The organism is Mesorhizobium sp. M5C.F.Ca.ET.164.01.1.1 (assembly GCF_004792125.1).
GTDB lineage: Bacteria > Pseudomonadota > Alphaproteobacteria > Rhizobiales > Rhizobiaceae > Mesorhizobium > Mesorhizobium wenxiniae.
The window spans coordinates 2338446-2392951 of sequence record NZ_SRTG01000001.1; the positions used below are offsets into that span (position 1 = coordinate 2338446).

General features: G+C 61.0%; 61 protein-coding genes, 3 tRNA genes and 1 pseudogene (1 of these 65 only partly in view). 31 read left to right on the plus strand and 34 right to left on the minus strand.

Annotated features, from left to right (window positions below; translation table 11 throughout):
* Positions 1–152: 152 nt before the first annotated feature.
* From rpoD to EN807_RS11615, 5 genes are all read left to right on the plus strand, one after another.
* Positions 153–2174 carry an RNA polymerase sigma factor RpoD gene (gene rpoD, locus EN807_RS11595; protein ID WP_127317691.1) on the plus strand — a complete coding sequence of 674 codons (2022 nt, stop codon included), beginning with the start codon at positions 153–155 and terminating at the stop codon, positions 2172–2174.
* Between the two features lie 205 nt (positions 2175–2379).
* On the plus strand, positions 2380–2673 hold the full coding sequence (locus tag EN807_RS11600; protein ID WP_065009207.1) for a GYD domain-containing protein: 294 nt from the start codon (positions 2380–2382) through the stop codon (positions 2671–2673).
* Between the two features lie 160 nt (positions 2674–2833).
* The gene (locus tag EN807_RS11605; protein ID WP_189522391.1) at positions 2834–3214 is read left to right on the plus strand and encodes a DCC1-like thiol-disulfide oxidoreductase family protein; all 381 of its coding nucleotides are present in this window, start codon (positions 2834–2836) and stop codon (positions 3212–3214) included.
* 199 nt (positions 3215–3413) lie between these two features.
* Positions 3414–4085: a PadR family transcriptional regulator gene (locus EN807_RS11610; RefSeq protein WP_135935018.1), complete on the plus strand. Its 672-nt coding sequence runs from the start codon at positions 3414–3416 to the stop codon at positions 4083–4085.
* 107 nt (positions 4086–4192) lie between these two features.
* Positions 4193–4483: an HlyU family transcriptional regulator gene (locus EN807_RS11615; protein WP_127317688.1), complete on the plus strand. Its 291-nt coding sequence runs from the start codon at positions 4193–4195 to the stop codon at positions 4481–4483.
* Positions 4484–4651: 168 nt separating this feature from the next.
* On the opposite strand, the gene EN807_RS11620 is transcribed toward EN807_RS11615, so the two are convergent.
* On the minus strand, positions 4652–5287 hold the full coding sequence (locus EN807_RS11620) for an FMN-dependent NADH-azoreductase (protein WP_135935019.1): 636 nt from the start codon (positions 5285–5287) through the stop codon (positions 4652–4654).
* Between the two features lie 112 nt (positions 5288–5399).
* Between EN807_RS11620 and EN807_RS11625 the strand changes: the two genes are divergently transcribed.
* A complete protein-coding gene (locus EN807_RS11625; RefSeq protein WP_135935020.1) occupies positions 5400–6347 on the plus strand; it encodes a LysR family transcriptional regulator in 948 nt (315 codons plus the stop codon).
* On the opposite strand, the gene EN807_RS11630 is transcribed toward EN807_RS11625, so the two are convergent.
* Positions 6289–6915 carry a TetR/AcrR family transcriptional regulator gene (locus EN807_RS11630; protein ID WP_135935021.1) on the minus strand — a complete coding sequence of 209 codons (627 nt, stop codon included), beginning with the start codon at positions 6913–6915 and terminating at the stop codon, positions 6289–6291. The two genes, EN807_RS11625 and EN807_RS11630, sit on opposite strands and share 59 nt — an antisense overlap.
* Before the next feature lie 66 nt (positions 6916–6981).
* Here EN807_RS11630 and EN807_RS11635 point away from each other — a divergent pair, with 66 nt between their 5' ends.
* Both EN807_RS11635 and EN807_RS11640 read left to right on the plus strand, forming a co-directional pair.
* A complete protein-coding gene (locus tag EN807_RS11635) occupies positions 6982–7395 on the plus strand; it encodes a VOC family protein (RefSeq protein ID WP_135935022.1) in 414 nt (137 codons plus the stop codon).
* Positions 7396–7628: 233 nt separating this feature from the next.
* The gene (locus EN807_RS11640) at positions 7629–8429 is read left to right on the plus strand and encodes an arginase family protein (protein ID WP_246684065.1); all 801 of its coding nucleotides are present in this window, start codon (positions 7629–7631) and stop codon (positions 8427–8429) included.
* A gap of 3 nt (positions 8430–8432) precedes the next feature.
* Here EN807_RS11640 and EN807_RS11645 read toward each other — a convergent pair whose 3' ends face one another.
* On the minus strand, positions 8433–9380 hold the full coding sequence (locus EN807_RS11645; RefSeq protein WP_135935023.1) for a trypsin-like peptidase domain-containing protein: 948 nt from the start codon (positions 9378–9380) through the stop codon (positions 8433–8435).
* A gap of 271 nt (positions 9381–9651) precedes the next feature.
* On the opposite strand from EN807_RS11645, the gene EN807_RS11655 reads away from it, so the two are divergent.
* The 3 genes from EN807_RS11655 to EN807_RS11665 all read left to right on the plus strand — a co-directional run bounded on the left by EN807_RS11655 (position 9652) and on the right by EN807_RS11665 (position 12179).
* On the plus strand, positions 9652–10524 hold the full coding sequence (locus tag EN807_RS11655) for a S1C family serine protease (protein ID WP_135935024.1): 873 nt from the start codon (positions 9652–9654) through the stop codon (positions 10522–10524).
* 8 nt (positions 10525–10532) lie between these two features.
* Entirely contained in the window at positions 10533–11198 is a 666-nt protein-coding gene (locus EN807_RS11660) for a LuxR C-terminal-related transcriptional regulator (RefSeq protein WP_135935025.1), read from the plus strand.
* A 114-nt stretch (positions 11199–11312) separates the two neighbouring features.
* A complete protein-coding gene (locus tag EN807_RS11665; RefSeq protein ID WP_135935844.1) occupies positions 11313–12179 on the plus strand; it encodes an NAD(P)-dependent oxidoreductase in 867 nt (288 codons plus the stop codon).
* Between the two features lie 437 nt (positions 12180–12616).
* Here EN807_RS11665 and EN807_RS11670 read toward each other — a convergent pair whose 3' ends face one another.
* Complete coding sequence (locus tag EN807_RS11670) at positions 12617–14779, minus strand: OmpA family protein (RefSeq protein ID WP_135935026.1); 2163 nt, start codon at positions 14777–14779, stop codon at positions 12617–12619.
* A gap of 211 nt (positions 14780–14990) precedes the next feature.
* Between EN807_RS11670 and EN807_RS11675 the strand changes: the two genes are divergently transcribed.
* Together EN807_RS11675 and EN807_RS11680 are read left to right on the plus strand one after the other, a co-directional pair.
* Positions 14991–15437: a YcgN family cysteine cluster protein gene (locus EN807_RS11675; protein WP_095491649.1), complete on the plus strand. Its 447-nt coding sequence runs from the start codon at positions 14991–14993 to the stop codon at positions 15435–15437.
* Between the two features lie 289 nt (positions 15438–15726).
* Positions 15727–16089: a hypothetical protein gene (locus EN807_RS11680; protein ID WP_135935027.1), complete on the plus strand. Its 363-nt coding sequence runs from the start codon at positions 15727–15729 to the stop codon at positions 16087–16089.
* A gap of 251 nt (positions 16090–16340) precedes the next feature.
* Here the strand turns inward: EN807_RS11680 and EN807_RS11685 are convergent, their stop codons facing one another.
* Entirely contained in the window at positions 16341–17051 is a 711-nt protein-coding gene (locus EN807_RS11685) for an SIMPL domain-containing protein (protein WP_135935028.1), read from the minus strand.
* Between the two features lie 237 nt (positions 17052–17288).
* Between EN807_RS11685 and EN807_RS11690 the strand changes: the two genes are divergently transcribed.
* Positions 17289–17364, plus strand: a tRNA-Ile gene (locus tag EN807_RS11690).
* A 106-nt stretch (positions 17365–17470) separates the two neighbouring features.
* Here EN807_RS11690 and EN807_RS11695 read toward each other — a convergent pair.
* From EN807_RS11695 to EN807_RS11705, 3 genes are read right to left on the minus strand one after another with little or no spacing between them, the layout of a single operon-like run.
* On the minus strand, positions 17471–18661 hold the full coding sequence (locus EN807_RS11695; RefSeq protein ID WP_127210836.1) for a site-specific integrase: 1191 nt from the start codon (positions 18659–18661) through the stop codon (positions 17471–17473).
* Positions 18661–18912: a helix-turn-helix domain-containing protein gene (locus EN807_RS11700; RefSeq protein WP_245485888.1), complete on the minus strand. Its 252-nt coding sequence runs from the start codon at positions 18910–18912 to the stop codon at positions 18661–18663. The genes EN807_RS11695 and EN807_RS11700 overlap by 1 nt, the downstream gene beginning before the upstream one ends.
* 30 nt (positions 18913–18942) lie before the next feature.
* The gene (locus EN807_RS11705) at positions 18943–19227 is read right to left on the minus strand and encodes a hypothetical protein (protein ID WP_135935029.1); all 285 of its coding nucleotides are present in this window, start codon (positions 19225–19227) and stop codon (positions 18943–18945) included.
* A 792-nt stretch (positions 19228–20019) separates the two neighbouring features.
* Here EN807_RS11705 and EN807_RS11710 point away from each other — a divergent pair.
* The 3 genes from EN807_RS11710 to EN807_RS11720 are packed head-to-tail and all read left to right on the plus strand — an operon-like array spanning position 20020 to position 23647.
* Positions 20020–21225, plus strand: coding sequence for an ABC-three component system protein (locus EN807_RS11710; RefSeq protein WP_127209994.1), 1206 nt, complete (start codon positions 20020–20022; stop codon positions 21223–21225).
* Positions 21225–21713, plus strand: a complete 489-nt coding sequence (locus EN807_RS11715) for a three component ABC system middle component (protein ID WP_127209992.1) — start codon at positions 21225–21227, stop codon at positions 21711–21713. The genes EN807_RS11710 and EN807_RS11715 overlap by 1 nt, the downstream gene beginning before the upstream one ends.
* On the plus strand, positions 21710–23647 hold the full coding sequence (locus EN807_RS11720; RefSeq protein WP_127209990.1) for a DUF3732 domain-containing protein: 1938 nt from the start codon (positions 21710–21712) through the stop codon (positions 23645–23647). Before EN807_RS11715 ends, EN807_RS11720 begins: the two co-directional genes overlap by 4 nt.
* 98 nt (positions 23648–23745) lie before the next feature.
* On the opposite strand, the gene EN807_RS11725 is transcribed toward EN807_RS11720, so the two are convergent.
* The 12 genes from EN807_RS11725 to EN807_RS11780 all read right to left on the minus strand — a co-directional run bounded on the left by EN807_RS11725 (position 23746) and on the right by EN807_RS11780 (position 31974).
* Positions 23746–24234, minus strand: coding sequence for a hypothetical protein (locus EN807_RS11725; RefSeq protein WP_135935030.1), 489 nt, complete (start codon positions 24232–24234; stop codon positions 23746–23748).
* Positions 24235–24618: 384 nt separating this feature from the next.
* Entirely contained in the window at positions 24619–25809 is a 1191-nt protein-coding gene (locus EN807_RS11730) for an integrase arm-type DNA-binding domain-containing protein (protein ID WP_127209986.1), read from the minus strand.
* Between the two features lie 212 nt (positions 25810–26021).
* Positions 26022–26097, minus strand: a tRNA-Phe gene (locus tag EN807_RS11735).
* A gap of 215 nt (positions 26098–26312) precedes the next feature.
* Positions 26313–26510: a DNA gyrase inhibitor YacG gene (gene yacG / locus EN807_RS11740; RefSeq protein ID WP_065009237.1), complete on the minus strand. Its 198-nt coding sequence runs from the start codon at positions 26508–26510 to the stop codon at positions 26313–26315.
* Positions 26511–26523: 13 nt separating this feature from the next.
* Positions 26524–27150, minus strand: coding sequence for a Maf-like protein (locus EN807_RS11745; protein ID WP_127315286.1), 627 nt, complete (start codon positions 27148–27150; stop codon positions 26524–26526).
* Between the two features lie 27 nt (positions 27151–27177).
* Positions 27178–27396: a translation initiation factor IF-1 gene (gene infA, locus EN807_RS11750; protein ID WP_006200926.1), complete on the minus strand. Its 219-nt coding sequence runs from the start codon at positions 27394–27396 to the stop codon at positions 27178–27180.
* A 91-nt stretch (positions 27397–27487) separates the two neighbouring features.
* Positions 27488–27952 carry a low molecular weight phosphatase family protein gene (locus EN807_RS11755; RefSeq protein WP_281405202.1) on the minus strand — a complete coding sequence of 155 codons (465 nt, stop codon included), beginning with the start codon at positions 27950–27952 and terminating at the stop codon, positions 27488–27490.
* 1 nt (position 27953) lies between these two features.
* Positions 27954–28439, minus strand: a complete 486-nt coding sequence (locus EN807_RS11760; RefSeq protein WP_095483505.1) for a UPF0262 family protein — start codon at positions 28437–28439, stop codon at positions 27954–27956.
* Positions 28440–28445: 6 nt separating this feature from the next.
* Positions 28446–29738, minus strand: a complete 1293-nt coding sequence (hisD, locus tag EN807_RS11765; protein WP_135935032.1) for a histidinol dehydrogenase — start codon at positions 29736–29738, stop codon at positions 28446–28448.
* Positions 29739–29747: 9 nt separating this feature from the next.
* On the minus strand, positions 29748–30179 hold the full coding sequence (locus tag EN807_RS11770; protein ID WP_135935033.1) for a DUF2948 family protein: 432 nt from the start codon (positions 30177–30179) through the stop codon (positions 29748–29750).
* A 169-nt stretch (positions 30180–30348) separates the two neighbouring features.
* Positions 30349–31641, minus strand: coding sequence for a UDP-N-acetylglucosamine 1-carboxyvinyltransferase (gene murA, locus EN807_RS11775; RefSeq protein WP_135935034.1), 1293 nt, complete (start codon positions 31639–31641; stop codon positions 30349–30351).
* 126 nt (positions 31642–31767) lie between these two features.
* Positions 31768–31974 (minus strand): hypothetical protein, encoded by a 207-nt coding sequence (locus tag EN807_RS11780; protein ID WP_135935035.1) that lies wholly within the window; start codon positions 31972–31974, stop codon positions 31768–31770.
* Positions 31975–32123: 149 nt separating this feature from the next.
* Here EN807_RS11780 and EN807_RS11785 point away from each other — a divergent pair.
* A tRNA-Thr gene (locus EN807_RS11785) sits at positions 32124–32198 on the plus strand.
* A 419-nt stretch (positions 32199–32617) separates the two neighbouring features.
* On the opposite strand, the gene EN807_RS11790 is transcribed toward EN807_RS11785, so the two are convergent.
* From EN807_RS11790 to EN807_RS11810, 5 genes are all read right to left on the minus strand, one after another.
* Positions 32618–33082 (minus strand): DoxX family protein, encoded by a 465-nt coding sequence (locus EN807_RS11790; RefSeq protein WP_135935036.1) that lies wholly within the window; start codon positions 33080–33082, stop codon positions 32618–32620.
* Positions 33083–33093: 11 nt separating this feature from the next.
* Positions 33094–33879 carry a DNA-binding domain-containing protein gene (locus EN807_RS11795; protein ID WP_135935037.1) on the minus strand — a complete coding sequence of 262 codons (786 nt, stop codon included), beginning with the start codon at positions 33877–33879 and terminating at the stop codon, positions 33094–33096.
* Positions 33866–34891 (minus strand): DUF692 domain-containing protein, encoded by a 1026-nt coding sequence (locus EN807_RS11800; protein ID WP_135935038.1) that lies wholly within the window; start codon positions 34889–34891, stop codon positions 33866–33868. The genes EN807_RS11795 and EN807_RS11800 overlap by 14 nt, the downstream gene beginning before the upstream one ends.
* 42 nt (positions 34892–34933) lie before the next feature.
* Entirely contained in the window at positions 34934–35203 is a 270-nt protein-coding gene (locus EN807_RS11805) for a DUF2282 domain-containing protein (RefSeq protein WP_135935039.1), read from the minus strand.
* Between the two features lie 226 nt (positions 35204–35429).
* Positions 35430–36569: a hypothetical protein gene (locus tag EN807_RS11810; RefSeq protein ID WP_135935040.1), complete on the minus strand. Its 1140-nt coding sequence runs from the start codon at positions 36567–36569 to the stop codon at positions 35430–35432.
* Between the two features lie 150 nt (positions 36570–36719).
* On the opposite strand from EN807_RS11810, the gene EN807_RS11815 reads away from it, so the two are divergent.
* The 5 genes from EN807_RS11815 (at position 36720) to EN807_RS11835 (ending at position 40708) form a co-directional block, all read left to right on the plus strand.
* Positions 36720–36995 carry a hypothetical protein gene (locus EN807_RS11815; RefSeq protein ID WP_065011866.1) on the plus strand — a complete coding sequence of 92 codons (276 nt, stop codon included), beginning with the start codon at positions 36720–36722 and terminating at the stop codon, positions 36993–36995.
* Between the two features lie 241 nt (positions 36996–37236).
* Complete coding sequence (locus EN807_RS11820) at positions 37237–38151, plus strand: LysR family transcriptional regulator (protein ID WP_065011865.1); 915 nt, start codon at positions 37237–37239, stop codon at positions 38149–38151.
* A gap of 190 nt (positions 38152–38341) precedes the next feature.
* Positions 38342–38842, plus strand: coding sequence for a cupin (locus EN807_RS11825; RefSeq protein ID WP_029348498.1), 501 nt, complete (start codon positions 38342–38344; stop codon positions 38840–38842).
* A gap of 92 nt (positions 38843–38934) precedes the next feature.
* The gene (locus EN807_RS11830) at positions 38935–40137 is read left to right on the plus strand and encodes an MFS transporter (protein ID WP_135935041.1); all 1203 of its coding nucleotides are present in this window, start codon (positions 38935–38937) and stop codon (positions 40135–40137) included.
* Between the two features lie 127 nt (positions 40138–40264).
* The gene (locus EN807_RS11835) at positions 40265–40708 is read left to right on the plus strand and encodes a DUF302 domain-containing protein (protein WP_246684144.1); all 444 of its coding nucleotides are present in this window, start codon (positions 40265–40267) and stop codon (positions 40706–40708) included.
* A gap of 140 nt (positions 40709–40848) precedes the next feature.
* Here the strand turns inward: EN807_RS11835 and EN807_RS11840 are convergent.
* Positions 40849–40945: pseudogene (locus EN807_RS11840) on the minus strand (LysR family transcriptional regulator); the annotation flags it as partial.
* A gap of 318 nt (positions 40946–41263) precedes the next feature.
* On the opposite strand from EN807_RS11840, the gene EN807_RS11845 reads away from it, so the two are divergent.
* The 5 genes from EN807_RS11845 (at position 41264) to EN807_RS11865 (ending at position 46881) form a co-directional block, all read left to right on the plus strand.
* Positions 41264–42046, plus strand: coding sequence for a 3-hydroxybutyrate dehydrogenase (locus EN807_RS11845; protein WP_135935043.1), 783 nt, complete (start codon positions 41264–41266; stop codon positions 42044–42046).
* Between the two features lie 53 nt (positions 42047–42099).
* Entirely contained in the window at positions 42100–43230 is a 1131-nt protein-coding gene (locus EN807_RS11850) for a patatin-like phospholipase family protein (protein ID WP_189522392.1), read from the plus strand.
* 44 nt (positions 43231–43274) lie between these two features.
* Positions 43275–44669 carry an NAD(P)/FAD-dependent oxidoreductase gene (locus EN807_RS11855; protein WP_135935045.1) on the plus strand — a complete coding sequence of 465 codons (1395 nt, stop codon included), beginning with the start codon at positions 43275–43277 and terminating at the stop codon, positions 44667–44669.
* A gap of 18 nt (positions 44670–44687) precedes the next feature.
* Positions 44688–46034: an NAD(P)/FAD-dependent oxidoreductase gene (locus EN807_RS11860; RefSeq protein WP_135935046.1), complete on the plus strand. Its 1347-nt coding sequence runs from the start codon at positions 44688–44690 to the stop codon at positions 46032–46034.
* Between the two features lie 142 nt (positions 46035–46176).
* Positions 46177–46881: a peroxiredoxin-like family protein gene (locus EN807_RS11865; RefSeq protein ID WP_135935047.1), complete on the plus strand. Its 705-nt coding sequence runs from the start codon at positions 46177–46179 to the stop codon at positions 46879–46881.
* Here the strand turns inward: EN807_RS11865 and EN807_RS11870 are convergent.
* A complete protein-coding gene (locus tag EN807_RS11870) occupies positions 46865–47770 on the minus strand; it encodes a LysR family transcriptional regulator (protein WP_135935048.1) in 906 nt (301 codons plus the stop codon). The genes EN807_RS11865 and EN807_RS11870 overlap by 17 nt on opposite strands.
* 877 nt (positions 47771–48647) lie before the next feature.
* Here EN807_RS11870 and EN807_RS11875 point away from each other — a divergent pair.
* Positions 48648–48947, plus strand: coding sequence for a DUF1236 domain-containing protein (locus EN807_RS11875; RefSeq protein ID WP_065009244.1), 300 nt, complete (start codon positions 48648–48650; stop codon positions 48945–48947).
* A 23-nt stretch (positions 48948–48970) separates the two neighbouring features.
* On the opposite strand, the gene EN807_RS11880 is transcribed toward EN807_RS11875, so the two are convergent.
* Together EN807_RS11880 and EN807_RS11885 are read right to left on the minus strand one after the other, a co-directional pair.
* On the minus strand, positions 48971–49819 hold the full coding sequence (locus EN807_RS11880) for a transglutaminase family protein (RefSeq protein ID WP_135935049.1): 849 nt from the start codon (positions 49817–49819) through the stop codon (positions 48971–48973).
* 91 nt (positions 49820–49910) lie between these two features.
* Complete coding sequence (locus EN807_RS11885; RefSeq protein WP_135935050.1) at positions 49911–50795, minus strand: transglutaminase family protein; 885 nt, start codon at positions 50793–50795, stop codon at positions 49911–49913.
* Between the two features lie 218 nt (positions 50796–51013).
* Here EN807_RS11885 and EN807_RS11890 point away from each other — a divergent pair, with 218 nt between their 5' ends.
* On the plus strand, positions 51014–51214 hold the full coding sequence (locus tag EN807_RS11890) for a hypothetical protein (protein ID WP_127315264.1): 201 nt from the start codon (positions 51014–51016) through the stop codon (positions 51212–51214).
* 163 nt (positions 51215–51377) lie between these two features.
* On the opposite strand, the gene EN807_RS11895 is transcribed toward EN807_RS11890, so the two are convergent.
* Both EN807_RS11895 and EN807_RS11900 read right to left on the minus strand, forming a co-directional pair.
* Positions 51378–51578, minus strand: coding sequence for a CsbD family protein (locus EN807_RS11895; RefSeq protein WP_095519089.1), 201 nt, complete (start codon positions 51576–51578; stop codon positions 51378–51380).
* 207 nt (positions 51579–51785) lie between these two features.
* Positions 51786–52049 (minus strand): hypothetical protein, encoded by a 264-nt coding sequence (locus tag EN807_RS11900; protein WP_135935051.1) that lies wholly within the window; start codon positions 52047–52049, stop codon positions 51786–51788.
* Positions 52050–52267: 218 nt separating this feature from the next.
* Between EN807_RS11900 and EN807_RS11905 the strand changes: the two genes are divergently transcribed.
* Positions 52268–52552 (plus strand): DUF3606 domain-containing protein, encoded by a 285-nt coding sequence (locus EN807_RS11905; RefSeq protein ID WP_135935052.1) that lies wholly within the window; start codon positions 52268–52270, stop codon positions 52550–52552.
* Positions 52553–52590: 38 nt separating this feature from the next.
* On the opposite strand, the gene EN807_RS11910 is transcribed toward EN807_RS11905, so the two are convergent.
* From EN807_RS11910 to EN807_RS11920, 3 genes are all read right to left on the minus strand, one after another.
* Positions 52591–53511 (minus strand): YihY/virulence factor BrkB family protein, encoded by a 921-nt coding sequence (locus tag EN807_RS11910; protein ID WP_135935053.1) that lies wholly within the window; start codon positions 53509–53511, stop codon positions 52591–52593.
* A 95-nt stretch (positions 53512–53606) separates the two neighbouring features.
* Positions 53607–54326 (minus strand): hypothetical protein, encoded by a 720-nt coding sequence (locus EN807_RS11915; RefSeq protein ID WP_135935054.1) that lies wholly within the window; start codon positions 54324–54326, stop codon positions 53607–53609.
* Positions 54327–54499: 173 nt separating this feature from the next.
* Positions 54500–54506 carry the final stretch of a glucose 1-dehydrogenase gene (locus EN807_RS11920; RefSeq protein WP_135935055.1) on the minus strand. The gene runs 767 nt beyond the window's last position, so only the last 7 of its 774 coding nucleotides appear in the window; the start codon falls outside the window, past its right edge; the stop codon is at positions 54500–54502.

The window sequence follows — 54506 nt, forward strand, 5'->3', positions numbered from 1 at the left end:
GGTCAGCCTGCCACAGATACCAGGGTTAATCTGGACTTAACGAGAGATGCAGTTACTGGCCCGGGGAAGCGCGTTCTAGAGCGAGCGCATCTGATTTAACCGGTACGGCAGCTTACGCGGCTTGATACTTGGCCGCTTGGAGAAAATAAAGAATGGCGACAAAAGAAAAGGAAGAGGTCGAGACCGAACGTGAAGGCGCCACTGATGGGCCTCTGCTCGACCTTTCCGACGATGCTGTCAAGAAGATGATCAAGGCCGCCAAGAAGCGCGGCTATGTCACCATGGACGAACTGAACTCGGTGCTACCCTCGGAGGAAGTGACCTCCGAGCAGATCGAGGACACGATGGCCATGCTCTCCGACATGGGCATCAACGTGGTCGAGGACGACGAGCAGGGCGAGGAGCCCGAAGCCGCCGACGCGGCTGCCGACGCCGAGGAAGACGCCAACGAGCTCGCCGAGCAGACCGGTACCGCCGTTGCCGCGACGACCACCAAGAAAGAGCCGACCGATCGCACCGACGATCCGGTTCGCATGTATCTGCGCGAAATGGGCTCGGTCGAGCTTCTGTCGCGCGAGGGCGAAATCGCAATCGCCAAGCGCATCGAGGCCGGCCGCGAGACGATGATCGCGGGGCTGTGCGAAAGCCCGCTGACCTTCCAGGCCATCATCATCTGGCGTGACGAGCTCAACGAATCGAAGATCCTGCTGCGCGAGATCATCGACCTCGAAGCGACCTATGCCGGACCGGAGGCCAAGCAGGCGCCGGTGGTCGAGCGGATCGAGGAAGCGAAGACCGAGGAAAAGCCGCGCCGTTCGCGCGAGGACGAGGACGACATCACCAATGTCGGCGGCGACACGCGCGGTCTGACTGATGACGATGAGGAAGACGAGGACGAAGCGAGCCTGTCGCTGGCGGCGATGGAAGCGGAGCTACGCCCGCAGGTGATGGAGACGCTCGACGTCATCGCCGACACCTACAAGAAGTTGCGCAAGCTGCAGGACCAGCAGGTCGAGAACCGGCTGGCTGCCGCCGGCACGCTGTCGCCAAGCCAGGACCGTCGGCTGAAGGAGCTGAAGGACCAACTCATCAAGGCGGTGAAGTCGCTGTCCTTGAACACGGCGCGCATCGAGGCATTGGTCGAGCAGCTCTACGACATCAACAAGCGCCTGGTGCAGAACGAGGGCAAGCTGTTGCGGCTGGCCGAAAGCTATGGCGTGCGCCGCGAGGAATTCCTGAAGGAATACCAGGGCTCGGAACTCGATCCCAACTGGACGCGCTCGATCGGCAATCTGACCTCGCGCGGCTGGAAGGAATTCACCAAGAACGAAAAGGACGCGATCCGCGACCTGCGCGCCGAGATCCAGAACCTCGCCACCGAGACGGCGATCTCGATTCTCGAATTCCGCAGGATCGTCAACCAGGTGCAGAAGGGCGAGCGCGAAGCCGCGATCGCCAAGAAGGAAATGGTCGAGGCCAATCTGCGCCTCGTCATTTCCATCGCCAAGAAATACACCAATCGCGGCCTGCAGTTCCTCGATCTGATCCAGGAAGGCAATATCGGCCTGATGAAGGCGGTCGACAAATTCGAGTACCGTCGCGGCTATAAGTTCTCGACCTATGCGACGTGGTGGATCCGGCAAGCGATCACGCGCTCGATCGCCGACCAGGCGCGCACCATCCGCATTCCGGTGCACATGATCGAGACAATCAACAAGATCGTACGCACCTCGCGCCAGATGCTGCACGAGATCGGCCGCGAGCCGACGCCGGAAGAATTGGCGGAAAAGCTCGCCATGCCGCTGGAAAAAGTGCGCAAGGTGCTGAAGATTGCCAAGGAGCCGATTTCGCTCGAAACGCCGGTTGGCGACGAGGAGGATTCGCATCTCGGCGATTTCATCGAGGACAAGATGGCGATCCTGCCGATCGACGCGGCGATCCAGGCCAACCTGCGCGAGACGACGACGCGGGTGCTTGCTTCGCTCACCCCGCGTGAAGAGCGGGTGCTCAGAATGCGCTTCGGCATCGGCATGAACACCGACCACACGCTGGAGGAAGTCGGTCAGCAATTCTCGGTCACCCGCGAACGCATCCGCCAGATCGAAGCCAAGGCGTTGCGCAAGCTCAAGCATCCCAGCCGCTCGCGCAAACTGCGGAGCTTCCTCGATAGCTAATGCCGGGTGACGGATAAGCAATTTAAAGGGCGCTGCGGCGCCCTTTTTCGTTCGCCAGGAATTGTCTTGCCCGACGGTGCGGTTGTTGTTGCAGCACACCTGCTGTGAGAGGATAATCTCGTGTCGGATGCATTTTCTGGGCGACAAACCCGGATGCCCGCCCCGGCAGTGACGCCGTGCTCCGAGGCCCCGGAGGGAGGTGTGCATGACAAACTATATCGTGTTGATCAACTGGACGGAGCAGGGCGCCAAAAATGTGCGCGAGTCGCCGAAGCGGCTCGATGCCGCCAAGAAGCTGCTGGGAGACATGGGTGGCTCGTTCAAGGCGTTTTATCTCACCATGGGCGAATGCGATATGGTGGCGATCGTCGAAGCGCCCGACGATGCGGTGCTCGCTCGTTTCTCGCTGATGCTGGCGACAGGCGGCAATGTGAGGACGCGGACGCTCAAGGCTTTCCCGGAACTGGCCTATCGCGAGATCATCGCCTCGCTCGGCTGAAGCGTTGCGCGGCTACAGATCCGCGCAAGCTGCCGAGTTTCGGATATCGGACGACCGGGCGCCGCTTGGCGGCGCCCGGCCAGTTTGGTCCGAAATGTATGCGGGGCGAAGGTACTTCCCGGATACTCCGCGCAGCACTTCAACTCGCGTCTCTAAACACATGCCCAAGCCTCTGCTGACCATCTGGTACAACACCCGCTGTTCGGTTTGCGATGCCGGCATCAGCCGGCAGAAGCGGCGGCTGATCGAGGCGATCAAGACCGGGCGGATCGCGTTTCGCGACATCAATGCCGAACCGACGGCTCTGGCCGGATACGGCGTGTCGCTGGAGGACATCCGCTACCGGCTGCACGCAACCGATGCGGACGGCAAACTGCTGGTCGGCGTCGACGTCGCAATTGCCGTCTGGCTAAGAACGCCGGGCGAGGGCTGGCTGGCAGCGCTGTTCGGCAACCGCACCGTGCTGCCGCTGACGCGCTATGCCTATGATCGCTTCGCCGATCTTCTCTATGCCTGGAACCGGCGCAAGGGCCGCTGGTAAGCGGCACAGACATCCTGTTCGTCGAAGGCCCGGAGCTGCCCCGGGCCTTTTGGGACTCCGGAGAGGTTCAGCCCACTGCCTTAGCCGCAAACGCGCACTTTAAACCGGAATTACGTTACATCTTAAGATATATCTTGACTTAATCACCTCGCCTGGCTAACTAAGATATATCGTAAGACATAACTCAAGGAGCAGGGCAATGCACGGACATCATCATTTCGGCGAGCATGCCGAGCGCGTTTTCATGCATATGGCCGGTAAGTTCGGTGGTCGTGGCGGCGGCTTCGGCCCATTGGGCCACGGGATGAGGGGCGGCGGGCGCGGCGGTCCGGGCGACATGTTCCGCGCCGGGCGCATGCTGGCCGACGGCGATCTCAAGCTGATCACGCTGTCGCTGCTGGCCGAGGCGCCGCGCCACGGCTACGACATCATCAAGGCGCTGGAGGAACGCACCAGCGGCGTCTACAGCCCGAGCCCGGGCGTGGTCTATCCGACGCTGACCTTCCTGGAAGAGGCCGGCTATGCCGTCTCGTCGGCGGAAGGCAACAAGAAGGTGTTTTCGATTACCGAGGCCGGGCAGGCGCACCTTAATGACAATCGAGAGATGATCGACCATGTGCTCGACCATCTCGAGCGTTTCGGCCGCAAGATGGCAAAGGCGCGCGACTGGTTCGGCTGGAACGACGATGGCGAGGATGGCGGACGTCGCGGCCGCGGCCGTTCGGAAAAGCGCGACGAATTCCGCGCCGTGCGCCACCGGCTGCGCGCAGCCCTCGGCGACATCGTCGACGCGCCCGCTGAAAAACAGGCCGAGGCGATTGCGATATTGGAAGGAGCCGCCGAAGCCCTCGAAGCGCTGTCGCGCGGCTGACTTCCGAGGCCGGATGCGGCCCTTGCCCGTTTGCCTAAGGACCGCTAGTGAAATCATCCTGCACCACGCTATGTGATGTAGGATGATTGCCGTTGGAGGGCGCTCCCATGTCTTTTCTGAAACGTCTTTTCGGTGGCGGCGGTGACGCGGGCGAGCCAAAGAGTGGTGCACCGGCAAAGCGGATCGAGCACAAGGGATTTTTGATCAGCGCCACGCCCTACAAGGCGGAAGGCCAATACCAGACCTGCGGCGTAGTTTCTAAGGAAATCGACGGCGTGATGAAGGAGCACAAATTCATCCGCGCCGACCGTTTTGCCGGGCTCGACGACGCCGTCGACATCTCGATCAAGAAGGGCATCCAACTCGTCGACGAGCAGGGCGAGAAGATGTTCGGGTAGCCTAGCGGCGGCGCTGCGAGCGCGACTTGCGGAACCGTCCGCGCGCAAGCTCTTCGATTGCCAAATTGCGTGCTGACCGGCTCCGATGCGGCCGCGTCAGGTGACAAATGCAAAAAGGCAGGCGCCCGGCGCCTGCCTTTTTCGGTTCTGATACCAGTTGTTCGCTCTCTACGCGGCAGCGGCAACCGTTGCGGCCGTGGCCACCGCTGAATCCACCTTGGCTGACGCCTTGGCCAGAGCGGCCGAGACGGCCTCGGGGCCCATGCCGACGCCCTCGATGCGGATGACTTCGACGTCGGTCATGCCGATGAAGCCAAGCACGCTGCGCAGATAAGGGATGGCGTGGTCCATCTGCACGGCAGCGCCTTCCGAATAGATGCCGCCCGAGGCGAGGACGATGTAGACCTTCTTGCCGGTGACCAGGCCCTTCGGGCCATTCTCGCCATAGGCAAAAGTCCTGCCGGAGCGGGCGACGTGATCGACCCAGGACTTCAGGGTCGACGAGATGCCGAAATTGATGAAGCCGGTGGCCAGGATGATGGTGTCGGCGGCGAACAGCTCGTCGAGCACGGCGTCGGACACGCCGACGACCTCGGCTTGGCGCGGGGTACGGGATTCAGCCGGCGTATAGATGCCGGCTGAATAGTCCGGATCGATGTGCGGCAGCGGGTTGGCAACGAGGTCACGCACGACAAGCTTGGCCGAAGGATCGACGGTAACGAGCTTCTCGGCCAATTCGGTGGCGATGCGGGTCGAGTGCGAGGCGTTGCCACGCGGGCTCGAGATGACAAGAAGAATGGACATGGCGGGCTCCAGGGTTGGATGAATTGTCCCGCCAGATATGGGCTCACCGACCCATTTGAAAAACTGGGATATTTTCTATATGATCCATCCAGATATTAGATGGAAAAAGCGCATGCACCCCAACCCAACACTCGACCAACTGCAGATTCTGGTTACGGTGGCCGACACCGGCAGTTTCTCCGCCGCCGGCCGCAAGCTCAACCGGGCGCAATCGGTCATCAGCTATGCCATCGCCAATCTCGAGGCGCAGCTCGGGCTGAAGCTGTTCGAGCGCGAGGGTACGCGCGAGCCGCAACTGACCGAGATCGGCCGGGCGATGCTGGAGGACGCGCGACGCATGACCGGTGTGCTGCAGCGCATCCGCTCGCGCGTCGACGGCTACCATCAGGGGCTGGAGGCCGAGGTGGCGCTGTCGGTCGATGCGGCACTGCCCTCACCGGTGCTGGTGCGGGTGCTGAAGGCTTTCGAGGCTCAGTTTCCGACCGTGATGCTGCGCCTCCATATCGGCACGCTCGGCCTGATCCCCGATCATGTCGTCAGCGGGCAAGCCGATCTCGGTGTTGGCGGCCTGCTGGGCGAGGTCGACGTCCACCTTGTGCGCATCGGCTTCATGTCGATGGTTCTGGCCGCGGCGCCAGGCCACCCGCTGGCGCTGCTGCCGAAGCCGGTGGCGATCGAGGAGGTGCGCGAACACACCCAACTCGTTGTCACCGACCAGTCCGAGCGCACCAAGGGGCGCGACTTTGGCGTCTTTGCCTACCGCACCTGGCGGCTGACGGATCTGCGCACCAAGCATATGCTGATGCGTGAGGGGCTGGGTTGGGGCGGGCTGCCGCGATGGCTGATCGCCGATGATCTGGCGAGTGGCCGGCTGGTGGAACTCGACCTCGAGCCTTACAGCGAGGTGCGTTCGCCGCTGTTTGCCATGCATCGCACCGACCGAAGCCCGAAACCCGCGGCAGCTTGGCTGATCGATCAGTTCAAACGGCAGCTCGGCTGCTTCAACGAGTTCGAGCCGGGCCAGGTGCCTGGGGATGAGTCGGAGACAGTCCATCGATAAGGGCGACAAGCACCTCGCGATAGGGGCCGGTTTCGGCGCCGGCCTCGATAGCGAGCGCCGCCCGATCAAAGGCGGCGGCAAGCAGCGCGGTCAGTGCCTCCACCGGCAATCTCGTCATGGTCTGCGCGCGCATCGCCGCGACGAGGCCCTCGCGCAAGGAACGGTTGCCGTGGCGGTTATCGATGTCGTCCATTGCGGCGCGGCCGAGCACGGCCGGTCCGTCGAGCAGCAGCAGCCGGGTGCGGCCAGGTGCGCGCATGGCGGCAAGGTAGGCATCGGAACCGGCGATCAGCGCGTCACGGGCAAACAGTGAGGGCGGCGAGGCGCGCTCTATCTCTTCCGCCACAGCCGCCGCCTCTTGCTCGACCACCGCGGCAAACAGCGCCTGCTTGTCGGCAAAGTGGTGGTAGAGCGCGCCGCGCGTGACGCCGGCCGCTGCAACGATCTCTGGCGTGCCGGTCTCCGCATAGGATTTCTCGGTGAACAGTTTTCGCGCCGCGGCGATCAGGTCGGCGCGCGTCGCTTCGGTGCGATCGCGGTTGGAGCGGCGCGCGGGTTCCTGTTGCATACGTGCAGCCTGTATGTTAATAGAATTTACATGCAGACTGTATGTTATTTGACGGGAGAAGGAAAGATGAAGACGACGAGCTATTATCCGGTGCTGATGACGGGCGACGTTGCCGGCACGAAGGCCTTCTATATCAACCACTTCAGTTTCAAGCCGCTGTTTGCGAGCGACTGGTATGTGCATCTGCAGTCGGCCGAGGATCGCCGGGTCAATCTCGGCATCGTCCAAGGCGACCACGAGACGATACCTGAGGAGGGGCGTGGCCGAACGTCGGGGCTGCTGATCAATTTCGAGGTCAAGGATCCGGACGCGGTCTACGAACGGATCCTGGCCGCCGGCCTGCCGATCCTGCGGTCCTTGCGCGACGAACCCTTCGGCCAGCGTCATTTCATCACCAAAGACCCCAATGGCGTGCTGATCGACGTGATTAAGCCGATCCCGCCGAGCGCGGAGTTCCTGGCGCAGTTTGTTGAAGGGTGACGGGAGCCTGAACGACGCCCCCCGACAGGAATTGTCGGCAAGAGGTGAGGGGACGACTCGGGCCGCGTGACCGGGCGGGCATTCGCGGTCTATGGTGAGCTTGGCAACCCTGGGCCCATTCCATGCGTGAAATCTGCCTTGTCCGCGCACCCTCAAACCTTGGCCTGCGCCCGCTGAGGCCAGGTCATATACCGGGGACGTGGCGTGCGCCGCAGGCGTTGACCGAAGCTGGCTTGATCGACAGGCTTTCGCCCCTCAAAGTGGTTGATCTTGATCGGCCCTGCTATAGCACGGAGCCACAGCCGGGCACCCGGCTGCGCAACGGCAACGCGCTACGCAGCTTCAATCTCGGACTCGCTGAAGTTGTTGCCGGCGCGCTGGGACGAGGCGAGTTCCCGCTGGTCGTCGGCGGCGACTGCGCGGTTCTGCTTGGCGCGCTGGCCGCTGCCCGGCGATCTGGTCCCGTGGCGCTGGTCCATGTCGACGGCCACAGCGATTTCCGCCATCCGGGCAACTATGACATCAACGCTGCACTCGGCTCGGCCGCCGGCATGGACCTTGCCCTCGCCACCGGACGTGGCGAGCCGTTGCTGACCGACTGGCCTGACATCGCAAGCCCCCTTGTTGTGGACGAGCAGGTGATTCAGATCGGCGAACGCGAGAACCGCGACCCCGACTTCGCCTGGCCTGACATCAATTCGACCGCGATGACGCTGATCGACGTCTTTGCCGTGCGAGATCTTGGCGCGGCAAAGGTCCTGGACAAGACCTGGACCACGCTGGCGCGAACCGGCTGGCCCTATTGGGTGCATTTCGACGTCGATGCGCTCGATCAGACGGTGATGCCGGCGGTGGATTCACCAGGCAGTCCCGGCATCGATCCCGACGATCTCGTCGCCATTCTCGCGGCGCTGGTAGCGGATCCGCGCTGCACCGGAATGGATATGACCATTTTCGATCCTGACCTCGATCCGACCGGAGAGCTGGCCGTGCTGCTGGTTTCGCTGCTTGGCCAGATCTATGCGCCGCGATAATCGTTAGCTTCGCGCCACCGGCATCACCTTGACCTGAGTAATGCCGGAGCGGCGCACCACCGTGCACAGGGTGTCGCGGCCGATGCGCTCGGCGTCGAGCAGGCGCACCAGATCGTCGACGCCGGTGACCGGGCGTCCGTCGATGGCGGCGATGATGTCGCCTTCCCTGAGCCCGGCCTTGGCCGCCGGGCTGTTCGCCTCGACGCTGCGCAGGCGCACCGCCGTGCTGCTCGACACTTGCGACAGCAGGGCGGCGCGGCGCGGCAGGTTTGTCGTGTCGGCCGAGACGCCGATGAAGGCGCGGCGGACGCGGCCGAAGCGGATGATCTCCGAAATGACGAAATTGGCGGTGTTGGACGCAACCGCGAAGGCGATTCCTTGCGCACCATGGATCATGGCGGTGTTGACGCCGATGACCTCGCCCGCCGACGACACCAGCGGTCCGCCGGAATTGCCGGGGTTGAGTGCTGCGTCGGTCTGGATGACGTCGTCGATCAGCCGGCCGGTGGAGGCGCGCATCGAGCGGCCGAGCGCCGAGACGACGCCTGATGTGACGGTCCATTCGAAGCCGAGCGGGTTGCCGATGGCAATGGCGATCTGGCCGCGCCGCAGACGCTTGGAATCGCCGAGCGGCGCGATATCGGCAAAGCTGCCGTCGGCACGCACCAGCGCGATGTCGGTGTCGGGGTCGCGGCCGAGAACACGGCCTTCTCTGGAGACGCCGTCCGGCATGGTGACGCGGACGGTGCGGGCATCGCCGACGACGTGGAAGTTGGTGACGACCAGCCCGTCCGGCGTGAGGACGAAGCCGGAGCCTTGGCCGCCGGCACCACCGATGCGCTCGATGCGGCAGACGGCGGGACCGATGCGGTCCACGGCATCGGCGACCGTTGCCGAATAATCATCGAGCAGCGCATCGTCGAATTGCAATTGCTGGGCGGGAAGGGACATGGCAGGGCTCCGTGTCTTTAGAGCAAGATGAAGGATGCCTATATGTGCGGAGCGGCCGGATCGGCCGCGACCTGACCAGATGGCCAGTCCAACGCCCAACTAGCCGTCAGGCGAGTACCCGCGAACGCGCTGCCGAGCGATATCTGGGTTAGAGCGACGAGCGTCCATTGGACGCTCAAAGTACGCTCTAAGACTTTGAGTTCTCGCATCGTGCTTTCCGAAACTCGATTCCGATTTTCGGGCCGATGCGATAAAAGGCCAGGAGACCAACATGAGCGACTTCAATCTGAGCGCATTTTCCGACGCCATCGCCGATATCGCCGCCGCGGCGGCGCCGGCGACGGCGAGCTTCGCCACGCATCAGCATCGCACCGCGACCGCCTTCCATTGGCGCGACGGCTATTTTATCGCTGCCGAGGAGGCGGTGGAGGCCGGCGAGGAGATCGAGATGACGCTTTCTTCGGGCGACAAGGTGAAGGCTGAGCTGGTCGGCCGCGATCCATCCACTGGGACGGCCCTTCTGAAGCCGACCGGCGCGCCGGACGTGCCGTCGCTGGCCAAGGCAGGCACGGTGCGGCCGGGCCATCTCGCCATCGCCATCGGCAATAGCGACGGTGCGGGGCTCGCCGCATTCGGCACGGTCGGTGAGGTCGGTCCGGCCTGGCGCTCGATGCGCGGCGGCACGATCGACCGGCGCATCAATCTGGCCGTCAATGCCGGCGGCCGTTTCGAGGGCGGCCCGGTGCTCGACGCCAAGGGCGCACTGATCGGCATGCTGCTGTTCGGGCCGCGCCGGCGGGCGATGGTCATGCCTTATGAGACTATCGAGCGGGCGGCAGCGACGCTGCGCGAGAAGGGCCATGTCGCGCGCGGCTATCTCGGCGCCGGCCTGCATCCGATCCGCAACGGCGACACGCATGGCGCGATGGTGATGAGCCTCGACGATAATGGCCCGGCGAAGGCCGCCGGCCTGCATCTTGGCGACATCATCGTGTCGTGGAACGGCGAAGCCGTGCATGGCCCGCGCGACCTGATCCGCAGGCTCGGGCCGGACAGCGCCGGCGCGTCGGTGACGCTCGGCGTGGCACGCGGCGGCGAACGGCGCGATGTCGTGCTGACCATCGGCGAAAAGCCGCTGAACTGAGAAGATCGATGGCAAGTCACGGGCTCACGGGGCGGCGGCTGACGGTGCTGATCGCGCTCGATGACGCCGTACGTGCCGAACACCTGTCCACGGCCCTTGCCGCGACTGACGATCTGCTGCCGATTGTGGCCGGCAAAAGCGATAGCGGCGACAGAGCCGATGTCGCGATCATCGATGATAATATCCTGGAAAGAGAAGCCCTGGAGGGCGGACGGCTGGAAGGTGCGGCCACCGATCCCGCGATACCCCAGGTGCTCTTGTCTCAACGAGGCAGGCGGCAGCGGCCCGCCGATACCGTGTTTGCCGTGCTGCCGGCGGCAGCGGACGATCTGCTGATCGCTGCTGCCGCGCGGCTGGCGGCGGCTGGCTACCGGATTTCGGGCGAGGGCCGCCCCTTGTCCGATCGGCATGACGATTTCGCTTTCCATGACGACGACCTCTCCGACGAGGAGCCGATCGACGACAGGACCGAGCGGCCGGCGCTTTCGCCGCGCGAGAGCGAAGTGCTGGTGCTTTTGGCCGAGGGCGCGCCCAACAAGGTGATCGCGCGGCGCTTGAACATTTCCGTGCACACGGCGAAGTTCCACGTCGCGGCCATCCTGATCAAGCTAGGTGCGGCCAACCGCACCGACGCGATCGCCATCGCCATGCGGCGAGGCTTGGTGCTGGTCTAATTTGTCGTTCCAAAGCCTACGCAGCGTAAACTACATCCGGCGTGTTGGGCCTTGCGCGGCACGCAACCGCCGCGCAAGGATCACGCCTATGATGTTGCGAGGGAGGCGGAAGACATGTCGCTCAAGGGAAAGACGCTGTTCATCTCCGGCGGGTCGCGCGGCATCGGGCTGGCGATCGCACTGCGCGCTGCGCGCGACGGCGCCAATGTGACGATCGCGGCCAAGACCGCCGAGCCTCATCCAAAGCTGCCAGGTACGATCTACACGGCGGCTGAGGAGATCGAGCAGGCCGGCGGCAAGGCCTTGCCGATTTTGTGCGACATACGCGAGGAGGAGCAGGTGGCCGAGGCGGTCGCCCGGACCGTCGAAAAATTCGGCGGCATCGACGTCTGCATCAACAATGCTAGCGCCATCCAACTCACCGGCACGCTGGAAACCGATATGAAGCGCTACGATCTGATGCACCAGATCAACACCCGCGGCACGTTCCTGGTTTCCAAAATGTGCATTCCGCACCTGAAGTTGGCTGACAATCCTCACATCTTGAATCTAGCGCCGCCGCTCGACATGAAGGCCAAATGGTTCAAGAACCATGTCGCCTATACGATGGCCAAATTCGGCATGTCGATGTGCACGCTGGGCATGAGCGCGGAGTTCGCCAGGGACGGCATCGCCGTCAATTCGCTGTGGCCGATCTCGACTATCGACACGGCAGCGGTGCGCAATCTCCTGGGCGGGGCGACAGTGGCGGCGATGAGCCGTTCGCCCGATATCATGGCCGAGGCCGCGCATGCGATCCTGCTCAGGCCGTCGCGCGAAGCCACCGGCAATTTCTACATCGACGAGGAGGTGCTGCGCGCCGAGGGCGTCAGCGATTTTTCGATCTATGCGCCGGGCGCGACAGGCCCGCTTGCCGGTGACTTCTTCGTGCCCGACGAGGTTTTCGCGAATTCGGAAACCAACATCAAAAGTATTTACTGACCGGCACGGACGCCGTTCTCAATCCTCAGCCTTCTTGGCTTTGAGGCGGAGGGCCATCGTGAGGAATTGTCTGGGCCTCGCGTAAGGCTTGGGTTCTCCACCGAAGCCGGAAACAAAACCCCGCCGGCGAGGGGGTACCGGCGGGGCTCATGTGTCCCGCTGGAGTCGGGACAGGGCAGGGAAGCCCTAGCCAGAATCTGGGGTGGACGACCTCGCGATTCAATGCCTGGCTAAAATCGCGACGTACATTCTCCTTCAACCTCGGCTCATTGCCGGAAATCGCCCATCCCGGTGAAAGCGGGTGGGCTACGTCTTCCCGTATAGATTCCAGAAACCAGTTCAGGTTTCTGGAATCGTTGCTTTTAAGGTGGCCATGGTTTTTTACGAAAAACGGTTTCCGCTCTATACTTTGCTGACTTTCGGTTCGGGACCATGGCCTAATTCGCACTGGCGACCGGCGCCACCAGCGAGGTGATGCGGCGGATGGCGACGCGACGGTTCTCGCGCTCAGGCTCCGGCGTATCGACCTTGAGATATTCCTCGCCATAGCCCTGTGTCGTCAGGTTCTCCGGCGGGATGCTGAAGGCATTGGTCAGGGCTTCGGCGACAGCCTCCGCGCGACGGTCGGACAGAGCGAGGTTCGCCTCCGGCCTGCCGACGGCATCGGTATGGCCTTCGATCAGGAAGGTTTCCGCCGGGTTCTTCTCCAGCAGCTTCTCCATGGCGCTGGCGACGCCTTCCAGTTTCTGCACCTCGGTTTCGGGGATCGAGGCTGAACCGAATTCGAAGTTCAGCGTGTCGAGGTCGATGCGGCGGGCGATGTCGCGCACGCGGGCCGAGCGCTTGACCTCGTCGATCGAGTAGAGGCGCTGAACCCTCTCCACCGGCGGCTGTTCGAGGAAGGCATAGTAGTCGTCTGGATCCTCGACCTCTTCGGAATCCAGAATGTACTCCTCGCGCGAAATGTCGATCCGAATCGGCGGCAGATCGTCGCCCGGATCGCGCCAGTCGCCATCGTCGTCATAGTACCGCTCGTCGACATAGCTCAGGACATATTCGCGTCCGTCGGGCGCGATGCGTGAACGCTGGATGACGTCGCCGTAGCGGTTGCGGATGGTGACGATCTGGATTCCGTTGTCACGCTCGACGATTTCCCGGGTGCGATCGCCCGACAACTCCTCATAGTAGACGTTCCTCGCGCCACGGCGCATGCGCGGTGTATCGTCGCTTTCCACGATCGTCTGGTTGTTGAACTGTAGGATAACGCGGTCGCCGAGTTCCCTGACGACGTCGACCCCTTGCGGACGCCGACGGCGGCGAATGTCCTCGACGTCAGGCACACGCTCAACGCGTTTGCCCTTTTCCTCCGTCACCGGAACCATCTTCTCAAGCTTGATCGCCTGCTGGGCCGTCCTGTCGTCGGTGGGTGGCGGTCCCTGGTCGACCGGAGCCGGCTCCGGGGCTTCCGCCTGCTCGCCGTCCTGCTGAGTGGGCTGACCACCCGCGTCCTGGCCGCCCGTCTCTTGCGCGTTGTCCCTGCCGCCCTTGCGCTTGCGCCTGGCATCCTTCTGGCTGTCGAACACGGGAACCGCGTTTGGATCGGACGCTTCGCCCTGGACCGGAGCTTCGCCTTGGGCCGGCGCAGCCTGTTGGCCATCGGCGGGCTGTTCGCCGATTGTGGGCTGCTCTTCCGTCACCGGCCGTTCGCCGATAGGCTTCTTGCGACGTTCCTTAGCCTGCTCCCGGGGCTTTTCGCCCTCAGCCGGAGCCGCTTGCTGGTCGGTCGGAAGCGGCTCGCCCTGCTCGCCGGCGGGCGTTTCCTTCCTGGCTGGCTGTTCGGCTGGCGCAGCCTCGATCTGCTGATCCTGGTTCCGCTTCTTGCGCGGCCTGACCTGCTCATTGTCATTTGCAGGTGCGGGCTTCTCGCCTTCCGCCGCCTGTTCGGCAGGCTCTTCGGAAGGTGCCGTTTCGATCTGCTGTTGCTGGTCGCGCTTCTTTCTGCGGGGTTGCTCTTCGGCCGGGGCGGCCTGTTCGGCCGGCGCTGCTTCGATCTGCTGTTGGTCGCGCTTCTTCCTGCGCGGTTTTTGCTCTTCGGCCGGGGCGGCCTGTTCGGCCGGCGCTGCTTCGATCTGCTGTTGTTCGCGCTTCTTCCTGCGCGGTTTTTGCTCTTCGGCGGGGGCGGCCTGTTCGGCCGGGGCTGATTCGGTCTGCTGTTGTTCGCGCTTCTTCCTGCGCGGTTTTTGCTCTTCGGCCGGGGCCGCCTGTTCGGCAGGGGCTGATTCGGTCTGCTGTTGCTGCTCGCGCTTCTTCCTGCGTTGATTGCCCTGCTCGTCCCCGGAAGGCGCGGCCTGCTCCGTGGGAGCCGATTCAGCCTGCCGCTCGCGCTTCTTGCGCGGCTTCTGCTCCGGTTCCGCCTGCTGTGGGCAGTCTTCCGCCGACTCGCCTTCGGGGCAATTCGATTGCGCCAGGATCAAGGGTGTTGCGGTACGCTGCGGCGGTTCGAAAGCGGCGCTGCCCTGCAACGGGAATGCGCCCAACGGCGCGGACGCCATCAGCAGGCCAAGTGCCGTGCCTGCCAGAATCCGTGGTTGGCGTTTCATTAGAAATCCTCCTTTTGGCGTCCCATCCCGGCCCAAACTGTTCATCAACCGGATTGGTTCCGGTTAGCAGGCATTAACGGCCACGAACGGCGATTGGCCGGCGTTTTGAAGGCGACTTCGTGTCATTCCTATGGTGCCGGCCTATGGTGCCGGCCGGCTTTGCGTCTGTCGCGTGCTTGACCTTGACGCCAGCGGGGGCCACATCCCGTCAATGGAAACGCCGTTCTGGAAAACCAAGACGCTCGAAGCGATGACCCCGGCCGAGTGGGAATCGCTTTGCGACGGCTGCGGCAAATGCTGCCTGTCGAAACTCGAGGACGAAGATACCGGCGAGATCTACTGGACGAGCGTCGGCTGCCGGCTGTTCGACGCCGAAACGTGCCGCTGTTCGGACTATGCCAACCGGCTGGCGCGCGTCCCGGACTGCGTCGGGCTGACGCCGCAGAATGTGCGCACCATCAGCTGGCTGCCGAAGACCTGCGCCTACCGGCTGGTCGCCGAGGGCCACGATCTCTACTGGTGGCACAGGCTGGTGTCGGGGAGTGCCGAGACGGTGCATGAGGCCGGCATCTCGATGCGCGGCCGGGTCAGCGCCAGCGAGACCGATCTTGCCGAGCCGGACGACTATTTCGAGCACATGCTGGACGACGAGCCTTAGGGGAGCCTCGAGCCAGGGCCCGGAACCGGCTGCGCGACAGGGCGTTTCTATCCAGATTGTTCAAAACCGGCTAGATTGTTCAGAACCGGCCAGTTGTTCAGAACCGGAATTGGAGAAACCGCGAAATTACCTCTTGTTGCCACATGAACCCAATATGAACGGCTGGTTCGCAAAAAGTTCAGATACGCCGGCGCATTCTCCTCCTCGGTTCGACCAAGACACACCGGTTCGATCAAGACACACCGGTTCGATCAAGACAGGCGGAAGCCCTCAACAAGGAGAGAAGACAATGTTCAACACGATCAAGACGGCGGCCCTTTCGGCGCTTATCGGCCTCGGCACGCTTGCCGCTATCCCCGCCACCGCCCAGGCGGACAGCATCTATCTCGGCTTCGGCAACAACGACGATCCGCGCGTCGGCGTCTATACCGGCGACGACGATTATTTTTATCGCGAGCGCCGCCGCGAACGCGACTGGCGCCGGTCCTGCTCGCCGAACCGTGCCCTCTATAAGGCCGAGCGCATGGGTCTGCGCCGCGCGCGTATTATCGACGTCAGCCGCCGCACGGTTAAGGTCGCGGGCCGCCAGTACGGCGACCGCGTGGTGATCGTGTTCGCCAATGAGCGCGGCTGCCCGGTGATCTACCGGTAGACGTTCATCTTCGGTAAACGTTCGGCACGTTGCCGACCGGCACCGGCCTTCTTGTTTAGGCATAATCTTTCGAAAACCGGTTCCCACTTTTCGGGATCATGCTCTGGTAGCAGAGCCCCTTTCGGCCAGGGTGGAAAGGTGCGGCTCGAAAAAACCCCGGAGGATCAGTCCTCCGGGGTTTTTCATACAGCAGATCGATGTTGCCGGTTGCCCGCGCTTCGACAGCGCCGAACCACGGGTTCAAGCGGCGGTCACTTCAACTCGAAAGTGACGGTGACCTGCACTGTGTAGGAATTCTCCCCAGCCTGCACCGGAACCGATTCGCGGGCCGCGTCGAAGGCCTTGGCGTTCATCGGTATCGGCGGCGGCGCGACATTCTGGTCGGTGATTTCCAGCACCCGCCCGATGCTGACGCCGGCGGCTTCAGCCAGCGTCTTTGCCTTGGCCATGGCGTCGGCGACCGCCTTCTTGCGGGCTTCGGTGAGAGTTGCAGCCGGATCCTCGTTGGAAAACGAGATGCCGCCGCCCTGGTTGACGCCGAGCGATACCGCCTTGTCGAGAATCTCGCCTGTCTTGTCGATGTCGCGGATTCGCACCGAAAGCGTATTGGTCACCTGATAGGCGATGAGTTCGGCTTCCTGACTGCCGTCAGGCTTGTTGGCGTAGTTGTAGCGCGGGCTGATCTGGATGCCGGCTGTCTGCAGGTCGCGCTCCTTGATGCCAGCCGACTTCATAGCGGCGATCACGGAGGCCATGGCGTCGTTGTTGGCATCGAGCGCGGCACGCGCAGTCTTTGCCTCGCGCATGACGCTGAGCGTCAGCAGCGCCAGATCGGGGGCCGCGGTCGCTTCACCTTCGCCGGTGACGACGATGCGGGGCGCGGGCGGCGAATCGGTCGCGCCGGCCATCGCCGGAAACGCGATTGCGGCGGCGAGCGCCAAGGGCAAAAGACGTCTAGTCATAAAAATCTCCTCGGTCTGCGATCCAATCGCGCTTGTCGACTACCGCATCGGCCCGAAAATCGGAATCGATTTCGGAAAGCACGATGCGCAGATTCAAAGCGTTAGAGCGTACTTTGCGCGTCTAAGTGGACGCATGTCGCTCTAATGTCCGAATATGGGCTGATTTGGACGATCTCGGCCAGCCAGTTCGGAAAGCCTTGTGCGATTCGGGGAAAAACATTAATCCAGCCGCGTGTGGGGCCTGTAGCTCAATGGTTAGAGCCGGCGGCTCATAACCGCTTGGTTGGGGGTTCGAGTCCCTCCGGGCCCACCATAACCTTTGATTTCATTGATTAAAAGTGCCCTCGGCCCAAAACGTTTTGGGCCCATTATGGGCCCAAGGAAAGGCCGTGGCCCCGGTTGGTTCCGACTCGATTTGGTTATTTGACAATGCGGAGGTTTGTCCGCCGCTTCATGGCGTCGCGTTTGGCCTCGCGCTCGTTGATGGCACGAGCAATATCAACCGCGATCCGCTTCTTATTGGCCTCGCGGACATACTCATCCGTCACGGCCATTGAGGAATGGCCCATCGCATCCATAATGGCCCGCGCTTGGATGTTGCATTCAGCGAGGTAGGTGCCGAAGGTGCGGCGCAGGCCATGGAGCGTGTAGCCGCTAGGAATTCCCGCCTGCCGCGTCCAGTGCTGCATCATGCCGGTCAGGCTCTTTTCCGAGAATGACTTGCCATAGGCGTTCTTTAAGACAGTGCCGCCTTTCGAGCGATCGAGCGGGTCCAAGGCCGCTGCTAATTTGTCTACGACTGGAATGAACATCTCCCGTCCGCCATGGCGGTTGCGGTTCTTCTTCTGGCGGAAATCAAAGGCCTCGATGAGCACCAGTGAGCCGTCGAACAGTTCGATCTCTTCGGTTAAAAGATCGTCCCACTCAAGAGCAGCGATATCCCCGCGCCGATTTCCAAGCCAGAAGCCGAGTGCATAGCAGGTGCGTGCGGCTGTGCCGATGGGGTGTCGCTCCTCGAACCTTTCGCGCATCGCAATTGGCCAAGCTGGGTTCTTCGTCGATTTGGGCACCCGCACACGGACAGATAGCGATGGATCATCCTGCGGCTTGATCCATTTTTCGACATCGGTCGCGACCCATAGAAGTTTCTTGATGGCGACCAACATGTGTTTGGCGACTGTGCGGTTTGTCCTGAAGATGCCTTCAATGATGGCGCGAAGTCGATCCGCGTCGAGATGTTCAACAGGAGTATCGCGCCAGGTGAGTGGGTAGTTGGGATCGACCCGCAGGTTGAGAAATCGCTCAATCAGTCGCGCATTCTTCTGCTGCGTGGCTTCATCAAAATCCAGCCACTCCATTGTTGTTTCAAGCCGGCGCGCGGCATGGCCAAAGGTTTTTGGCAGTGCCCGACCGGGCAAATCGATGATAACTGCCTTCTTGCCTTGCCCCTGCGTGGCTTTCTCGTAAGCCGCCTCGAACTCGGGATGGCCGGGCTTACCGGGAAGGCGGATTTCGGGCATGCCTTTTGCGCGGTAGCGATAAGCTAGCTTGCCGTTCTTGAGACGCGAAGAGACCCCAGGGTATCGCGCATCCTTGAAGGGCCTAGCCATCAAATGCTCCTTCCAGTCTTCTGCCGCCTGTGCTCAACGCGCGGGGAGTTCTCCAGCATCGCCTGTAGCGAAAGGGCTTCGCTTTCGATGGCAACGCGCAGGAGCACCGGGTAAGGGAAGCCTCTGCCTTGCTCTATGCCTTCGAATGTGCGTCTCGGTATTCCCAGCACCTTAGCTGCGGCTTCGGCAGTGAATCCTCCCTTGGCCCGCCAAGCTTTAACTTCTTGGGCAATCTTCTCATTCTCGTCCACGTCACGCCTCCCCCACAGCCCATTGGCCTACTACGCCTTTGGCGTATACGCAATGAACGTAGCACTATCTTTTTGCCCGTCTCGTTTGCTTCGCTCTAACAGCTCTTGGAGACCGCCGTCTTTGTCCGGCAACGATGTGAAAGCGATGTCCAGAGCTACACGATCCCAGACGGTGCGACTGTTGATGCGCTTAGGCTTCGGCATACGCCCATCGGCAACCATTTCGTTGAAAAGCGTCGATCCGACACCGATATAACGAGCTGCTTCCTCACGAGAGAGACCTCGCGGCGGATATGAGAATGCGTCACTCTTCATGGACGCTGGCTTGTCCCTGATACTCCGGAGCGTGTTGGTGTCGAAGCACAAAGCCGCATCCTGGTTGCCATTTCGAAGTGACGAGATCGTGCTCAGTTAAATAAGAGGAGCCCCGTTGAGCGGAAGCGGCCTGACTAGGTCCGTTCGGCGCAAACTGGCAGCAACGTGTGAACCGGATGGATCACGTTAGGAGAGCGTTTCTAAGCGGACTCGTGGGGCAAGTTGTGGACCGCTACGTTGCATTGTGCAGATCGGGGCTAACCACCTGCGACTGCCCCGCTGGGCCTCTTGCGCACCCTTCTGTATTCCGAGGGTTGCCGTTGAAAACGGCCGCCACAGAACTGGCCCTCTTATGTGCCAAAACCGATATGCTCATTCCGACGTTGAGGTAACCAACGCGATTTCGGGCGCCGCACAGCGATCGGCAGCTTTGTGCCGGGAGTGGCGACCGACGAGCCGCTGCTCAGACGTCGCGCGTGGGGCCGAACACGGCTCGTCCGCTTTTTGAACGCATCTGGCAAACGCAGTCCGTTCCCCATACCACTCACTGGGAGGTGCAGAGCTGTCACCCGTCCATTGACACTCGGCAACGCTCCCCCTGCACGAGACCGTCAAAAACTAGGATAGATGAGCCTCGATAGCAAAGTCCAACTTAAGTTCAGGAACGCGTGAGTTGCACCTTGAGCGCTGTGATTGCGTTAAATATACATACAAGGCCTGCGCTGATCATTGGAATCACAAATAACGCGCGATCAGGCCGACGACACAATTTACTATCCGCGAGGCCGAAAATTGGACTATCCGAACCCGCACAGCGCCGACGCCTCAGCCCTGGGGTTTCTCTATCAGGCGCAATACGCTCTCCTGAGACTGTGGAAGGAACAGAGCGACGACGCTGTGGTCTTTCTTGAAACGCTCGACGATGTCGTTCTAAAGACGAACGGAGAGACGATCCTTGAGCAACTCAAGCATTCGCTTTCCGAAAAGCCGGACGCGATCACGGTGGCCAGTCTCAATGTATGGAAGACGTTAAAGGCGTGGATCGACGTGCTTCCGAACCTGGACCTTCCCCGGACATGGCTCCACCTCGTCACCGTCGCGGAAATTTCGCCAAACTCCCCCCTCCAAGTTCTTCTAAGCGAGACCGAAAGCAGGGACGAACTCGTCGCTGCACTTAAGGAGGAAGCTCGACGCGTCATTCAGGAAAGGACATCCGCCGCTGCTAATCGGACGCTCCTGCCGCACACCAAACGAGCTCCTGCATGCGAAGCATTCTTAAAACTTTCCGACGACGTCCAGGCCGAGATCCTGTCGAGGGCGCGCATAATGCCCGGCCAGCAGAACATCAGGCAAATCGAGAACGAACTTGCCAAAACGCTGACATCGGTGCTCTCGAAAGATCAGTCGCAGGTAGCCGCCCTGATGGTGGAATGGTGGAACCGTCAAATCATCCATGCGCATTGCGGGAAGCGGGACAAGGCTATCCCTCGTTTTGAGCTCGTGAAGCGGCACATGGAGATCGTCGCCGACATCGAGCATGACACCCTCGTCGACTATTTTGCGGTCGAACTCCCTCCCGAATCCCATAAGTCGCACCCCATGGTCGCGAACCAGATAAGTTTGGTGGGCGGCACCGAAGCGGAATTTAGAAGGGCCGTCACGAACGAATGGCGGGCTCGCGAAACCCGTTCGCGTTGGTCGACCGAAAATCCTTGGCGACGGGAGCTGATTGCCAGATACGACGACCGTCTGGCCGAGGAATGGTGCGACCGCCACGTTGACATTTGCCACGAGTGCAACGGACTCTCTGAAGAGACGAAGCAGTCGAAGGGACGCGCGCTACTAAAGTGGAGCCATTATGAGGCGCCGGACAAGATCGAGTCCATCGCCCCGAGCGTTACCACGCCGAGCTACATCAGAGGCACTTACCAGGTCCTTTCGATCGATGGCCGGGTGGGCTGGCATCCCGACTATGTCGCGCTTCTGGGATTCAAGTAATGAACATTGCGTATGACCTGTTCGCAGAGACCAACCCTGCATTCGGCACGTTCGGTCTCCTCGGCTTTTGCCGGAAATACGTGGCGGCTTCGAGAGGGAAGCCACCAACTCTCGCATTGGCTTACTTGGCCCTGCCTATCGCACTGTCCGATGACCTGGAGACGTCTTTCCTGGAGACCGCCGCCACAACTGGTCTTCTCTCCTGGCTGAACCGCTATCCGGACGTACGTCTCGATCTGAGCGTCCGTCTCGACGCTTCGAAGGAGATCGTCTCCGCCGCAATCCGGTTTGGTCTTTGTTCAAGGGCTCTCGCTCTTGGAAATGCTGGGACCATCGAGCCTGGTCCCCGGGCGCCCTCGACAACGCCGGTGGACAACTTACCAGAGAACCCCAAACGGGCGATCAAACGAGCCGAGCGGCTCGGCAGCTGGATGGGCAAGGCCGGTTCGGCAGGATCTATTTTTTCAGCATTCGGAGTGACGCCGTGACCCGTTGGAACGTTCGTGAAATCGCACTCTACGGCGTTGGTGCCAGACGCCGGACGATCGAGTTCGATATCGATAAGGTGAACGTCATCACGGGCGCTTCCGGGACGGGCAAGTCCGCGATCATCGACGCTATCGACTACTGCCTGGGGTCAACAGATTGCCGGCTCCCGTTCTTCGTGCGCGGGCATGCTGTGGCCGTCGCCGTCCACTGGGTGCTGGGTGACAGCAATCTCATCGTCGGCAGAAAGATTCCGGAGTCCGGGAGCGGCACCAACCAGACGTTCGTGAGGACCGGGAAGAACCTAAGGCTTCCGAATACGTCCGAAGGACTCGAAGGTCCGACGAACCGCGATACGGCGCGCGCGATGATCGAGAAGTCGTTCGGGATTCAGGATACGGACGATCCTGCCGTCGCAGCCAAATCCGAGAAAGGACGCGCGACTATTCGTGACGTGACACCCTACCTGTTCCTGTCGGGCGACATCATCATCAGCAGAGAGACCTTGTTGCACGATTTGCACCGCCCCGAGAAGGCGCGGGACATCAAAGCGACAATGCCGTACTTTTTGGGCGCGGTGAATCAGACGAGCGTTCTTGCCGCACGGAGGCTCCGCCAACTAGAGGCTGCCCTCGGCAGGATAGAACGGGAAGCCAAAGCCCAGGAGCGAAGCCAAGGTCTTCTGACGCAGCGTTCCATAGCCCTTCTCACCCAGGCCGAAGGCATCGGGCTCATCGCCGAGCTACCTTCGTCAGACGCATCCGACCAGCTCCTGCTCGATCAGCTGAGGGGCGTCGCCGAGAACGGCGTCTTGACGCCCGCTTCCGGGGACAGCGAAACGCGCGCCGTATTGGAGGAGGAGCGAAGGCAGCTCGTGTCCGAACTACAGACACTGCGCGAAAAGCGGCAGATGCTGAGGCGAACCATTCGTGAAGCGGCGGGCTACGGCACTGCGGTGTCGGGACAGTCTCACAAACTCAAGCTGGTCGAGCACCTCAAGCTGGGCGACGGGCGCTGCCCCGTGTGCGATGCGGAAAATGCAGCGGGTCTGGCTATGGCAGAGCAGATCCAAAACTCCTTGACAATCGTGGCGCACGAAGTCCTTGCGGTCGACGTTATGCGCCCTCGCCTTGACGACCATTCCGGCCACGTCGAAAACCAGATCGGTTCAAGATCCGGCCGCCTCAGGGAGGTCGAGGCCCAACTCAGCGGGCTGCTCCGGGTCGAGGAGGAATCCGCAGGCGCAGCATCGCTCCTGCAGGAACGTGCGAGGGTAGTAGGACGCATCGACCAATTTCTGGAGACTACCGCTAGAGACTACGAGATATCTTCGACGAATACAGCCTCGCTTGAATCCGAGATCGAAAATCTCAGGGACCAAGTGGATCCACAGGCGCGGCGAGAGCGTCTGCGCGACGCCGAAAACATGGTGAGCAACTTTGCGACGGACATGTTGGCAGACCTTCCCACAGAGGTGCCGGCCACCGGCGCGCGCGTCGTTTTCTCGTCCGCGCCCAGCCTTTCGCTTATCGAGCCGACGCGACGAGCGGTACTCGCGATGGCGGAGGTCGGTTCGGACCAGAACTATCTCGCGATGCACCTCGCGCTGTCGTTCTCTCTCCAGAAGCTCTTCGAGACTATGCGCGCGCCCGTCCCGGGCCTTCTCGTAATTGATCAGATCAGCCGCCCCTACTACCCCAAGGGTGGGGATGAGAAGCGACTAAAGGAAATGGAAAAGGACGACGACCAAGTTGCGATGCAGAAAATAGTCCGGTTCCTTTTCGAAGAAACCGCGCGCAGGGCCGGACTTCAGGTCATCCTGATCGAGCACGCCTACATCGAAGAGGATCCGGAATATGTCGCGGCGGTCAAGGGTCGATGGACAAAAGCATCGGGCGTGAAGCTCATACCTTCCGACTGGCCTAATCGGAACTGACAACATGAGGAGAATTACCGAATGAAGTGTTCACGGAAGTTCGGAATTAGGTACCAGCTGCCGCTAAACTAGGTGCCCGTCAGGAGCCTCGCTAGCGCTCATAGACTGTCGCGCGCAGCCAACCCGAGGGCTTCGCCAACAGTTCGTGCCTGGTCACGATACGGTCGAATCCTTTTGGCTATGTCCTCGAATTCTCTCCTATCCTGAGACTGCCGGGCGGGGCGATCATCCCAGCGTGCGATAATCTCGTCGAAATCGTCGAAAGTCAGTTCGCCGCGCCGCTTCTTGTCCCAGCGTAGCTTGCCCTTGCCGTCCTTATAAGGCACCGAGACTCGTTTGCCGATGCGATAATCATCGAACATATCGGAGCCGTTGTCGGTGGCGCTGGTTTTGGCGCGACAGTTGTTTCTGATAAGTGCCCGCAGACCCAAACCTATGACCTGGTTTTGAATCTTTTCGAGGCGCTGAGGATGTTCACTAAGAACCGTGTTAACGATCTTATCGACGGAAAAGCGCTGTTCCCGAGACGAATTCTCGATCAACCGTTCAAGGAAAGAGTGAAACTCGCGTAGTTCCAAATTGCTCATCAACCGCTCCCGCAAATTAGAACGCTAAGTGACTGGCGCTTATAGAACAAGTCAAGAACAACTCATATTTATTCACAGCTTGCCGGTGGCTGCCGGCAACTTCGCAGCTTGAATGGCGACCGGCAGACGAATTCATGGGTTTCGACCTCCGCCGCCTTGAAATCTTTTTGGTCGCTTTCATCATTCAGTGTCTCCACAAGAAACGCATTCCGCGAGGCAATAAGACAGGCGCGTCCCGAAGCCTGTTGAATAAGGCGCAAGGCGAAAAGCCGTGAAGTGTTAGGGGCCAAGGTCAGTATAGAGCCGCGTAGGCCACCCGATATTATGTCTGGCGATCTCAGAGCACCCCAGAAGGACAATCGCTGCCCGCATAGTAGATCGAGTTTACCCGCGCCTTCCTGCGTTCTCAATTTTTTCCAGATAATCTGCCCACCACTGCATCATCCTGGCACGTTCTTCCCAATGCTCCGCCCGGGCATAGGCGCGCCGAACGTTATTATTTTCAATGTGAGCAAGCTGTCGCTCTACGGCGTCTGGATGCCACTTGCCGCATTCGTTTAGCAGAGTTGATGCCGTTGCTCGGAAGCCATGGGCCGTTGCTTCATTCTTGCTATACCCCATGCGACGCAGGGCGGCGTTAAGTGTATTGTCGGAAATCGGGCGGGCAGCCGATCGCACACTTGGAAACAGCAGCGTGCCGATCTCGGAAATTTTTCTAAGCTCCGCCAGGATACACACTGCCTGCCTTGAAAGAGGCACGCGCTGCGGTCGTCGCATTTTCATTCGTGCTTCCGGAATGGTCCACACCGAACTTTTGAAATCGAACTCGTCCCATTCAGCGGCGCGAAGCTCACCGGGACGGGGAAACAGCAGCGCCATTAGCTTCAGAGCCGCTCGGGTTGCGGGCTGCCCGTCAAATGACTCGATTGCACGGAGCAAACCGCCCAATGCCTTCGGATCAGTAATGGCGGCACGTGGCGTCACCGTTGGCCTGATGAGCGCACCCCTTAGCGCGGACGTTGGGTCTGTGTCCGCGCGTGCGGTCGCGATGGCATATCGAAAGACGCTGCCAATCGTCGAGCGCAGTCGTCTGGCCGACTCGTATCGACCGCGGACCTCCACGGTGCGAAGAGCGGCAAGAATATCGGCGGCATCAAGTTCCCGGATGCATTTGCCGCCACACGTGGGATAGGCGAAATCGAGCAGCCATTTGACCTTGGTGATTGTCCGGTCGGCACGTCCCTCTTTCTTCAGCTTGTCTACATACTCCTCCGCGATTGAACGAAACGTGTCCTCCGCCGAACCAGCCTTTCGCGATTTGCGGTCCTGCGCAGGGTCGATCCCAGTTCGTAAGAGACGTTTGGCGTCGTCGCGCGCTTGGCGCGCCTCGGCCAGCGAAACGAGTGGATAGCTGCCCAAGGCCAGGAGCTTCTGCTTGCCGTCGAAACGATAGGCGAGACGCCATAGGCGGGATCCAGTGGGCTGCACCCAGAGCTGGAGCCCACCTCCGTCAGACAGTTTCAAGAGTTTTGAAGAGGATCGTGCGTTTCTGCATTTCACGTCAGAAAGGGCCATTTTTGGAACCTCCCATTGGCGGCTTCGATACCATCAGGATGTCCAATACCAACGAAAATACCACCCCTCCGCCTCGTTGGACCAAATACGCCGAGACTCCGTGAAACGCGCTCTCGTGCGCCCTCAGTGCGAAAAAGAGCTGCGATTCCAAGGGTCTAAAGAGCCTGGAGCGTAGAAGCTGCGATGAAAGGAAGTGTCGGGAGAAGAGGGGATGGTGCCCAGAGGCGGATTCGAACCACCGACACGCGGATTTTCAGTCCGCTGCTCTACCAACTGAGCTATCTGGGCCTGTTCCGGCACGCGGGCAGTTCTGCACGCCGGATTTTCTCGAAAGCGCCGCAGGCGCCCCTTGAAAGCGCGTGGGTTATAGCACGGGAATCCGGCCTGTCCAGCGCTTAAGCGTTGATTTCAAGCGGGAAACGAGCAGTTGCCCGACAGGCGGATTCATGGGACGCGGTCGAGGCCCGCAGGCTGCTCTGAACAGCCTCATTTGGCAGGGTCCCTCATTTGGCAGGGTCGTCGTCCGGTTCGTCCTCGTCGTCGCGGGCCGGAATGACGTAGGCGCCCTTGAGCCAGCGGTTGAGGTCGATCTCTTTGCAGCGCACCGAGCAGAACGGGTAGGTCTCACGCGCCGACGGCTTGCCGCATTCGGGGCAGGGCCGCTTGGGGCGCAGCGGCGTGACTTTGTCGTCCGAGCTCATGACCGCCCCGAGCTCATGGCCGAACTGACTGCCATTTGGCATGCACCTTGAAACCCTCGCCGGTCAGCAACGCCACCGTCTCATAGAGCGGCAGGCCGACGACGTTGGTGTAGGAGCCGACAAGCTTGACGACGAAAGCGCCAGCCAGCCCCTGGACGGCATAGCCGCCGGCCTTGCCGCGCCATTCTCCCGAGGCGACATAGGCGTCGATCTCGGCGCGCGGCAGCCGCTTGAAACGCACCCTGGTCTCGACCAGCCGCTGGCGCAGCTTGCCGCCCGGCGTGATCAGGCAGATGCCGGAATAGACCCGGTGCGAACGGCCGGACAGCAGGCCGAGGCAATTGGCGACGTCGTCGAACGTTTCGGCCTTGGGCAGGATACGCCGGCCGACGGCGACCACCGTGTCGGCGGCCAGAACGAAGCTGGGCACATAGTCCTCTTCCGCCTGCAGCGAGGCCAGTGCCTTCTCGGCCTTTTCCTTCGACAGGCGCTTGGCCAGCGAACGCGGATGCTCGGCGCGCAGCGGCGTCTCGTCGACACCGGCCGGCAGCACGCGGTCCGGCTCGATGCCGGCCTGCTGCAACAGTTCGATCCGGCGCGGCGAACCCGAGGCAAGCACGAGCTTCTGCAAAATGCTCATCGCGATCCCGGCCGAACTCTGACGATCTTACTTGAAACGGTAGGTGATGCGGCCCTTGGTCAGGTCGTAGGGTGTCATCTCGACCAGGACCTTGTCGCCGGTCAGCACGCGGATGCGGTTCTTGCGCATGCGGCCGGCCGTGTGGGCGATGATTTCGTGTTCGTTTTCGAGCTTCACCCTGAACATCGCGTTGGGCAACAATTCCGTGACGACACCCGGAAACTCGAGGACTTCTTCCTTCGGCATTCGATACCTTTGTTTGCATGGGATTCCCAGCGCCCCGGCCGGAATTTGGGCGGAACCTATATGATAATCGTGCGCTTGTGAACACGCTTAATCAGCGCGGTTTTTTCGCTTCCGGGGCAAAAAAACGGCGGCCGATTCGCGCCCTTAGCCGTTCGCGCACCTCGCGATAGGCGGCAATGATCTGCTCACGCGTGCCGCTGACGCCAGTCGGGTCCGGCATCGGCCAATATTCGACATCGACGGCAAGCGAGCGGGTAAGCTCGAGCGCGGTGTGATGCGCTTCCGGCGACAGTGTGACGAACAGATCGAAATAGTCGTCCTCGAGATCGTCCAGTGTCCTCGGGTGCCGTTCACCCAGCGAAAGCCCGTCCTCGGCCAGCACGGCGTCGACGAACGGGTCGCGTTCGCCGCCGCGCACCCCGGCCGACGCCACGAAAGTGGTGGCCGGAAGCACCTGGCGCGCCAGCAGTTCGGCCATCGGCGAGCGCACCGCGTTCATGCCGCAGACAAACAGGATCGAGCGGGGCAGGATCGAGCGGGGCAGAGGGGCTGGCAGTTCAGCCTCGCCAGTGCAGCACGCAGACCAGCGTGAACAGCCGGCGCGCCGTGTCGAAATCGATTTCGATCTTGCCGGCCAGCCGGTCCATCAAGGTCTGTGAGCCCTCATTGTGCAGCCCGCGCCGGCCCATGTCGATCGCCTCGATCTGGCTGGGAGTCGAGGTGCGGATCGCGTCGTAATAGCTTTCGCAGATCATGTAATAGTCCTTGACGATGCGCCTGAGCGGCGTCAGCGACAGGATGTGGGTGACCACAGCAGCGCCGTCCTCGCGCGTCACTGCGAAGACCAGGCGGGACTCGGCCAGCGACAGTTTTAGCCGATAAGGCCCGGCGCCGTCGTCATTGACCGGCTGGAACCGATTTTCCTCGATCAGGTCGAAGATCGCCACCGCCCGCTCATGCTCGACATCGGGCGTCGAACGGCCGATCGATTCGTCGAGTTCGACATCGATCAGCCTGGCATGGGTGCGATCGTAATCCGACATGCCATTCTACATGTTCAGCCGTATGGCGACGGAGCGTCCATGCGCGTCGAGGCCTTCCGCCTTGGCCAGCGCAATGGCCGCGGGCGCCAGCGCCCGCAACTGCTCCGGCCCGAGCTTCAGGATCGAGGTGCGCTTGACGAAATCGAGCACCGAAAGCCCGGACGAGAAGCGCGCCGAGCGCGCCGTCGGCAGCACGTGGTTGGAGCCGCCGACATAGTCGCCGATGGCTTCCGGCGTGTGACGGCCGAGAAAGACGGCACCGGCATTGCGCATCCGCGCCAGGAAGGCTTCCGGCTCGTCGATGGCAAGCTCGACATGTTCGGCCGCGATGCGGTCGACCAGCGGCAGTGCTGCCTCGATTTGGGGAACAAGGATGACGGCGCCGAAGTCGCGCCAGCTCGCCGCCGCCGTCTCCCCGCGCGGCAGGCTCTGCAACTGGCGTTCGACCGCCTGTTCGACCGCCGCGCCGAAGACGGGATCGTCGGTGATCAGGATCGACTGCGCCGACACGTCATGCTCGGCCTGGGCAAGCAGGTCGGCGGCGATCCAGTCCGGATCGTTGCTGCCGTCGGCCACGACAAGCACTTCCGAAGGCCCGGCGATCATGTCGATGCCGACCGTGCCGAACACCTGGCGCTTGGCCGCGGCAACATAGGCATTGCCGGGGCCGACGATCTTGGCGACCGGCTTTATCGTCTCGGTGCCATAGGCCAGTGCCGCGATCGCCTGCGCGCCGCCGACGCGGTAGATTTCGGATATGCCGGTCAGATCCGCCGCCACCAGCACCAGCGGATTGATGATGCCGCCGGGCGCCGGCACCGCCATGACGATACGCTCGACGCCGGCGACCTTGGCCGGCACGGCGCTCATTAGCACCGAGCTTGGATAGCTCGCCGTGCCACCAGGCACATAGAGCCCGACCGCCTCGATCGCCGTCCAGCGCGAGCCGAGCTCGACCCCGGCAGGGTCCGTGTAGCGGTCGTCCTTCGGCCGCTGCCGCTCGTGATGGGAACGGATCCGGTCACGGGCAAATTTAAGCGCCTCGATCGTCTGCGGGTCGGCCGCATCATAGGCCTCGGCGATGTCGTCTTGCGACACGGCCATGCCGAGGCCTTTCAGATCGGCCTGCTCGAATTTCTGCGTATACTCGATGAGCGCCGCGTCGCCCTCGGCGCGCACCCGCGCGATGATCGCGCGCACCACGGCGTCGACGTCCGCCGAGACCTCCCGCTTGGTCAAAAGGAACGCGGCAAAACGCTGCTCGAAATCGGCATCGGACAGACGAAGGGTGATGGCCATCTTGTGTACTCAGGCTCTGTGGAAGGGGCGCGACGTCGCTTCCCAGGCGCCGCCGATGTCAGCGAGCCGCGCCTCGATGCACTCGACATCGAGCATGATCGCGCCGCCGCCTGAAAAGATCAGCTCGACAATACCGGCCGGCTTGTCGAGGGCGACGAAGCTGATCGCCAGCAGCGACAGCACCTCGTCCGGCTTGTCGCGGGCAATGCCGCTGGTTTTGGCGCCCAGCACACGGTCGAAATGCAGGACGCTTTGCCGCCGCTCATTGTGCTGGCGCAACAGGCCCGATTTCGCCTCCCAGACGAAGCGGTTCATCGTCATCACGAAGCGCTTGGCCGCCGGCATGTATTCGAGCTCGCCGACCTTCAGCACGGCGTCCTGGACATGGGCCGAAACGATGCTCAGATCCTGATCGTCGAGCGCGACAAGCTTGAGAGCCATGCGGATTTCACACCTGAAGGTTGGTTTTCAGCCCTCTGTTAGAGCATGAACCCAAAAAGTGGAAACCGGTTTTTGGAAAACGTCGTGCTCCAGGCAGGAATCCAGCCGGTTTTGGCGGTCCGTGCAACCGCGCCAAGATCAAATACTGAAGCCCTGGAATCCCGATTGCCTACCCCGAAATCCGCTCGATCACCGCGCCGCAGCCGGACAGCTTTTCTTCCAGCCGCTCGAAGCCGCGGTCGAGATGGTAGACCCGGTTGACCGTGGTCTCGCCTTCGGCCGCCAGGCCGGCGATGACCAGCGACACCGAAGCGCGAAGATCGGTCGCCATGACCGGCGCGCCCTTCAGCTTCGAAACGCCGTCGACGATCGCCGTCTGGCCGGACAGTGTTATGTGGGCGCCGAGCCGGGCAAGCTCCTGCACGTGCATGAAGCGGTTTTCGAAGATCGTCTCAGTAATGCGCGACTTGCCCTTGGCCATCGTCATCAGGCCCATGAACTGCGCCTGCAGGTCGGTCGGGAACGCCGGGAAGGGCGCTGTCGTCACGTCGACCGGCGCAATGCCGGCGCCGTTGCGCCTGACGCGGATGCCGGAATTGGTCTGCGTGACCTCGGCGCCGGTCTGGGAAATCACGTCGAGCGCGGTCTGCAACAGGTCAGCCCGCGCGCCTTCGAGCATGACGTCGCCGCCGGTCATGGCGACGGCCATCGCATAGGTGCCGGTCTCGATGCGGTCGGGTATCACCCGGACGCGCGCGCCCGACAGCGCTTCGACGCCGTCGATGGTGATGGTCTCGGTGCCGGCGCCATAAATCTTGGCGCCCATGGCGTTGAGGCATTCGGCGAGGTTGACGATCTCGGGCTCGCGGGCGGCGTTTTCGAGCACCGTCTCGCCATTGGCCAGCGACGCCGCCATCATCAGCACATGGGTGGCGCCAACCGACACTTTCGGGAAGACGTAGCGGTTGCCGACAAGACGGCCGTTCCTGGCCTTGGCGATGACATAACCGGTATCGACGTCGATATCAGCGCCGAGCACCTGAAGGCCTTCCAGGAAAAGATCGACCGGGCGCGTGCCGATGGCGCAGCCGCCGGGCAGCGATACCTTGGCCTCGCCCATGCGGGCAAGCAGCGGGCCGATCACCCAGAAAGAGGCGCGCATCTTCGACACCAGCTCGTAAGGTGCGGTGGTGTCGACGATGTTGCGGGCAGAGAGATTGATGGTGCGCGAATAGCCCTCCTGCTGTTTTTCGCGGCGGCCATTGACCGAATAATCGACGCCATGATTGCCGAGGATGCGGATAAGCTGCTCGACATCGGCCAGATGCGGCACGTTTTCCAGGGTCAGCGTGTCGTCGGTCAAAAGCGAGGCGATCATCAGCGGCAGCGCTGCGTTCTTCGCGCCCGAGATCGGGATGCTTCCGGCAAGCTTGTTGCCGCCGACAATTCTGATGCGATCCATGGAAGAACGTCCCCTCGGCCGAAAGGCCGGTTTTCAATCGGTTGAGTCTGTTGTGGCCGGTCTAGACCATTGGCCGGCTTGGTTCAAGAAACAGGATTCCCGCGCCCTGACCAGCCTGTTGATAGGTTAATCCTTTTGCGTTTCCGCTAAAGCGCCGAGCCCGTCTGGCCGCCTGTCAGCCTCGCCAGTGCGCCGCGACCGCGACTGCGCCTTGCGCTTCTGCAGATTGGCGCGCAGTTGCTCGGCGAGCCGGCTCTTGCGGTCGGCCTTTTTCAGTTGGCTGTCCTTTTTCGACGGACCGCCCTTGTCAGGTGGGATTGTCTTGTCGTTCATGGTTCCGTCCCGGCGAGCCCGCTATGAAGGGATACCCAACATTGTGGCGCTGCCATGTCCGGAAAAGCCGTCGGAGCGGGCTTTCACAGATGGCTTGCGCTTGGCCTTGCGCTTGCCGGTTCGATATGGCAGAAGCCCCGCCATCAGCGGCTGCGGTAGCTCAGTGGTAGAGCACTCCCTTGGTAAGGGAGAGGTCGAGAGTTCAATCCTCTCTCGCAGCACCAGATTCCCGAAGATTTTCGGTTTTCCATCGGCCGTTGCCAGCGAGATCGCCCAATCTATGCCGGCGCACCGACGCATTCACGTCGCCCAGCTGTGGCAACGGTGTGAAAGGTCACGAGATGCGTTCAGACCTTGCGAACCTCGAGCGCAAGCTGATGCTGGGGTCAATCCTAAGCGGGATCCTGCTATAATCCCGTATGGCCGCTCGCATAGTGGTTATCCTGGCGCTGCTTTCCGCCTTCGCCTACCGATTCGCAAAACTCGTGGAACGTTATGGCGACGCTGGCGACAAGCCCTCTCCGTGTGAAAAATGGCCACATCCTGATTGTCCAGTCCCAAACGCGCCTCCTCCGGAAGAACCTAAGCCTTGATCGGGAGCGCGTTCGCGGGCGGCCTCGAACGTCAGCGTTGATATGCCCCCTCATCTGAAAACCCGGTCCGCCAGACGGTCGAGCGAGAACACACCGGCGCCGCGTATCAGCACGAGAAGTAGCAGCGAGGCCCATTGCAGGTGCTCGGCCCAGTTCTCGGGATAAACGAAGATCTGGATAACCGAAACCACGCCGAGCAGCATTAGCGCGCCGAGGCGCGAGAACAGTCCGAGGAAGAGCAACACCGAGCCGGTAATTTCCGCTGTCGTCGCCAGAGATGCCGCGATGGATGGATGCATGAACGGCAAATTGTATTCGATTGCGAAAAGCTGCAGCGTCACCGGCCAGGATGCCAGCTTCGTCTGAGCGGACTGCCAGAAGACATGCGCGACCGCTATGCGGGCGGCGAGCTGAACGAGTGAGAATGGCATGCGCTCCGGCAACTTGATTAGGCGTCTGTAGAGACCAACCAAGGCAGCCGGCGTGGAGGGTGTGTATTGCGGTATCGCGGTCATGTTTGTCTCCATCAGTTTGAGAGGGGATGCGTCGGGATCCGCACATCCGTAACGAGCCCGTCGCCGAACAGACGCACGAGCGCGGACACGAGATCGAACTCCGGGTCGAGTGCCAAAGCGCGCATCGTGGCGTGTTCCAGGCCGAGGCCGTGTTTTAGCGAATGTCGGAAAGCAAAATTCGCGCGATCGAGGAGAACTAGGCGGACACTCTCACCGGCCCGCCACAACGCCACGCGCTCGGGACGCCTTTTCCATGCGCCGTGCTGGTCGACCGCGGTCTCATGCTGATGGGCTGTCCATACGTACAGGATCGACCAGTGCGAAACGATCAGCCGCAGGGATGGCTGCAGCAGGATATCGGGCGAGGCGCTAAGGTCAGCCTTGTCGTATTCCGCGAGGGTGCGGGGCGGCAGCGATGCCGCGTCGAGCGCCTCCGCGATGGCCCATTCGAGCCGCGCCGTTTCGGCCACGACCGGCATGTCGGAAAGCGTCTCGATCGTCTTCAAAAACCGCGGGAAGCCGGCGCCGTAGCAGGCGAGTCGGGGTCCCGTTGGAGGATGTCGGCGAATGAACTCGCTGGCTGCGAAACGGAAGAAGCGCTCGTCGACGAGGCGAACGGTGACCGGAAAGACCGCCATCAGCACGGCGGTCAGCGAGCTGCGCGTGTTGTTCTGATAGATGCGCAGCCTGGCCATCGGATCGGCCTTGCCGGCCGTCAGCATTTTCGCAGCGACCGCTGGCTCGGTGATCAGAACCGAGCGTGCCATGGTGGTCTGGAGAAGCTCAAGCGGCAACATGGTATCGTTCCTTAAGCGGCGGCGACGCGACGGACGTGGCCCGTGCTGCCTTGGCGGCGGCAAATGCGGCAAGCACGGGCATTCCGGCCCTAGCCTCGCCTTCAAAAAGCGTGGACACCAAGCACGCCCTGGTTGTCGCGTTTTGTCTCGCAGTCTGCTTTTGGTTGAACATGATCGAAGCCGTCAGCATGTCGGCCCACATCGCTTCGCCAAGCAGAACATCGAGAACAGGGACATCGGTGTCCCATTCGATCAAGGTGGGGCGCGGTCCGAGCCGGTCTATCGCATGCTGGTAGAGCGTCCAAACAACCGGCGGCACGCGCGAACCATGATCATCGATGAGAACCGTGTCGGTCCCGACCTGATTGGTTGCATGGCCGGCAAGATGGATCTCGCCAATAGCCTCGGCAGGCAGCGTATCGATGAAAGCTCTCGCATCATATTGAAGGTTGTGCGCCGAGACCTGGACATTGTTGACGTCCAGCAGCAGACCACAGCCGGTCCGCGCTACGAGTTCGGTCAGGAATTGTGCCTCAACCATCGAGGAGTCCGCGAAGGCGACATAGGCGGACAGATTTTCAATGAGCACCTGCCGCTGCAGCGTGTCCTGGACGGTTTCGACATTGCGCGCCACAATCGCCAGCGCCTCTTCATCATAGCGCAGCGGCAGCAGATCGTTGAGGTAGGCGCCGTCGGCGACGCTCCAGGCGAGATGTTCTGAGACGAGATCGGGCTGGAAGCGCTCGCAGACCTTGCGCAGCCTTTGGAGATGGTCGTGATCCACGCCCCTTGCGCTGCCAAGGGACAGACCGACTCCGTGGACCGACAGCGGGTATATCTCGCGCAGCCTTTCCAACGCATCGACGCCGGCGCCGTCTCCCATATAGTTCTCGGCATGCACTTCGAGCCAGCCCGCGGAGGGCCTGCGGGTCAGCATCTCACCGATGTGAGGCGAGCGAAGACCGATGCCCGCCGTTGCGGGGATCGCGAGGGGACGAAACGTATGGGGCATCGGTCTGCTCCTTCCAAAGGGTTGGCTCGAAGTCCGAATCGCTCAGGCTTTCGCCTTGTCGCTGCCGCCGGTGATCTTCGCGCAGGTGCCCGCGGGCACGTAGAGCCAGGAATCCGGCTGGTTATCGGCGGTGGAGGTGCCGGCGCATGAATGCGTTGCGGTCTGGCAGTCGTTCTGGCCAGCCTTGACGACGCCGTAGCACTTCTCAAAGGCGAAGTTGGGCTGATCGGCGGGGCCGCTATAGGCGGCCGTAGCGGCCAGCGAAGTGGCGGCCGCGAGGGCCGATCCGATGAGGGCTTTGGTGTTGATCACAGTCGTGTCTCCTGTTTGGGTTTCGAGGGAAAGACTGGCCTTGCGGCCTGTCTGCAAGCAGTGTCCCCGATCAGACGGCCGAGCTGAAATGCTGTCTCGGCATGGATTTGATACGCATCGCTTCGTTTACGAGCGGCAAAGAAAAAGCCCTCCGGCGGGGAACCGTCTTGGCGCCTGCGTTCGTGGAGCGGGGCGAAGCAGGCGCGACTAGGCGGGAGGGAGGCGCCTAGACGTATCGGGTTTTGCCGTCGGCGGCGGAAGGTTCATTCACAACGAGATGACCGGCCAGAAGCCAATCCTCGGCTCGCTCCCGTCCTCTGTCACGCCTGTCGGTCAACTCACTCCAGTCGGTCCACGGCCTGGCGAACAGCGCTGCACCAGCCCGGTGCTGACGGTCGAATATTGTGTGGGTCAGCGGGGGCTTCGGCGCGCCATGATTGGCGGCGATGTTGCGATCCGCGCACTGCGTCGTGAACCCTGAAGGCTTGCCGGCGATGATCAGCAGATGGCCCGCTTCAACCGACCGCACCTGCCCCAAGGCCGCAAGGTCGCCGTCGCCCCAATAGGTCTCGCCGTCGATCTCAACGGCCGGGAAAAGGAACGGGACTGTGGCCGCCGCCACGATAGCGTCGATTGACACTTGATCGCCCGAGAACACCCTCACGGCGTCGGTGCGGGCGTTCGAAGCCGAAATGCTGAGTTTCACCGGGCAGCCTTTCTTGCGGAGCTCGGCGATGTCGATTGACTGTTCCAGTATCGATCGCAGCGGATTGGCTTTATTGGTTGCGAAGACCGAAACGTGGCTGATGCGTCGCCAGAGGTTGACGAGCGCCGTGCGTGCGCCACGGCGACCGGCGAGGGCCAGGCCGTAGGCCAGAACCGCCGCCTCCAGCGCGCTGAAACCCGACGCGGTGATGTTGCCGAAGGAAAGGCCAGGCTCATCCAGCAAGCGATCGAGCACGCCCCAGACAAAAGCGCCGTGCGCGTCGCTTGCCAGGACTACGTCGACGAGCTGTCCGCCGTCCATCGCAGGTCTTGCGCCGGCAATGACGGCGTTGTTGGTTTCGATTCCGGTCTGGACATGCATCTTTAGTCTCCATCCCAAAAACGCCAGCCAGGGCGTCCATGGAGAAACTGCCACATCATTTCCTGTTGGCGAAATGCCAAGGTGACATGAACTCCATAGGCAGGGTGCATTGGCTGCAATCGCCTGGGCGGCGGAAGGTTTGTGCAAGGCAGGCAAAAATCCGCGTGCAACGACCCGGAGTGAGCGAGCGCCATGCCGCATTCTGCGCGAACGTGCTCGCTTTGGGTGGTGCCAACTGGCGTTCTGCCGCCAAGCATCCGCGGGATACAGAACCGGCATAAACTCCATACGCAGATGGCATTGGCAAGGTGGCCGCCAATCGCAGCAAAGTCGATCTCGGCAAGGGGGAACCGAAGAGTTTAAATTGCTGCCGATCATTACGCAGTCGTCGATGGGACGACTGTTCAACCTCAGAGAAGGATCACCACCATGAATATCAAAGCTATCTGCCTTGGCGCGTTTGCACTTTCCGTTCTTGGGGGCGTGGCGTTTGCCGGCGCGCTGGATTCACCGTCCAACATGCAGCCGTTCTACGCCGATGCGAGCATGAAGACGATGAAGTCGGATGCAGAATTCAAAGCAGCCTGGAATGCGATGTCGAAGGACAAGCGGAACGCGATGAAGAGGGAGTGCAATGACGCGGCGATGAGCAAGCCGTATGCCGAGTTTTGCGTCAAGGTCCATCAGCTTGGCGGCAACAGCTAATCGCCGATTGGCCTTTTTGGCGCAACACGAGCATAATGGCGAGCAAATGCTCGCCATCATTGTTTTTAGGTCGGCCTGAGCGGGGCTCTGGCCGTAGCGCAATGATCCGCACCTCGACTTCAGAAAGCATCATGACGGGCCGCTATCGACTTTATAGCGGCAGTGCATTGGCACGACGGGACGCTTTGCGGCAGGCTCCGACGCCAGCACATGAACCATATGCAGTTCGGGGACAATCGGCATGGACATCCATCACATCCGCTATTTTCTTGCAGTCTGCGAGACACGAAATTTCACGCGCGCCGGCGAAAAATGCAACGTAACGCAACCGGCGCTTTCGCGCGCAATTCAGCAGCTTGAGGAAGAGGTCGGCGGCTTGCTTTTTCGCCGCGAGCGAAACCTCACCCATCTCACGGATCTAGGCGTTCTGCTGCGACCCCGTTTCCAGCAAATCCTCGATGAACTGACCGGCGTTCGGCAAGAGGCATCAAGGTTTCTCTGTCTGGAAAATGCGAATCTCAAGGTTGGTGTCATGTGCACCATTGGTCCGCGCCGGTTCACTGGTCTGCTGGCCGAGTTCAGCAGACGTCAGCAGGGCATCCAGCTGCAGCTTGTCGAGGGCGTGCCCACCTCGCTTTCGCAATTGCTCGAATCGGGCGACATCGACGTTGGCATCATGGCATCGAGCGACAGTTTTCCCGAACGCTTCGATGTCACGCCGCTTTATCGCGAGCGCTTCGTCCTGGCATTGCCCAACGGCCATCGACTGGCCCGCAACGACAATGTTTCCATTTCCGAACTCGACGGGGAAAACTACCTCAGGCGATTGAACTGCGAGTATCGCGATCACCTCGCCGGACTTTGCAGCGATCGCGGCGTGAAGCTCAGGATTTCCTACGCCAGCGAGCGCGAGGACTGGATCCAGAACATGGTTTCCGGAGGCCTTGGAATTTGCTTCATCCCGGAGTTCAGCGCTGTGATCCCGGGCTTGCAGGTCCGGCCTGTCGTCGACCCCGAGGTTTGGCGGGAAGTATGCTTGGTTGTCGTGGCAGGACGAAGATTCTCGCCGGCCGCTTCGGCCTTCGTGAGCAGCGTCAAGGCACATGGCTGGCCGATGAGCGCCATGCCATTGGCAGTCCACAAGACGGCGGCCTGAAGCATAGTCGAGGACTTTTCATTCCCGCCACGTGCTTCTCACACCTCCCATCCGTCGCCACGGGTGTAACCATAGCTTTCAGGTATCGAATTGAGAGCCAGGCAGCATTTCTCTTTCTTTGTGGATCCCGTCACTCTCCTCGTCATGCCCCGCCTCCCGCGTTTGGGCACCGACAAAGGAGAAATACAACATGGCTACCAAAACAATTGCATTGCCGGCGCCGCTGACCCTCGCGCTGACGCTCGGACTTCTTACTGCAACGGCTGCATTTTCCGTTGCCCCGGCCTTTGCCGGCGACTGCCCTGCGGGCCAAGCTGCCACGACTGATATCCAGGAGCATCCGAGCAAGCCAGTAGGCGTTACCGACGATGTCCTTTCCGCGATCGATCTGAGCCCGAAGGGCGAGGCCTGGAAAGGCAACATGCTGCGCCTGCGCAAGCTCGTCGTTCAGCCCGGCGGTGTCGTGCCCTGGCACGAGCACACTGTTCGTCCCGCCAACATCCTCGTCGTCGAAGGCTCGATCACCGAATATCGCAGCACCTGCAAGGTGGGAATTGAACACCAGGCTGGCGACGTGAGCGTCGAATTCGGCCAGCTCGCCCATTGGTGGAAGAACAATGGCAAGGTCCCGGCGGTGCTCTATTCGGCCGACATCCTGCCGCCGGCAATGCGCGAAGACCACACGATGTGAGTCACGCATTGCGATGACCGCTTTGTAGCATCAGCAACTGAAAGCGCGTCCTCAGGTAATCACCTGGGGACGTGTGGCCACGGAGTCCTGCTATGACGACAAGCGAACAGACCGAACCAAGGCGGCTGCGGATGGTTGCCGCTGACAGTTGGCGCTTCGGTATTATTGCCGTAATTGCCTTCCTGACACTTGTCGATCTCTTCGCCACCCAGGCCATCTTGCCGTCGCTGGTGATAGAGTTCGGCGTCAGCCGCGCGACAATGGGCTTTGCCGTCAATGCCAGCACTTTCGGCATGGCTGTGGCCGGAATTGCGGTGGCGCTTTTTGGCAGGAACCTCGATCGCCGCAACGGCATCTGGATCAGCCTTGCGGTGCTGGGGATACCGACTATGCTGCTGTCACAAACAGACAGCATCGTCGCCTTTGGCCTGCTCCGTGTCGTCCAGGGCTTCTGCATGTCGACCGCGTTCACGCTGACGATGGCCTACCTGGCCGAGCATTTTTCTGCGCGGCAGACGACAGGTGCGCTTGCGGCCTATGTGACCGGCAATGTCGCCAGTAATTTCTTCGGACGGCTTATGTCGGCCGCCGTCGCCGATACGTTTGGCATCTCCACTAACTTTCTAACGTTCGCCGCCCTCAATCTGATTGGCGCGGCTCTTGTCTGGCTCACGCTGCAGAAGACATCCGCAATGACGCGCGCCGACGCGATAGGCGAGCCTGCCCGCGCGGCCTGGAAGGGCCCGCTGAAGAACGTCGAGCTGCGCGCCTGTTTCGCGATCGGCTTCCTGATCCTCTTCGTCTTCATAGGCACTTTCACCTATGTCAACTTCCAGCTCGTCACCGCCCCGCTATCGCTGTCGCCAATGGCGCTCGGGCTGGTGTATTTCGTCTTCCTGCCTTCCATGCTGACCACGCCGCTCGCCGGGCGTCTCGCTGCGGGCCTCGGCCCAAGGATCGGCATCGGTGCAACGCTTACGCTGGCGATCCTGGGTTTGCTTCTGCTGCTCACGACCAGCCTTCCCATTGTTCTCGGCGGGATGGCGCTGGTCGCTATTGGCACCTTCCTGGCGCAGGCAATAGCGACAGGACACGTCAGCCGGACGGCCTCGCGCGATCGCACCGCCGCAAGCGGCATCTACCTTGCTTCCTACTATACAGGCGGGCTCGCCGGCAGCTTCGTGATCGGACAGATCTACGACCGGATCGGCTGGACCGCATGCGTGGCCGTGCTCGCTACGGTCCTCGCCGGCGCGATCGCGGTTGCGCGGTCATTGAAGTCGCCGACCGCCTGACGATCGGGAGAACGTCGACCACAAGGCGACCTTCAGCCGAGAATGAACAGAGATATCAACGCAATATCCAAAATCCACGCAACCCAGAAAACCAAAGGAGACCAACATGACCACCTACCTGAAAACCATGATTGCCGGCGTTGCCATGCTGATGGCGATCGTCGTCCCGGCTGCCGCTTCGGATGGCGTCGTCACGGTGAAGAGCGACTATTCCGTCGCCGAAACCGTTGCCCGTATCAAGAAAGACGTCCGCAAGAAGGGCATCATGTTCTTTGGCGTCATCGACCAGGCAAGGCTTGGCAAGAACGCTGGCAACGATGTCAGGCCGTCGTCGCTGGTTATGTTCGGCAATCCGGCGCTCGGCACGACCTTCATCACGTCGAACCCCGAAGCCGGTCTCGACTGGCCGGTGCGCGTGCTGGTCTACCAGGCCACGGATGGTTCGGTTTACGCCGCCTACAGCGATTTCGACTGGATCGCCAAGCGGCATGGAATTATCGATCGCGCGCCGCAGTTCAAGATGGCGACCGAGGTCATCCGGTCCGTGACCTCGACTATCAGGAAAAACTGAGCGCGGATGATGTGCCGAAGATCCTCCGACCGCACGCGAGGCAGGTTGTTTGGCGCCGCAAGGCTACCCGGCGGCGGATAACGTGGTCCGCTCGCCGAACCTTTTTTGCATGGCCTGGCGCACCAGCGCGACAACTGCCGTCGCTCACGATGAAAAAGCGCGCCGCCAAAATCGTCCTCGAGCAGCTTGATCGCGCGTGAAAGCGCGGGCTGCGTGACATTGCTCGGCCGCCCTGGTGAGCGTTCAATTCCCTCGCGACGGCCAGGAATATCTGACCTGACTGATCTGCACGGCACGCCCCCGGCGGGCTGGCATACGGTGGGATCTTACTGGCTGCCCCAACGTCAAACAAACAAGGCAGCATGGTCGACGGCGGCGCCGGCATAGAGCTTGATGATCTGAGCGTCGGCTATCGAATCCATGTCTCAACGGCATTTCCACTGCTTCGAGTGGCCCGCCATAGTTGACCCAGAATTCAGACCGTGGGCGCGGAGATCCGTTGCTCGCCGCCGATTGCCCGCCGTCAGGCCGCAGCTCCAACCGAAGGAAGCGACGATGCTCAAAGGAAAGACAGCACTTATCACAGGCTCGACCAGCGGCATCGGCCAGGGCATTGCCGAAGCCTTCGCGGCCAAAGGTTGCAACATCGTTCTGAACGGCTTCGGCGACGCTGATGAGATTGAGCTCCTGCGGGCGAAGCTTGCCGCCGACCATGGGGTCACCGTTCGCTACGACAATGCCGACATGAGCAAGGGCGACTCTATAACCGCAATGATGGACAAGGCGATCGCCGAGTTTGGTGCCGTCGACATCCTGGTCAACAATGCCGGCATTCAGCACGTCGCGCCGATCGACGACTTCCCGATCGAAAAATGGGAAGCCGTCGTCGCAATCGACCTGCTGTCTTCCTTCTACACGATCCGGCGTTCGCTCCACGCGATGAAGCAACGCAAGTGGGGCCGTATCATCAACGTTGCCTCGGCGCATGCTCTTGTCGCCTCGCCTTACAAATCCGCCTATGTCGCCGCCAAGCATGGGGTAGCCGGCCTGACCAAGACGGTAGCGCTGGAAGTCGCGGAGCAGGGTATCACCGTCAATGCCGTCTGTCCCGGATACGTGCTGACCCCGCTTGTCGAGAAGCAAATACCGGATACGGCGAAGGCACGCGGGATTACCGAACAGCAGGTGATCAGGGACGTGCTTCTGGCTGCCCAGCCGACCAAGCAGTTCGTGACCGTTGCCCAGGTTGCGGCGCTCTGCCTGTTCCTGGCCTCGGACGACGCTGCCTCGATCACCGGCGCCATCATGCCGATCGAAGGCGGCTGGACCGCTCATTGAACGCCCGAATGAGGAGCGACAAAGCCATGAACAGGATCTCCCGAAATCCGCCGATGGCCGAAGCAGGACCGGATGTCGGCCATCTCTCGGATAACGCTGCCAAACGCCAGACCGTGTTGGTGCTGCAGGGCGGTGGTGCGCTCGGAGCCTATCAGGCCGGTGTCTACCAGGCACTCGTCGAGGGGGGCATTGAACCGGATTGGGTTATCGGCACGTCGATCGGAGCCATCAACGCGGCGTTGATTGCGGGAAACGAGCCGAAGGATCGCATGCCGAGGCTCCGGGAATTCTGGGACGGTGTCAGCCGGAGTAGCCCGCTCGACGAGTTTTTCCGGATGATGGTTCCAAGTAACATCTTCGCGAATATGGGCACGGTCATGCGCGGCATACCGGGATTCTTCGAACCCAACCCGAGCGCCATGTTCGGGGTGAATCTCGAAGTGGGTGTGGAGAATGCCTCCTACTATACCACCGATCCCCTCAAGCGGACGCTGAATGACCTTATCGACTTCGAATATCTCAACCGGCGCCACACGCGATTGACCGTTGGTGCGGTGAACGTCAACACCAGTGAACTCAAATACTTCGACACCCGTGAGATGAGTCTGTCGGTGGCGCACATCATGGCGTCGGGGGCCTTGCCTCCGGCTTTTCCGGCAGTCCGTGTCGACGGCGAGCCCTATTGGGACGGCGGCATCTATTCGAACACACCTATTGAGGTCGTGCTGGACGCGCGTCCACGGCGCGATGCGCTCATTTTCGCGGTCAATATGTGGCAGCCCCGCGCCACCGAGCCGAAATCGATCTGGCAGGTGATGGGGCGGCAAAAGGACCTTCAATACGCCAGCCGGGGCCGGAGCCACGTGGCCCGGCAGGAGCAACTGCATCGGCTGCGGCACGTCGTGCGCGAAATGGGAAAGCTCGTCCCCGAGGAGCGGCGCGAGGATCCGATGTTCAAGGAACTCGCCTCCTACGGCTGCCCCTCGGTCATGCACCTGGTTCGGCTGCTTTCACCGCGCCTCGACGGCGAAGACCACACCAAGGACATCGACTTCACCCGCGCAGGCATCCGCACGCGCTGGCAGGCAGGATACGAGCATGGGCTGCGCGTTCTCTCGGAGAAGCCCTGGGAATGCGACGTCGACATGCTGCAAGGCATCGTGATCCACGAATCGCAAGAGTGATTGTTCGAGCGCGGCGCGTCCGAGAATAGAAACGGAGAATACCGATGCAGATCATCACTCCGGGAACGCGGCTGGTTCCAGAAGCCGTGCTCGCCAACAACGCCGCGCTTTTCCGCGCGTTGCCGGAGACACCAGCCCATGCCGATACGTCGCTGCACCGCGTGGTCATCGTCGGTGGCGGTGCGGGTGGACTGGAGCTGGCGACGCGCCTCGGCCGCAAGTTCGGCAAGCGGCGGCTTTCCGTCACGCTCGTCGACCGCAATCGCACTCATATCTGGAAACCGCTTCTGCACGAGGTGGCGTCTGGGGCATTGAGTGCGTCGAACGATGCGGTGGAATACATCGCCCATGCCAGTCGCCACCACTATCGATATCGCATAGGCGAGGTTGTCGGTATCGACCGCGCCAAGCGCCAGGTCTTTGTCGCGCCCAGTTTCGACGACGACGGCAGGCAGATCATCCCGCCGCGTGTGCTGGGCTACGATACGCTGGTGCTGGCAGTCGGCAGCGTCAGCAACGATTTCGGCACACCAGGGGCGGCTCGTCACGCAATCGCGCTCGATACGGCGGATCAGGCCGCCCGGTTCAACAAGCGCATGATAGACGCATGCCTGCGCGCCAACGCGCAATACGAACAGCTGTCGCCAGGCCAGCTCCATTGCGTCGTCGTTGGTGCCGGGGCTACCGGCGTCGAATTGGCGGCGGAGCTGCACAAGTCGATGCGGGAAATTGCGTCGCACAACCTCGACAACATCGATTTCGAAAGGCTGATCCGCATCACCATCGTCGAGGCGGGGCCGCGCATCTTGCCGGCTTTGCCGGAACATCTGGCGCGCGCTTCGGCGCACCTGCTTCGTGACCTCGGCGTCCAGATACGGTGCGGGATCAAGGTCACCGAAGTGACAGAGGACGGCGTCAGGCTTGGCGAGAAGCTGTTTGTGCCGGCCGAACTCGTCGTGTGGTCCGCTGGAATCAAGGCGCCGGATTTTCTGAAAAGACTCGATGGCCTCGAGACGGACCGCATCAATCGCCTGGTCGTGGATGAGACGCTGCAAGCCAAGGGCGACGAAAACGTGTTTGCGATCGGCGACTGCGCGAGCTGTGTCCTGCCCGGCGAGAACAATCCCTTGCCGCCGCGCGCCCAGACAGCCCATCAGCAGGCTGGTCACCTGGTCAAGGTGATTGCCGCGCGTCTCAAGGGACGGGCTGCGCCGGAATTCCGTTACCGCGACTACGGATCCCTTGTTTCGCTCGCCGACTACGGCTCATTTGGCAGCCTGATTGGTGGGCTGAAGATCGAAGGTCTGCTTGCCCGGCTGATGTATCGCTCGCTCTACAAGATGCATCTCAAGGCGGTGCACGGCTTTGCGAAGACCGCGCTGGATTCGATTGGCGAGATAGTGGCGAGGCGCACCAGGCCTCGGATCAAGGTCCATTGATCATGTGCAGGTGGCGCGATGGAAAAGTATGATGTCGTGATCCTCGGTGGCGGCAATGCCGGGATGGGTGTGACGGTGCCTACGCGCGCCGCCGGGATGTCGGTGGCCATGATAGAGGCACGTGACCTCGGCGGCACTTGCCCCAATCGCGGCTGCACGCCGAAGAAGGTCCTCGTCGCCGCGGCCCACGCACTCCACGAGATCGAACGGGCAGATCGGCACGGAATCACGGTCGACACGCCGAGGCTCGACTGGCGAGCCCTGATCGAACGTGAAAAGGATATGATCAGGGACATTCCCTGCCGCCTGTCCGGATTGATGGCCAAGCGCGGCGTCGATGTCATCGTCGGCGAGGCCGCGTTCATCGGCAGCAATACCATCAGCGTCGACGGCCGCGAGCTCGAGGCCAGGAACATCGTGATCGCAACCGGTTCGAAGCCGCGCTCACTGCCGATTCCAGGCGCCGAGCACCTGACAATTTCGGACGATGTCCTGAACGACCCGGTGCTGCCCCGAGCGGTGGTGTTCGTCGGCGGCGGCGTCATAGCCTTCGAACTGGGCCACGTTTACGCGCGCGCCAGCGTCGACGTGACGATCCTCGAAGCGCTGCCGCATCTGCTTGGAGGATTCGACGCCGATGCCGTTGCCCAGATCCGGGGCGAGAGCGAACGCATTGGCATTCATGTTCGAACCCTGGCCTGGGTCAAGAGGATCGACAAGGTCGACGGGCGATTGCGCGTCACCTTTGTGGCGGATGGCATCGAGTGCGCCGTAGAAGCGGACAGGGTTGTGAATTGCGCAGGGCGTGTGGCCAATGTCGAGGGGCTCGATCTTGGCGCCGGCGTCATCGCGCATCGCGAAGGGCGCATCGAGATCGATGATCATCTGCGTTCGCGTTCCAATCCCGATGTTTATGTCTGCGGCGACGCGCTGTGGAATTCTCCCCAGCTTTCGCCGATAGCGACCTATGAGGGCGGCATCGTTGGTCGCAACATCGTCGATGGGCCGAGACACCGGCCGGACTATGGCCATATACCGGCTTCCGTCTACACAGTTCCGGCCCTGGCCAGCGTCGGACTGACCGAGGCCAAGGCGAAAGAACAAGGACTTGGCGTAAAGGTCCATGTGAACGACATGAAGGACTGGCTATCGGCGAGGACCTATGCCGAGACCGTCGCGTGGTCAAAGGTCATTGTCGAGGAGACCACGGACAGGATCGTCGGCGCCCACATTGTGGGCCATGCCGGCGAAGAGCTGATCCATCTTTTCGCGCTGGCCATGAAACACCGCATCACGGCACCGCAGCTATCCGACATGGTTTTCGGCTTCCCAACTTTCGCCTCGGATGTCAGGAACATGATGTAACGAATTGAGCGGAGGCAGCGAACAGAATATGAACCTCACCTGTGCTTCGATGCACGCAAGATATCGAATCCATGCAAGAAAAACATGACCACGGCCGAGGAGCTTCGATGATAGGCTGCATGCAACCGATGGAAGTGCAGAAATGGCCGCCGACGACCAGACAATGACACTTGAACAGTCCGTGCAGGCTGCCGTCGAACTCGATGCGCCGCTGAATGAGCGGCTGGAGGTGGTCGCAAAGGCTGTTCGCCGCCTTAACGGCGATTTTGCCGATGCAGTCGACCGCCTGGTATCACGCTTGCAGGAGCAGGGGGCAGGGGCGATGGCGCCGGCGCCTGGCGATTCCATGCCAGCCTTCCTCCTGCCTGACGACAGCGGCAAACTGATCGGATTGACGGACCTCCTGAAGCAGGGGCCGGCGGTAATAATCTTCCAGCGGGGTCACTGGTGCCCTTATTGCCGCTTGAATGCGATCGGGATCGTAGAGGTCCAGGAGGAGATTGCCGCACTGGGTGGCCAAGTGGCGGTGGTCATGCCCGAACGACGCAAATTTGCCAAGGCGATGAAGACGACGGTAGGTGCCCAGTTTCCATTCCTGACTGACATGGACAATGGCTATGCGCTCTCACTCAACCTCGCGATCTGGGTCGGGGCTGAAATGGAACGGTTGATGGGAGTTGGTTACGATCTCCCTAGCTATCAGGGCAACAGCAGCTGGTTCCTGCCGATCCCGGCGACTTTCATCGTCGGCACGGACGGGCGGATTACAGAGCGCTTCGTGGATCCCGACTACCGCCGGCGAATGGACATCGACGACCTGATTGCGGCGCTCAAGCGGGCTCGCTAACGCCAAATGGCGACCAGTCGGTCGATCGCAACAGGTTGAGCAGCGTCGTGGCGACTGGCGAACGATGCCGGCCAGCGACTGCGTAGACGGCGACCACGCGCGAAATGTCGACATCCCGCAGCTTGAGTCTGCGGACACTCGGCGACCGTGGCGCTGTCGTGGAGACGAAGCCCACACCGGCGTTGGCTTCGAGCAGGGCCAGGAGGTCGTGGTCAGTCTCGACCTCATGGGCGGCCTGAGGCGTGAACCCTTTCGCAGCGAGGCGGCGCGACAGCTCCTCGCTCGTTTCCCAATCGATCCGGCTGAGCACAGGCTCTGTGGCCAGTTGGCTAAGCGCGACATCGAATTCGTTGCGCCGAGCGAGCGGATGATCGGAATTCACGACAAGCTCGATCTCCTCCTGGAAGAGTGGCCAGGTATCGAGTCGATCCCAAGCCGCCCCCAGCGGGCCGGCCACCGCCAATTCGACGTCACCATTCTTGAAAGCATCGACGACAGCGGTCGGCGAACCGCGACTGATCTTGAGATACACACCGGGATAGGCCCGGAAAAGCTCCGTAAACGGCGAAACCAGCAGGGCAATGTTGACGCTGTTGGAAATAATGATGTTGAGGGGAGCCACATCGCTGCTTTGCACGGCCTTGGCGAGTGACTTGGCGGAAGTGGCTGCATCGTAACACTGCTGCAGCAGGGGCAGCATGCGCCGTCCAAGCTCGGTCAGGTGCGAGTGCTGACGCTCGCGCCGAAGAAGCTCTCCACCCAACTCGTCTTCAAGTGTTTTGATTGCACGCGTCAGCGCAGGTTGGGTGACGTTGCACTCTTCGGCTGCCCTGGTGAAGTTCAAGGTGCTGGACAGGGCCAGAAAATAGCGGACCTGCTGCATCTCCATGAGCTTTCGCCCCCTCAGCGAAATCAGATTCGTAAGGCATAGCTAATTTGTGCTTATGCTAACGCAAGAAAAGGCCGAGGCAAAGGCGAGCCTTGCGAAGCCTGTATGACCCTTCCAACCAAAGTCGGAGCAGGTCATCTTTATAAACGTCACAACGTTACAAAGTGAGATGTAAGCTATTGATTTTATTGGATCTGGCTAGAGTTCAATCCTCTCTCTCGCGGCACCAGTTTTCCCGAAGATTTTCAATCGTGCGCTGCGCCTGGTCACTTTGCGTTTACGAGTCGGGAGCAATCAGCCTTCCGAAACGATGACATGCGCATATCGAGATACTGACTTTTCGGCTTTCCATCGGCCGTTGCCAGCGAGATCGCCCAATCTATGCCGGCGCACCGACGCATTCACGTCGCCCAGCTGTGGCAACGGTGTGGAAGGTCACGAGATGCGTTCAGATCTTGCGAACCTCGCCGCAAACCTGTCGAGCGCAAGCTGATGCTGGGGTCACTCCTAAGCGGGATCCTGCTATAATCCCGTATGGCCGCTCGCATAGTGGTTATCCTGGCGCTGCTTTCCGCCTTCGCCTACGGATTCGCAAAACTCGTGGAACGTTATGGCGACGCTGGCGACAAGCCCTCTCCGTGTGAAAAATGGCCACATCCTGATTGTCCAGTCCCAAACGCGCCTCCTCCGGAAGAACCTAAGCCTTGAGCGGGAGCGCGTTCGGCGGGCGGCCTCGAACGTCAGCGTTGATATGCCGTGGCAGCGGGTTCGCGCACTACAAAATGGAACAAGAATTGCGCCGCATCGTTCAAATAACTATGCAACCCCGTCGCGGCAGCAATCAAGCACCGCAGCTGAAGGTTGCTTGGAGGCTATTATGGGTAAGCAACTTACATCGGCTGCGGCAGGCATCCTCCTGTTCGTTGGCGTCAGCGCCGCCGCCGCTCAGGACGTCATAATTCAACCCGAGCAGGACACTGTGATCCGCGAATACGTGAAAAAGAAACCAGTGGCATCACTCAGCCTTCCCGGCGTGGAGCTCAACATCGGCACCCCTCTGCCCGAAACAGTCGAGCTTTACGAGGTGCCGGACGTTCAGTACCGCTACGTCGTCGTCGATGGCCGAACCGTCCTGGTCGATCCAGGTACCCGCAAGATTGTGAAGGTCTACGACTGACTTGACCCTCACGCTGAAGCCCGTCATGCCGAAAAGGTGCGGCGGGCTGACGCCTGCTCAGGCTCGGCGTGGATTTCTTCTGTGATGACTTCGAAGCGGGTGAGCCGGGAAAGACCGAAGCTCGTTGAGATAGCGACGTCATTGGCATCGCATCCCGTCGCCATCAGGATTCTGCCTATGCGAGGCTGGTTGTGCCGTGCATCGAAGGTGAACCAATGGCCGCTGAGATAGGCTTGGAACCAAGCGTTGAAATCCATGGGGTACGGCATCGGCGGTATGCCGATGTCGCCGAGATAGCCGGTGCAATATCGCGCCGGAATATTCATGCAACGGCACAGCGTGATTGCCAGATGCGCAAAATCGCGACATACGCCGGCCCGATCGGTTAGCGCGCCGTAGGCGGTCCGCATCGTGTCCGCGGCCTGGTAGTTGAAGGTGATGTGTTCGTGAACGAAATCGCAGATCGCCTGGACGCGGGCCCATCCGGGTGCGGTATTGCAAAAATTGGCCCAAGCGAAGTCGCCAAGCCGATCGGTATCGCAGTAGCGGCTGCCGAGAAGAAACCTGAGCACGTTGTCGGGCAGCTCTTTGACATCGTGCTGGACGGCGCCCGCGGCCACAATTTCTGGCTTGCCGGTGTCATGAATTTCGAAGTTCGTTGATATCGTCGTAAGCCCCGCGGGCGCCTCTATTCTCGTGCACAAATTGCCGAAAACGTCGATGTAGCCGCGGGCTTCGACCGGGCGATCGAAGCCGATGGTCTGTTCCGTCAAAAGATCGACGCGACGTGAAGGATGGATATCAAGGACGAGCAGCATCGGTGTCGGCTGCGGACATTCGTAGGCGAGGTTGAAACCTGCGCGGATACGCATCGAAGCTCCAATGCGTTGATTGAAGCAAACTCCGGATTGCCGCGAACAGTTCCGAACACATTTAGAGGATGCTGATTTTTATTGATGCTGGTTATTTGATGCCAGCTTCCTTCACCACCTTGACCTCCACCGTCATGCCGAGAAAGCTCGACGCGCTGCCGCAGTAGCTTCCGGAAAGAGGGATGGCTTGCCCAGGATGCCTGGCCACAGCCACCCTGATAAGGTCCCGGTTGCCGACAATGCCATTGGTGGGGTCGAACTCGACCCAACCCGCGCCAGGCAGATAGACCTGGCACCAGGCATGCGTCGAACCGCCGCCGAGGACAGAAGCGCTGTCGCGGTTCGGCACATAGACATAACCAGTCACAAAACGGGCAGCAAAACCGAGCGAACGAACCGCTTCCATCATGAACAGCGCAAAGTCTCGGCATGTGCCTCGACGCAGGTGCAAGGTCATGAGAGGCGGTTGCGTCCCTGATTCAGTTCGACGGGAATACACGAAGCTCTCGTGGATGGCGTAGCAAAGTGTCATCAGCAATTTGCCCGTCTCGGTGTGGCCTCTGGCGCTCACGAACTGTTGTGCCCATTTGCCGATCTCGTCGCCGTCATCGAGATGATGGCGCTCGATGGTCTGGGTGAGGTCGGTTGCCTCGTCGGGATCATAGGAAAATGGATAGCTGAGTGCTGCTTCATCGATACGGAATTCAGGCGCATGCTGCGGCGTGTGGTCGAGCCGAATGTCTGTCACGAAACGCAGTTCGTCGCCGGAACCCTGGAAGTCGATTACCGCAACGCAGTTTCCAAAAACGTCATGGATCCAGCCAACCTCTTTCGGCTCGGGGTCCACCAACAGGGCATGATCCAGAAGTCGCTGATCGAAACTATCGCGCGGCCTGAACATCAGCCGGTGCTCGCCAAACGTCACCGGTTGCGTGTAGCGATAGACGGTCGTGTGCTTGACTGAAAAGATCGGCATTGGCTTGCGTCGACCACCTGCGATGTCAGCGCAATTATATATCTTTTTCGATGTGCAGCGGACAAAATGGAGTCTTTGGCCTTGACGCGCCGCATCAGGCGGTCGTCCACCGTATGCCTATTGCAATCTCCAATTGGTAGACTCTCTCAACTCCCCGTAAGTTAATCTTTGCGCCAAGGAGGGGCCAAGGCGAGGAACGTCGCAAACGGGAGGAAGCAATGAACGAAGACCACGGTCCGGCCATAGACCACGACAAGCCTTACGAAATAGCTGCTTTCGCTAAAAAGCATGGCCTTACGATAAGGGCTGCCGAACTGATCCTTTTTGCCTATAGCCCGTCCCGAGCGGCGTGTGATACTGCCGCAACGGCTTTCCTCACGGCCGTCGCCGCACAAGCCAAGAGACAATCGGCGCGCTAGCTCTCGTTCCGAAGATCCTGGAGCGACGGCTGGCGCAGATCAACCCGCCACTGTCGCATACACGTCGCCCGCCGCTCATTTCGGAGCGGCAGGCTTCGAACCCATCCCACTCTGGGAGTGTCGAAGCTGCGCCGATCGACGGTGCAGCCTCGATACTAGACGCTCAGGTGAGGCTTCTGGACCAGTCGTCTATCTGGCGCTCTGCCTCTTCCTTGGCGATTCCATACCGCTCCTGAATGCGGCCTGCGAGTTGATCACGATTGCCCTCGATGCGATCAAGGTCATCGTCGGTAAGGTCACCCCATTGCTCCTTCGCCTGGCCTTTGAACTGCATCCATTTTCCCTTGATTTGATCCCAGTTCATGAATTCCTCCTTTGTTGTCTAGAGGAAATGCAACTGGACATCACATGTTCCCAAATAGCGGATCGCCAGTGACGATTATTGCCCATGACGATTAGCCTTGGCGACGCAGCAAAAAGCCGCCGGCCGGAGTCAGCGGCGCGAATTCGAGCAGGATGCGAACGATCCGCGTCTTGAAATCACACTCGACGGAAAGGTCCCTCAGCCGGATCAGCTGGCGCGCGCCAAGGCGATCGATATGACGTTGTCTGCATCCGCCCCCGGTAGATCGAACAGCATCGGAAGTTGGCGGGTCATGGCCATTTCAACGATCAACTCTTCGATGGAAGCTGTCGGCAGATCGGTCTCGACACTATTCGAGATCATCGAGGCAAGCTTGTGGACTGGCACTGGTGCCGACTTCGCATGGTCATTGAGCAACCTGCTGATTTCGATCACAACGTCTGCGTCAATGCTCTTTGGCAATTCGCGCATGGCTTTTCCTCCCTGCCGATATCATGCGCGTGCCAGAGGGCTGAGTCTCGAAAAATCTGCATATGGCTTAAAAGCGCGTCGGTCCGGTTGCATTGGCCGGGCGTTCGGGCCTGCGGCGAAAAAGCGAAGCGCGCTGGTGTCGCATCCGGCAACGAATTCGCCGGTTTTGCGTTGGCCAATCATAGATTGTGCGCAAACGTGACGAAAGGAGAGTAAGCATGACAGCCGACGCGGCGAAGCTCTATCCCCGCCACCGGGATCGGATCTCCGGCAGCGAGGATTACGTAGTAAGGTATTTTGCCCGGCAAAACGGCATCACCCCCGCCCAAGTCCATCAGTTGATCAAGAGATATGGAAGCAACCGCGCCAGGCTGGTGGCTGCGGCGAAGGAACTTCGCACGTCACTTCGACCGGACGTCCCTAAGACCATGCTCGCCTCGGGCCGCCGCGCCGGACGTCTCAGCGCCGGTGTTGATGCCAGAAACGGCTTAAAACCGTGGTAAGGAGACTGCCGAAAACAATCCCGCCGAGGACTTCGTTCTCAGACTTTTCGATCCTGGCCGGCGTCGCTGGCATCTGTTCGCGATTTACTTGCTTCAATGGTCGCCTCCAGATCGGATCGACTGCCGTATCGAACCGAATAGGCTCGTGTAAATTCGGCGCCCAACAGAAAGATCTCGGACGAGTAAAAGACCCACAGCAGCACGACGAGAAGCGCACCGGCTGCGCCGTATGACGATGCGACGGCGCTGGTTCCGATATACCAGCCGATCAGCGATTTGCCGATCGTGAAGAGGAACGCCGTTACTACGGCGCCGACGCCAACGTCGCGCCATTGCAGCGCGCGGTCGGGCAGGACCTTGTAGATTGCCGCAAACAACAGAGCGATCAGGGCAAACGAAACGATCCAGTTGATTGCGCTCAGGATGAGGGTGCCAAAGGGCAGATATGCGTTGATGATATCTCCAAGGGCCGAAATTGCAGCGCTTACGACCAGGGACACCAGCAGCAGAAAGCCAAGCGCCGCGACGAGACCAAGGCTGGCAGCGCGTGCCCGCACCAGCCGTGAAATCGATGTGCCAGCCGGTTTGACTTTCCAGATATCGTTCAGGGCAACCTGCATTTCGCCGAACACGCCGGATGCGGTAACCAAAAGTGTGACGAGCCCCAAAATGCTGGCAAGAGTTCCCGCCTCCTTGTTCGACGCGTTCTCGATTGTCGCTTGCAGAAGCTCGGCGCTCTGCGGACCCATCAGGCCCGACAACTGGGCCGAAAGCGCCAGCTGTGCCGCATCGTTTCCGAAGGCCATGCCAGCGATGGCAACAACGATGAGCAGGATCGGTGCAAGCGAGGTCGTGGCATAAAACGCCATAGCTGCCCCGTGGCTCAAGGCATTGTCATTGATGAAGCCGAGGATGCTCTCCTTAAGGAGTGTCCAGCCGTCTTTCGCCACATTCCACATGTTTTGCCTCACCTGTTTCCCAAGCAAATAGAGGCAACACCGCGGCGGACCAGAGCATCACATTCGAGAAGTTCTGGTCCGTTTGGATCCGGCTTTTAGGTGACGGATCTTGGGTTGTTTGCCCTGATCTGTCCCGAGGCCCCCTTTGTGAGACCATCCTGCGTCGGGAAGGCCGAGAACGCCGCGATGGCTAGGAAGATCGGAATCCCCAATTCGAGGATTTCCTCGAACACTGTGGAGGTATAGATCCGGGTGAGGTGGATGCTGAGAAATGTGAGATTTGATGGCGCCCCGTCGATGACCTTGGAAAGGACGGCGCAGCCGACAGCTGCGGCAATGGCCACGGCAGTCGCCTCGCCGTGGCGAAGCCCGTGCACAAAGCTACGGAAGCCGTTCTTCAGGAGCAAATAGAAGGCAATGCCGAGGGCAATAACGACCGTCGCGCCGATTAGCTTTTCCAACAGCGGAACGTCAGGCGAGATATAGAGGGTGGTCTTGGTGATGTTGTGGGTGGTGAAATGCGCATGAAAGTCTAGCTCGCGCAGGCACATCGCGATCAGGATGGCGACAAGGTACCACCGCTTGAGCAGGTCTCGATAGGACATTTCCCGGACAAGCGTTGCCACGACGATCAGGTAGCCTGCGGCCGAGAAGACTTCAATTGGACCGCCTTCGCTGAGGTAAAACTTCCGTATGTCTTCGGGAAAGAAAGCGAGCGGCAGGGCGATGAGAAAGACGAGCACCAGCAGGGCAAGGCCCATTTGGTTGAAATAGTGGCCTTTGCCGTAACCGGTCTTTCTTTCGCTCCACGCCATACCTGTCTCGCCCATCTGTCTTGTGCCGACTCTCTATTGATCTTGATTTCACTCAATTTGAAAGACTGGGCCATTGTCAAGTTGCCGTTCCGTAATGCCCGGCCGCTTGCCGGCGCTCTGACGGCATGACTGTGGCGAGCTAGTCGGGGCCAGTCCGGAGACGACCCATTCTCTCACGTC

Excerpts from the sequence above, each read along its gene's own strand:
- EN807_RS11835 (WP_246684144.1), top strand. The coding sequence starts at position 40,265 with ATGATTGCCGGCGTTGCCATGCTGATGGCGATCGTCGTCCCGGCTGCC.
- hisD (WP_135935032.1), bottom strand. The coding sequence starts at position 29,738 with ATGGCCATCACCCTTCGTCTGTCCGATGCCGATTTCGAGCAGCGTTTT.
- EN807_RS11605 (WP_189522391.1), top strand. The coding sequence starts at position 2,834 with ATGCCCAAGCCTCTGCTGACCATCTGGTACAACACCCGCTGTTCGGTT.
- EN807_RS11905 (WP_135935052.1), top strand. The coding sequence starts at position 52,268 with ATGACAGCCGACGCGGCGAAGCTCTATCCCCGCCACCGGGATCGGATC.
- EN807_RS11790 (WP_135935036.1), bottom strand. The coding sequence starts at position 33,082 with ATGACCGCGATACCGCAATACACACCCTCCACGCCGGCTGCCTTGGTT.
- EN807_RS11695 (WP_127210836.1), bottom strand. The coding sequence starts at position 18,661 with ATGGCTAGGCCCTTCAAGGATGCGCGATACCCTGGGGTCTCTTCGCGT.
- EN807_RS11795 (WP_135935037.1), bottom strand. The coding sequence starts at position 33,879 with ATGTTGCCGCTTGAGCTTCTCCAGACCACCATGGCACGCTCGGTTCTG.
- EN807_RS11820 (WP_065011865.1), top strand. The coding sequence starts at position 37,237 with ATGGACATCCATCACATCCGCTATTTTCTTGCAGTCTGCGAGACACGA.
- EN807_RS11885 (WP_135935050.1), bottom strand. The coding sequence starts at position 50,795 with ATGCCGATCTTTTCAGTCAAGCACACGACCGTCTATCGCTACACGCAA.
- EN807_RS11860 (WP_135935046.1), top strand. The coding sequence starts at position 44,688 with ATGGAAAAGTATGATGTCGTGATCCTCGGTGGCGGCAATGCCGGGATG.
- EN807_RS11895 (WP_095519089.1), bottom strand. The coding sequence starts at position 51,578 with ATGAACTGGGATCAAATCAAGGGAAAATGGATGCAGTTCAAAGGCCAG.
- EN807_RS11850 (WP_189522392.1), top strand. The coding sequence starts at position 42,100 with ATGGCCGAAGCAGGACCGGATGTCGGCCATCTCTCGGATAACGCTGCC.
- EN807_RS11685 (WP_135935028.1), bottom strand. The coding sequence starts at position 17,051 with ATGACTAGACGTCTTTTGCCCTTGGCGCTCGCCGCCGCAATCGCGTTT.
- infA (WP_006200926.1), bottom strand. The coding sequence starts at position 27,396 with ATGCCGAAGGAAGAAGTCCTCGAGTTTCCGGGTGTCGTCACGGAATTG.
- EN807_RS11830 (WP_135935041.1), top strand. The coding sequence starts at position 38,935 with ATGACGACAAGCGAACAGACCGAACCAAGGCGGCTGCGGATGGTTGCC.
- EN807_RS11620 (WP_135935019.1), bottom strand. The coding sequence starts at position 5,287 with ATGTCCATTCTTCTTGTCATCTCGAGCCCGCGTGGCAACGCCTCGCAC.
- EN807_RS11855 (WP_135935045.1), top strand. The coding sequence starts at position 43,275 with ATGCAGATCATCACTCCGGGAACGCGGCTGGTTCCAGAAGCCGTGCTC.
- EN807_RS11760 (WP_095483505.1), bottom strand. The coding sequence starts at position 28,439 with ATGTCGGATTACGATCGCACCCATGCCAGGCTGATCGATGTCGAACTC.
- EN807_RS11680 (WP_135935027.1), top strand. The coding sequence starts at position 15,727 with ATGTTCAACACGATCAAGACGGCGGCCCTTTCGGCGCTTATCGGCCTC.
- EN807_RS11660 (WP_135935025.1), top strand. The coding sequence starts at position 10,533 with ATGGCAAGTCACGGGCTCACGGGGCGGCGGCTGACGGTGCTGATCGCG.
- rpoD (WP_127317691.1), top strand. The coding sequence starts at position 153 with ATGGCGACAAAAGAAAAGGAAGAGGTCGAGACCGAACGTGAAGGCGCC.
- EN807_RS11770 (WP_135935033.1), bottom strand. The coding sequence starts at position 30,179 with ATGGCTCTCAAGCTTGTCGCGCTCGACGATCAGGATCTGAGCATCGTT.
- EN807_RS11870 (WP_135935048.1), bottom strand. The coding sequence starts at position 47,770 with ATGGAGATGCAGCAGGTCCGCTATTTTCTGGCCCTGTCCAGCACCTTG.
- EN807_RS11845 (WP_135935043.1), top strand. The coding sequence starts at position 41,264 with ATGCTCAAAGGAAAGACAGCACTTATCACAGGCTCGACCAGCGGCATC.
- EN807_RS11865 (WP_135935047.1), top strand. The coding sequence starts at position 46,177 with ATGGCCGCCGACGACCAGACAATGACACTTGAACAGTCCGTGCAGGCT.
- EN807_RS11645 (WP_135935023.1), bottom strand. The coding sequence starts at position 9,380 with ATGTCCCTTCCCGCCCAGCAATTGCAATTCGACGATGCGCTGCTCGAT.
- murA (WP_135935034.1), bottom strand. The coding sequence starts at position 31,641 with ATGGATCGCATCAGAATTGTCGGCGGCAACAAGCTTGCCGGAAGCATC.
- EN807_RS11600 (WP_065009207.1), top strand. The coding sequence starts at position 2,380 with ATGACAAACTATATCGTGTTGATCAACTGGACGGAGCAGGGCGCCAAA.
- EN807_RS11800 (WP_135935038.1), bottom strand. The coding sequence starts at position 34,891 with ATGCCCCATACGTTTCGTCCCCTCGCGATCCCCGCAACGGCGGGCATC.
- EN807_RS11615 (WP_127317688.1), top strand. The coding sequence starts at position 4,193 with ATGTCTTTTCTGAAACGTCTTTTCGGTGGCGGCGGTGACGCGGGCGAG.
- EN807_RS11915 (WP_135935054.1), bottom strand. The coding sequence starts at position 54,326 with ATGGCGTGGAGCGAAAGAAAGACCGGTTACGGCAAAGGCCACTATTTC.
- EN807_RS11610 (WP_135935018.1), top strand. The coding sequence starts at position 3,414 with ATGCACGGACATCATCATTTCGGCGAGCATGCCGAGCGCGTTTTCATG.
- EN807_RS11655 (WP_135935024.1), top strand. The coding sequence starts at position 9,652 with ATGAGCGACTTCAATCTGAGCGCATTTTCCGACGCCATCGCCGATATC.
- EN807_RS11630 (WP_135935021.1), bottom strand. The coding sequence starts at position 6,915 with ATGCAACAGGAACCCGCGCGCCGCTCCAACCGCGATCGCACCGAAGCG.
- EN807_RS11890 (WP_127315264.1), top strand. The coding sequence starts at position 51,014 with ATGAACGAAGACCACGGTCCGGCCATAGACCACGACAAGCCTTACGAA.
- EN807_RS11875 (WP_065009244.1), top strand. The coding sequence starts at position 48,648 with ATGGGTAAGCAACTTACATCGGCTGCGGCAGGCATCCTCCTGTTCGTT.
- EN807_RS11880 (WP_135935049.1), bottom strand. The coding sequence starts at position 49,819 with ATGCGTATCCGCGCAGGTTTCAACCTCGCCTACGAATGTCCGCAGCCG.
- yacG (WP_065009237.1), bottom strand. The coding sequence starts at position 26,510 with ATGAGCTCGGACGACAAAGTCACGCCGCTGCGCCCCAAGCGGCCCTGC.
- EN807_RS11900 (WP_135935051.1), bottom strand. The coding sequence starts at position 52,049 with ATGCGCGAATTGCCAAAGAGCATTGACGCAGACGTTGTGATCGAAATC.
- EN807_RS11725 (WP_135935030.1), bottom strand. The coding sequence starts at position 24,234 with ATGAGCAATTTGGAACTACGCGAGTTTCACTCTTTCCTTGAACGGTTG.
- EN807_RS11625 (WP_135935020.1), top strand. The coding sequence starts at position 5,400 with ATGCACCCCAACCCAACACTCGACCAACTGCAGATTCTGGTTACGGTG.
- EN807_RS11715 (WP_127209992.1), top strand. The coding sequence starts at position 21,225 with ATGAACATTGCGTATGACCTGTTCGCAGAGACCAACCCTGCATTCGGC.
- EN807_RS11815 (WP_065011866.1), top strand. The coding sequence starts at position 36,720 with ATGAATATCAAAGCTATCTGCCTTGGCGCGTTTGCACTTTCCGTTCTT.
- EN807_RS11745 (WP_127315286.1), bottom strand. The coding sequence starts at position 27,150 with ATGAGCATTTTGCAGAAGCTCGTGCTTGCCTCGGGTTCGCCGCGCCGG.
- EN807_RS11780 (WP_135935035.1), bottom strand. The coding sequence starts at position 31,974 with ATGAACGACAAGACAATCCCACCTGACAAGGGCGGTCCGTCGAAAAAG.
- EN807_RS11825 (WP_029348498.1), top strand. The coding sequence starts at position 38,342 with ATGGCTACCAAAACAATTGCATTGCCGGCGCCGCTGACCCTCGCGCTG.
- EN807_RS11635 (WP_135935022.1), top strand. The coding sequence starts at position 6,982 with ATGAAGACGACGAGCTATTATCCGGTGCTGATGACGGGCGACGTTGCC.
- EN807_RS11675 (WP_095491649.1), top strand. The coding sequence starts at position 14,991 with ATGGAAACGCCGTTCTGGAAAACCAAGACGCTCGAAGCGATGACCCCG.
- EN807_RS11910 (WP_135935053.1), bottom strand. The coding sequence starts at position 53,511 with ATGTGGAATGTGGCGAAAGACGGCTGGACACTCCTTAAGGAGAGCATC.
- EN807_RS11670 (WP_135935026.1), bottom strand. The coding sequence starts at position 14,779 with ATGAAACGCCAACCACGGATTCTGGCAGGCACGGCACTTGGCCTGCTG.
- EN807_RS11730 (WP_127209986.1), bottom strand. The coding sequence starts at position 25,809 with ATGGCCCTTTCTGACGTGAAATGCAGAAACGCACGATCCTCTTCAAAA.
- EN807_RS11665 (WP_135935844.1), top strand. The coding sequence starts at position 11,313 with ATGTCGCTCAAGGGAAAGACGCTGTTCATCTCCGGCGGGTCGCGCGGC.
- EN807_RS11810 (WP_135935040.1), bottom strand. The coding sequence starts at position 36,569 with ATGCCGGTTCTGTATCCCGCGGATGCTTGGCGGCAGAACGCCAGTTGG.
- EN807_RS11705 (WP_135935029.1), bottom strand. The coding sequence starts at position 19,227 with ATGAAGAGTGACGCATTCTCATATCCGCCGCGAGGTCTCTCTCGTGAG.